The sequence below is a fragment of the Streptococcus suis genome (assembly GCF_016743335.1).
Classification (GTDB): Bacteria; Bacillota; Bacilli; order Lactobacillales; family Streptococcaceae; genus Streptococcus; species Streptococcus suis_Y.
The window spans coordinates 1-56,026 of record NZ_WCJE01000013.1 but is presented as its reverse complement, the minus strand read 5'-3'; the positions used below and the strand labels follow the sequence as shown (position 1 = coordinate 56,026).

64 protein-coding genes and 2 pseudogenes are annotated in these 56,026 nt (G+C 42.4%); 11 read left to right on the top strand and 55 right to left on the bottom strand.

Features of this window, described 5'->3' with window-relative positions:
• The 12 genes from F9856_RS05575 to rplK all read right to left on the bottom strand — a co-directional run.
• The coding region (locus F9856_RS05575; RefSeq protein ID WP_202105997.1) for a G5 domain-containing protein at positions 1-1,529 on the bottom strand (1,529 nt) is incomplete at its 3' end.
• 151 nt (positions 1,530-1,680) lie between these two features.
• Complete coding sequence (locus F9856_RS05570) at positions 1,681-1,896, bottom strand: YozE family protein (protein ID WP_044688734.1); 216 nt, start codon at positions 1,894-1,896, stop codon at positions 1,681-1,683.
• A 5-nt stretch (positions 1,897-1,901) separates the two neighbouring features.
• Positions 1,902-2,357 carry a DUF1801 domain-containing protein gene (locus F9856_RS05565; RefSeq protein ID WP_024415907.1) on the bottom strand — a complete coding sequence of 152 codons (456 nt, stop codon included), beginning with the start codon at positions 2,355-2,357 and terminating at the stop codon, positions 1,902-1,904.
• Between the two features lie 9 nt (positions 2,358-2,366).
• On the bottom strand, positions 2,367-3,287 hold the full coding sequence (locus F9856_RS05560) for a 2-dehydropantoate 2-reductase (RefSeq protein WP_202105996.1): 921 nt from the start codon (positions 3,285-3,287) through the stop codon (positions 2,367-2,369).
• A 2-nt stretch (positions 3,288-3,289) separates the two neighbouring features.
• Positions 3,290-4,144 (bottom strand): RNA-binding virulence regulatory protein CvfB, encoded by an 855-nt coding sequence (gene cvfB, locus F9856_RS05555; protein WP_202105995.1) that lies wholly within the window; start codon positions 4,142-4,144, stop codon positions 3,290-3,292.
• A gap of 131 nt (positions 4,145-4,275) precedes the next feature.
• A complete protein-coding gene (gene frr, locus F9856_RS05550) occupies positions 4,276-4,833 on the bottom strand; it encodes a ribosome recycling factor (RefSeq protein WP_044690115.1) in 558 nt (185 codons plus the stop codon).
• A 28-nt stretch (positions 4,834-4,861) separates the two neighbouring features.
• On the bottom strand, positions 4,862-5,596 hold the full coding sequence (gene pyrH, locus F9856_RS05545; protein WP_202105994.1) for a UMP kinase: 735 nt from the start codon (positions 5,594-5,596) through the stop codon (positions 4,862-4,864).
• A 166-nt stretch (positions 5,597-5,762) separates the two neighbouring features.
• A complete protein-coding gene (locus tag F9856_RS05540; RefSeq protein ID WP_202105993.1) occupies positions 5,763-7,403 on the bottom strand; it encodes a putative polysaccharide biosynthesis protein in 1,641 nt (546 codons plus the stop codon).
• A gap of 358 nt (positions 7,404-7,761) precedes the next feature.
• Complete coding sequence (gene yghU / locus F9856_RS05535) at positions 7,762-8,550, bottom strand: glutathione-dependent disulfide-bond oxidoreductase (protein ID WP_202105992.1); 789 nt, start codon at positions 8,548-8,550, stop codon at positions 7,762-7,764.
• An 8-nt stretch (positions 8,551-8,558) separates the two neighbouring features.
• Positions 8,559-8,849, bottom strand: coding sequence for a hypothetical protein (locus F9856_RS05530; protein ID WP_024399097.1), 291 nt, complete (start codon positions 8,847-8,849; stop codon positions 8,559-8,561).
• Positions 8,850-8,955: 106 nt separating this feature from the next.
• Complete coding sequence (rplA, locus tag F9856_RS05525; protein WP_004194879.1) at positions 8,956-9,645, bottom strand: 50S ribosomal protein L1; 690 nt, start codon at positions 9,643-9,645, stop codon at positions 8,956-8,958.
• A gap of 40 nt (positions 9,646-9,685) precedes the next feature.
• Entirely contained in the window at positions 9,686-10,111 is a 426-nt protein-coding gene (gene rplK / locus F9856_RS05520; protein ID WP_002935890.1) for a 50S ribosomal protein L11, read from the bottom strand.
• A 154-nt stretch (positions 10,112-10,265) separates the two neighbouring features.
• Between rplK and F9856_RS05515 the strand changes: the two genes are divergently transcribed.
• Positions 10,266-10,634, top strand: coding sequence for a DUF3397 domain-containing protein (locus tag F9856_RS05515; protein ID WP_024409732.1), 369 nt, complete (start codon positions 10,266-10,268; stop codon positions 10,632-10,634).
• 208 nt (positions 10,635-10,842) lie between these two features.
• Here the strand turns inward: F9856_RS05515 and F9856_RS05510 are convergent, their stop codons facing one another.
• Positions 10,843-11,229: a VOC family protein gene (locus tag F9856_RS05510; RefSeq protein ID WP_053863578.1), complete on the bottom strand. Its 387-nt coding sequence runs from the start codon at positions 11,227-11,229 to the stop codon at positions 10,843-10,845.
• The gene (locus F9856_RS05505; protein ID WP_202105991.1) at positions 11,229-13,598 is read right to left on the bottom strand and encodes an FtsK/SpoIIIE family DNA translocase; all 2,370 of its coding nucleotides are present in this window, start codon (positions 13,596-13,598) and stop codon (positions 11,229-11,231) included. The genes F9856_RS05510 and F9856_RS05505 overlap by 1 nt, the downstream gene beginning before the upstream one ends.
• A gap of 193 nt (positions 13,599-13,791) precedes the next feature.
• Between F9856_RS05505 and F9856_RS05500 the strand changes: the two are divergent.
• Positions 13,792-15,293, top strand: a pseudogene (locus F9856_RS05500) (IS1182 family transposase).
• Positions 15,294-15,310: 17 nt separating this feature from the next.
• Here the strand turns inward: F9856_RS05500 and F9856_RS05495 are convergent.
• Positions 15,311-15,745 (bottom strand): Rrf2 family transcriptional regulator, encoded by a 435-nt coding sequence (locus tag F9856_RS05495; RefSeq protein WP_024398852.1) that lies wholly within the window; start codon positions 15,743-15,745, stop codon positions 15,311-15,313.
• Positions 15,746-15,922: 177 nt separating this feature from the next.
• On the opposite strand from F9856_RS05495, the gene F9856_RS05490 reads away from it, so the two are divergent.
• From F9856_RS05490 to F9856_RS05470, 5 genes are all read left to right on the top strand, one after another.
• A complete protein-coding gene (locus F9856_RS05490; protein ID WP_024398851.1) occupies positions 15,923-16,558 on the top strand; it encodes an NAD(P)-dependent oxidoreductase in 636 nt (211 codons plus the stop codon).
• Between the two features lie 85 nt (positions 16,559-16,643).
• Positions 16,644-17,423: a protein-ADP-ribose hydrolase gene (locus tag F9856_RS05485; RefSeq protein WP_024398850.1), complete on the top strand. Its 780-nt coding sequence runs from the start codon at positions 16,644-16,646 to the stop codon at positions 17,421-17,423.
• Positions 17,368-18,276: an SIR2 family NAD-dependent protein deacylase gene (locus F9856_RS05480; protein WP_027972278.1), complete on the top strand. Its 909-nt coding sequence runs from the start codon at positions 17,368-17,370 to the stop codon at positions 18,274-18,276. Before F9856_RS05485 ends, F9856_RS05480 begins: the two co-directional genes overlap by 56 nt.
• Before the next feature lie 435 nt (positions 18,277-18,711).
• Positions 18,712-19,164, top strand: a complete 453-nt coding sequence (locus F9856_RS05475; protein ID WP_079268047.1) for a hypothetical protein — start codon at positions 18,712-18,714, stop codon at positions 19,162-19,164.
• Positions 19,165-19,577: 413 nt separating this feature from the next.
• Entirely contained in the window at positions 19,578-19,985 is a 408-nt protein-coding gene (locus F9856_RS05470) for a transposase (protein WP_161497375.1), read from the top strand.
• 321 nt (positions 19,986-20,306) lie between these two features.
• Here F9856_RS05470 and F9856_RS05465 read toward each other — a convergent pair whose 3' ends face one another.
• The 8 genes from F9856_RS05465 to F9856_RS05430 form a co-directional block, all read right to left on the bottom strand.
• On the bottom strand, positions 20,307-21,665 hold the full coding sequence (locus F9856_RS05465; RefSeq protein WP_253220935.1) for a glycoside hydrolase family 32 protein: 1,359 nt from the start codon (positions 21,663-21,665) through the stop codon (positions 20,307-20,309).
• An 18-nt stretch (positions 21,666-21,683) separates the two neighbouring features.
• Positions 21,684-23,294 (bottom strand): ABC transporter substrate-binding protein, encoded by a 1,611-nt coding sequence (locus F9856_RS05460; protein WP_202105990.1) that lies wholly within the window; start codon positions 23,292-23,294, stop codon positions 21,684-21,686.
• A gap of 151 nt (positions 23,295-23,445) precedes the next feature.
• Complete coding sequence (locus tag F9856_RS05455; protein WP_004194864.1) at positions 23,446-24,333, bottom strand: carbohydrate ABC transporter permease; 888 nt, start codon at positions 24,331-24,333, stop codon at positions 23,446-23,448.
• 9 nt (positions 24,334-24,342) lie between these two features.
• Positions 24,343-25,263 carry an ABC transporter permease gene (locus F9856_RS05450; RefSeq protein ID WP_202105989.1) on the bottom strand — a complete coding sequence of 307 codons (921 nt, stop codon included), beginning with the start codon at positions 25,261-25,263 and terminating at the stop codon, positions 24,343-24,345.
• 156 nt (positions 25,264-25,419) lie between these two features.
• On the bottom strand, positions 25,420-26,406 hold the full coding sequence (locus tag F9856_RS05445; protein ID WP_172042257.1) for a LacI family DNA-binding transcriptional regulator: 987 nt from the start codon (positions 26,404-26,406) through the stop codon (positions 25,420-25,422).
• A gap of 157 nt (positions 26,407-26,563) precedes the next feature.
• A complete protein-coding gene (locus tag F9856_RS05440; RefSeq protein WP_202105988.1) occupies positions 26,564-27,109 on the bottom strand; it encodes a hypothetical protein in 546 nt (181 codons plus the stop codon).
• Positions 27,110-27,487 carry a glyoxalase/bleomycin resistance/extradiol dioxygenase family protein gene (locus F9856_RS05435; RefSeq protein WP_002935876.1) on the bottom strand — a complete coding sequence of 126 codons (378 nt, stop codon included), beginning with the start codon at positions 27,485-27,487 and terminating at the stop codon, positions 27,110-27,112.
• Positions 27,488-27,571: 84 nt separating this feature from the next.
• The gene (locus F9856_RS05430) at positions 27,572-27,925 is read right to left on the bottom strand and encodes a DUF2500 domain-containing protein (RefSeq protein ID WP_202105987.1); all 354 of its coding nucleotides are present in this window, start codon (positions 27,923-27,925) and stop codon (positions 27,572-27,574) included.
• A gap of 142 nt (positions 27,926-28,067) precedes the next feature.
• Between F9856_RS05430 and F9856_RS05425 the strand changes: the two genes are divergently transcribed.
• On the top strand, positions 28,068-28,871 hold the full coding sequence (locus F9856_RS05425) for a peptidylprolyl isomerase (RefSeq protein WP_105129212.1): 804 nt from the start codon (positions 28,068-28,070) through the stop codon (positions 28,869-28,871).
• A 54-nt stretch (positions 28,872-28,925) separates the two neighbouring features.
• On the opposite strand, the gene F9856_RS05420 is transcribed toward F9856_RS05425, so the two are convergent.
• The 19 genes from F9856_RS05420 to F9856_RS05330 form a co-directional block, all read right to left on the bottom strand.
• Positions 28,926-29,471 (bottom strand): ECF transporter S component, encoded by a 546-nt coding sequence (locus F9856_RS05420; RefSeq protein WP_044760855.1) that lies wholly within the window; start codon positions 29,469-29,471, stop codon positions 28,926-28,928.
• Complete coding sequence (locus F9856_RS05415) at positions 29,468-30,316, bottom strand: pyridoxamine kinase (protein WP_125183817.1); 849 nt, start codon at positions 30,314-30,316, stop codon at positions 29,468-29,470. Before F9856_RS05415 ends, F9856_RS05420 begins: the two co-directional genes overlap by 4 nt.
• A gap of 196 nt (positions 30,317-30,512) precedes the next feature.
• Positions 30,513-31,202 carry a 5'-methylthioadenosine/adenosylhomocysteine nucleosidase gene (locus F9856_RS05410; protein ID WP_015647163.1) on the bottom strand — a complete coding sequence of 230 codons (690 nt, stop codon included), beginning with the start codon at positions 31,200-31,202 and terminating at the stop codon, positions 30,513-30,515.
• An 8-nt stretch (positions 31,203-31,210) separates the two neighbouring features.
• A complete protein-coding gene (macP, locus tag F9856_RS05405) occupies positions 31,211-31,531 on the bottom strand; it encodes a cell wall synthase accessory phosphoprotein MacP (protein WP_002936700.1) in 321 nt (106 codons plus the stop codon).
• 10 nt (positions 31,532-31,541) lie between these two features.
• Complete coding sequence (locus F9856_RS05400; protein WP_004194850.1) at positions 31,542-32,087, bottom strand: NUDIX hydrolase; 546 nt, start codon at positions 32,085-32,087, stop codon at positions 31,542-31,544.
• Positions 32,088-32,095: 8 nt separating this feature from the next.
• Positions 32,096-33,478 carry a bifunctional UDP-N-acetylglucosamine diphosphorylase/glucosamine-1-phosphate N-acetyltransferase GlmU gene (gene glmU / locus F9856_RS05395; RefSeq protein WP_202105986.1) on the bottom strand — a complete coding sequence of 461 codons (1,383 nt, stop codon included), beginning with the start codon at positions 33,476-33,478 and terminating at the stop codon, positions 32,096-32,098.
• Between the two features lie 313 nt (positions 33,479-33,791).
• Positions 33,792-34,106 carry a hypothetical protein gene (locus tag F9856_RS05390; RefSeq protein ID WP_029943709.1) on the bottom strand — a complete coding sequence of 105 codons (315 nt, stop codon included), beginning with the start codon at positions 34,104-34,106 and terminating at the stop codon, positions 33,792-33,794.
• A gap of 67 nt (positions 34,107-34,173) precedes the next feature.
• Positions 34,174-34,647, bottom strand: a complete 474-nt coding sequence (locus F9856_RS05385; RefSeq protein WP_044760852.1) for an ASCH domain-containing protein — start codon at positions 34,645-34,647, stop codon at positions 34,174-34,176.
• Positions 34,644-35,195: a GNAT family N-acetyltransferase gene (locus tag F9856_RS05380; RefSeq protein WP_029176748.1), complete on the bottom strand. Its 552-nt coding sequence runs from the start codon at positions 35,193-35,195 to the stop codon at positions 34,644-34,646. The genes F9856_RS05385 and F9856_RS05380 overlap by 4 nt, the downstream gene beginning before the upstream one ends.
• An 11-nt stretch (positions 35,196-35,206) precedes the next feature.
• Positions 35,207-35,905, bottom strand: a complete 699-nt coding sequence (locus F9856_RS05375) for a 3-oxoacyl-ACP reductase (protein WP_099871983.1) — start codon at positions 35,903-35,905, stop codon at positions 35,207-35,209.
• Entirely contained in the window at positions 35,898-36,134 is a 237-nt protein-coding gene (locus F9856_RS05370) for a DUF2829 domain-containing protein (protein ID WP_002936708.1), read from the bottom strand. The genes F9856_RS05375 and F9856_RS05370 overlap by 8 nt, the downstream gene beginning before the upstream one ends.
• Before the next feature lie 80 nt (positions 36,135-36,214).
• Positions 36,215-37,039, bottom strand: a complete 825-nt coding sequence (locus F9856_RS05365) for a hypothetical protein (RefSeq protein ID WP_236659557.1) — start codon at positions 37,037-37,039, stop codon at positions 36,215-36,217.
• A 1-nt stretch (position 37,040) separates the two neighbouring features.
• Positions 37,041-37,835 carry a hypothetical protein gene (locus tag F9856_RS05360; RefSeq protein WP_202105985.1) on the bottom strand — a complete coding sequence of 265 codons (795 nt, stop codon included), beginning with the start codon at positions 37,833-37,835 and terminating at the stop codon, positions 37,041-37,043.
• Between the two features lies 1 nt (position 37,836).
• A complete protein-coding gene (locus tag F9856_RS05355) occupies positions 37,837-38,154 on the bottom strand; it encodes a PadR family transcriptional regulator (protein ID WP_024401116.1) in 318 nt (105 codons plus the stop codon).
• Positions 38,151-38,315, bottom strand: a complete 165-nt coding sequence (locus F9856_RS05350) for a hypothetical protein (protein WP_202105984.1) — start codon at positions 38,313-38,315, stop codon at positions 38,151-38,153. The genes F9856_RS05355 and F9856_RS05350 overlap by 4 nt, the downstream gene beginning before the upstream one ends.
• A gap of 192 nt (positions 38,316-38,507) precedes the next feature.
• Positions 38,508-40,508 (bottom strand): ABC transporter permease, encoded by a 2,001-nt coding sequence (locus tag F9856_RS05345; RefSeq protein ID WP_202105983.1) that lies wholly within the window; start codon positions 40,506-40,508, stop codon positions 38,508-38,510.
• Between the two features lies 1 nt (position 40,509).
• Complete coding sequence (locus F9856_RS05340; protein ID WP_202105982.1) at positions 40,510-41,268, bottom strand: ABC transporter ATP-binding protein; 759 nt, start codon at positions 41,266-41,268, stop codon at positions 40,510-40,512.
• Between the two features lie 95 nt (positions 41,269-41,363).
• Positions 41,364-42,356, bottom strand: a complete 993-nt coding sequence (locus tag F9856_RS05335) for a sensor histidine kinase (protein WP_202105981.1) — start codon at positions 42,354-42,356, stop codon at positions 41,364-41,366.
• Positions 42,349-43,032 carry a response regulator transcription factor gene (locus F9856_RS05330; protein WP_202105980.1) on the bottom strand — a complete coding sequence of 228 codons (684 nt, stop codon included), beginning with the start codon at positions 43,030-43,032 and terminating at the stop codon, positions 42,349-42,351. Before F9856_RS05330 ends, F9856_RS05335 begins: the two co-directional genes overlap by 8 nt.
• Before the next feature lie 143 nt (positions 43,033-43,175).
• On the opposite strand from F9856_RS05330, the gene F9856_RS05325 reads away from it, so the two are divergent.
• On the top strand, positions 43,176-44,345 hold the full coding sequence (locus F9856_RS05325) for a DUF2974 domain-containing protein (RefSeq protein WP_202105979.1): 1,170 nt from the start codon (positions 43,176-43,178) through the stop codon (positions 44,343-44,345).
• A gap of 14 nt (positions 44,346-44,359) precedes the next feature.
• On the opposite strand, the gene F9856_RS05320 is transcribed toward F9856_RS05325, so the two are convergent.
• The 7 genes from F9856_RS05320 to F9856_RS05290 all read right to left on the bottom strand — a co-directional run bounded on the left by F9856_RS05320 (position 44,360) and on the right by F9856_RS05290 (position 50,783).
• Positions 44,360-45,484, bottom strand: coding sequence for an aminotransferase (locus F9856_RS05320; RefSeq protein WP_202105978.1), 1,125 nt, complete (start codon positions 45,482-45,484; stop codon positions 44,360-44,362).
• Positions 45,485-45,631: 147 nt separating this feature from the next.
• Positions 45,632-46,393, bottom strand: coding sequence for a nuclear transport factor 2 family protein (locus tag F9856_RS05315; protein ID WP_202105977.1), 762 nt, complete (start codon positions 46,391-46,393; stop codon positions 45,632-45,634).
• Positions 46,394-46,402: 9 nt separating this feature from the next.
• Entirely contained in the window at positions 46,403-47,917 is a 1,515-nt protein-coding gene (locus F9856_RS05310; protein WP_202105976.1) for an ABC transporter permease/substrate-binding protein, read from the bottom strand.
• Positions 47,917-48,648 carry an ABC transporter ATP-binding protein gene (locus F9856_RS05305; RefSeq protein ID WP_202105975.1) on the bottom strand — a complete coding sequence of 244 codons (732 nt, stop codon included), beginning with the start codon at positions 48,646-48,648 and terminating at the stop codon, positions 47,917-47,919. Before F9856_RS05305 ends, F9856_RS05310 begins: the two co-directional genes overlap by 1 nt.
• A complete protein-coding gene (locus F9856_RS05300) occupies positions 48,641-49,090 on the bottom strand; it encodes a MarR family winged helix-turn-helix transcriptional regulator (protein ID WP_202105974.1) in 450 nt (149 codons plus the stop codon). The genes F9856_RS05305 and F9856_RS05300 overlap by 8 nt, the downstream gene beginning before the upstream one ends.
• A complete protein-coding gene (locus F9856_RS05295) occupies positions 49,065-50,054 on the bottom strand; it encodes a zinc-binding dehydrogenase (RefSeq protein ID WP_202105973.1) in 990 nt (329 codons plus the stop codon). Before F9856_RS05295 ends, F9856_RS05300 begins: the two co-directional genes overlap by 26 nt.
• Positions 50,055-50,126: 72 nt before the next feature.
• Complete coding sequence (locus tag F9856_RS05290) at positions 50,127-50,783, bottom strand: protein-ADP-ribose hydrolase (RefSeq protein ID WP_105129235.1); 657 nt, start codon at positions 50,781-50,783, stop codon at positions 50,127-50,129.
• 7 nt (positions 50,784-50,790) lie between these two features.
• Here F9856_RS05290 and F9856_RS05285 point away from each other — a divergent pair.
• Positions 50,791-50,916 (top strand): annotated as a pseudogene (locus F9856_RS05285) (winged helix-turn-helix transcriptional regulator); the annotation flags it as partial.
• Positions 50,917-50,943: 27 nt separating this feature from the next.
• Here F9856_RS05285 and F9856_RS05280 read toward each other — a convergent pair.
• Genes F9856_RS05280 through hprK form a run of 4 tightly spaced genes read right to left on the bottom strand, consistent with a single transcriptional unit; the run spans position 50,944 to position 53,598 of the window.
• Positions 50,944-51,480 (bottom strand): YtxH domain-containing protein, encoded by a 537-nt coding sequence (locus tag F9856_RS05280; RefSeq protein ID WP_099832452.1) that lies wholly within the window; start codon positions 51,478-51,480, stop codon positions 50,944-50,946.
• On the bottom strand, positions 51,464-51,874 hold the full coding sequence (locus F9856_RS05275) for a DUF948 domain-containing protein (RefSeq protein ID WP_024376744.1): 411 nt from the start codon (positions 51,872-51,874) through the stop codon (positions 51,464-51,466). Before F9856_RS05275 ends, F9856_RS05280 begins: the two co-directional genes overlap by 17 nt.
• 13 nt (positions 51,875-51,887) lie before the next feature.
• Positions 51,888-52,664 carry a prolipoprotein diacylglyceryl transferase gene (lgt, locus tag F9856_RS05270; RefSeq protein WP_236659556.1) on the bottom strand — a complete coding sequence of 259 codons (777 nt, stop codon included), beginning with the start codon at positions 52,662-52,664 and terminating at the stop codon, positions 51,888-51,890.
• Between the two features lies 1 nt (position 52,665).
• A complete protein-coding gene (gene hprK, locus F9856_RS05265; RefSeq protein ID WP_202105971.1) occupies positions 52,666-53,598 on the bottom strand; it encodes an HPr(Ser) kinase/phosphatase in 933 nt (310 codons plus the stop codon).
• Positions 53,599-53,815: 217 nt separating this feature from the next.
• Here hprK and manA point away from each other — a divergent pair, with 217 nt between their 5' ends.
• On the top strand, positions 53,816-54,757 hold the full coding sequence (gene manA / locus F9856_RS05260) for a mannose-6-phosphate isomerase, class I (protein WP_202105970.1): 942 nt from the start codon (positions 53,816-53,818) through the stop codon (positions 54,755-54,757).
• A 197-nt stretch (positions 54,758-54,954) separates the two neighbouring features.
• Here the strand turns inward: manA and F9856_RS05255 are convergent, their stop codons facing one another.
• Together F9856_RS05255 and F9856_RS05250 are read right to left on the bottom strand one after the other, a co-directional pair.
• A complete protein-coding gene (locus F9856_RS05255) occupies positions 54,955-55,227 on the bottom strand; it encodes a PspC domain-containing protein (RefSeq protein WP_002936774.1) in 273 nt (90 codons plus the stop codon).
• Positions 55,217-55,978: a hypothetical protein gene (locus F9856_RS05250; RefSeq protein ID WP_029997718.1), complete on the bottom strand. Its 762-nt coding sequence runs from the start codon at positions 55,976-55,978 to the stop codon at positions 55,217-55,219. The genes F9856_RS05255 and F9856_RS05250 overlap by 11 nt, the downstream gene beginning before the upstream one ends.
• Between the last annotated feature and the right edge of the window lie 48 nt (positions 55,979-56,026).

Below are 56,026 nucleotides of genomic sequence, written 5' to 3'. Positions count from 1 at the left end.
ACCATTTCTGGTTGCGGGGTTTCTGCTACCTCTGTTTCTGGAACCACTTCTGGTTGTGGGGATACGGGCTCCTCTGTTTCTGGAGTTGTTTCAGGCTGAGGTGGGACTGGAACGTCGACCTCAGGCCTTACTTCTGGTTGAGGCGGAACTGGAAGGTCGACTGTTGAATCTGGGGTTGATGGTTTAGGTTGCTCTGTATGCTGACTTGCACTGCTATTCGCATCCGTTGAACCTGCATCTGAGATCTCCGATTCCACTTTTGGAGAAGATGGAACTTCTGGCAGTGGAATAACTGGTGCTTCTACTTGCTTAATACCTACATACATTATAGGTGCTACTGCGTTCTTCGTCACCTGTTCGGAAATCTTTTCACTCCGAAGAATCTTCTCTCCTTGAACAAAATCAGCATAAGTAATCTCTTTCTCTCCCTCTTGACCAGGAACAAGGCGAGACTTGCCAATTTCAAGCTGCGGATCCTCTTGTTTAACCAACTCCAAAGCAAACGTTTCTTTTTCCTTACGAAAGGCCACAAAAGGTAATGCTTGACCAACAGATGCCACTTCTGTTACTGCATCTGTTCTATCCTTACGATTCAAGATAAGTAAGCCTGGAATCTGCAAAGTAGAATCAAGTCCGCTATTTTGGCTTTCTTCTGTATTAGGAGTGTCCTCTTTTTTATCAGCAACAGTTGATGTATTTGATGGAGAAGCTAAACCATCGCCTGTTTGCGAATTTGTTGTTTCTGAAGAGACTGTATTCTCCGTTTTTTCAACCGAAGACTCCGTAAGAGGCAATTGTAGACTATCATCTCTGTTGGAAAGTTGGCTTTCAGAATTATCCTGAAGAACATCTGGTTTCGCAAGTTCTTCTAAATCAGATTTCTTACCTTCTGATTGTACTGAACTAGCTTGTGTACCCTTAGCTGCATCATTTTTTTCCGTTTCTGATGGAGGAAGACTGGTCTTGACTGATGACTCCTGAACATAATAGCCCACAAAGTCATAGCCAGCAATCATCAACCTACCATCTGGCAAAGCCTCACCTGGTTTAAGAACATAGGTCTGATTGTAAGCAGCCAGTGCTGAACTTTGAACTGCTCCTACTTCCAAAATAGGTAGAGCCAGACCACTAGTTGTCACATAAAGCATGGTCAAGACACGCGCCTTCTTAGACTTGGTCGCAGAAACAGCTAAAACCAAGAAACCTAGTCCTAGGACAGCCAAACCTGAACCAGCTAGCTCACCCGTTGCAGGAAGAACTTTCTTAGAGGGACGATAAACCACAAAATAGGTCGCTTCTTCCTTCAATTCAGCTGGTAGGCTAGACTGAATCAACTGTCGCTCCTCTGTCGATAATTCCGCCTCTAAAACATATTCAAAACGAATCTGACTAGGACTTACTGTCGAAGCTGAAACTTCTTGGGACTGGATACCAAATAGTAGGCTAGTACCCACACACAGGGAAACAAGACCGATAGTCAGTTTTCTGAAAGAAAACGTTTTCTTCTGTTCGTAAAAAAATTTGTGCATATGATCTCCTTTCATTTCTTTTGCATCAAATGCTACCTTCTCCTGTCATTATATCAAAATACGAACAATTCTTCCAACAATTATCGGCGCAATACATACAAATAAAAAAAAGCAAGATACAAATATGTATTTGCTTTATCTTCTTTTGTCATCAATGTCCCAAATAATCTTCCCAAATCGCATCAAAATCAGACATGGAAAAGGCAAAGCTAGCCGATTCTTCCAAGAAACGACTGACCTCATCAAAGTCATCTGACTGTTTCGGAAAATCAATCTCCTCAAAAGCATAGTCTGCTAAAATCGCAACAGGCGCATTGCTCTTAGGATTACGCTGGGTCATCAACCAAGAATAAAAACTTCTTCTCACTACATCTACTTTCTATGATTTTTTTCGTAGAGCTCTATATAGCGCTCCATAGACATCTTACTAACCAATTCCCCTATCAATTCATAAGGGATATTCTTGGGATTTTTCATACGAACACAGGACTTGCCCATATCCAGTTTGGTAGGCACCTGTGCTTGATAAGCAGCAACGAACCAATCATTCAACTCTTGGTCCATATAGATTCCCATGTGGTAGAGGGCGATGTGTGCCTTTTGTGATGCCAAGGCAAGGAAAGGCACGGGCTCTCCCGGTGTGCAATGATAACCATCAGGGTAGGCAGCAAGCGGCACATAATAGTTAATCATACCTCCCAAGATGCCTACTTCAAAACCAGCTGGTAACTGTTCCACAATCACTTGATGGAGCCGTTCAACCGCTTCCTTCCGATTCTCAGGCAAGGCAGCCATATATTCTTCAATCGTTTCCACTTCAATCAGCATGACTTTCTCCTATCTCAACCCCAGCATACTTTCCTTGGCGTGAACCATATCTGTTATCATCTGACAGTATGGCGTAGGAATACCTGCACGTTTGCCCTTAAAAACAACCGCTCCATTCAGATAATCAATTTCTGTCTTTCGACCATGTTGGACCAAATCCTGGTGCATAGATGGATAGTGATTGGAAGCCTTCTTCGAAGCATCAATAACATATTTCCAAATAGCTTCTTCGTCAATTCCATCTGCCTCAGACTTAGCAACAGCAATAAATTCTTTGAAAATCCCTTGTACTAGATTCAGTCCAGCCTCCGTACCAAATAATTCACCAATTGTACAGTCTAAAATGGTACAAGTTGGATTCATCACACCATTGACACAGGCTTTCTGCCAAATAGCACTGACAACATGATTGTCATAGGTCACATTTAGTCCAGCTTCATTCAGCATTTCAATAATATCCGCAACTGATTGCTCATCACCAAGAATATGCTGAACGGACATAGAACCCGGACCTTCTAAGTGAGCATGTCCAGGACCCTTTAGTCCCGCCAACCACATGGTCACTCCAACCATGATACTTTCATCTGGCACATAACGGCGCATGGTGGTCGCATGACCCAGCCCATTCAACAGGCTGAGAACCTTGGTCTTCTTACCAATAATCCCCTTAATATCCTGCAACATCTTAGGCAACTGGTCCGCCTTGGTCAGAAGGATAATCAAATCAGCTACTTCCGTCGCCTCAGTCGGCTTCATAATCGGTAAGTGAACCACATCATCAAAATCACCCGTCACCTGCAAGCCATTTTCACGAATGGCAGCAATATGAGCATCCCAGTTATCCAACAAAATCACTTCGTGCTTGGTTTTAGACAACTGATAGCCAAACCGACAGCCCATGGCACCACTTCCAGCAATATAGACTCTCATTTTTAGATCAACTCCGTTCCAAATTCATCTTGCTTGATCTTACCAGCCTTCATCAAACCACCCAGGGCTTTTTTGAATTGCCCTTTGGAAATACCAAAGGTGGCCTTGATGTCTTCCGGAGCAGACTTATCGTTCAAGGTCATGAAACCTCCATTGCTTTCCAGATAAGTCAATATCATCTGAGCATCATTTTCCAGCATCTCAAATGAACGTGGCTTGAGAGACAAGTTCAATGTCCGATCAACTGCACGGTAGCCGATGACACGCGCCTCCAAAACCTGACCCAGACGCGGTTCCGCAAAGCGTTCGCTCGGATGGATAAAACCAAGCATGTTGTTGTCTGGCAAATAAACAAAAGTACCATTCATTTTCAAACGATAGACAATCGCTCGCAGATTTTGGTTTTGCATATTGTCATAAGCAGGTCCAGCCATTTTCTGAAAATCTTCCTGAAAAGCTGGTAGAGCCCAAATGCGGTCCTTCTTATCGACGTCTAATTTGACGTACAACTGATCCCCTTTTTTCGGCCAGAGTTCCTTGATTTCAGGCAAAATGTCCAAGGAAACAACCACTTGCTTGTCTGGCAGACCTGTATCCACAAAGACACCCAAATCCTTACGTACCTCTGTGACAGTTCCCCAACCAAATCTGGTACGACTCGCCCCAACTTCCTTAGTTGTCAAACGGAGTTTTTGTTTCATATCGGTATAGGCAAATCCTTTAACAGATTGACCTAGACTATGTTCGCCTTCATCCTTAGAAAGAGCAAAGGGTCTACCCTCTTTTTGGACAAAGTAAAACTGATCGTTTTCGTCAGTCACTAAACCAACGATATACTGTGCTAATAAATCATTCATGATTTTCTTCTTTCTGATTAAAAAGTGGGGGAAGTCTTGTCTAACTCCCCCCATTAGATTTCTTATTGGTTCACCACTGGAAGTTAGACAGCCCAGTGATGATCTATTTTTGTAGCCTAAAAACGTGTTGATTAAACTTCCAACAATTCTTTTTCCTTATCGGCAGTCATCTTATCGATTGTCTTAATGGCATCGTCAGTGACTTTTTGAATATCTTTTTCAAGTGTCTTCAAATCATCTTCAGTGATTTCCTTGGCTTTCTCAGCTTTTTTAGCCTCATCCATGGCATCACGACGGATATTACGGATAGCAACCTTAGAGTTTTCACCCACTTTTTTCACATCTTTTGCCAAGTTTTTACGTGTTTCCTCTGTCAAGGCAGGAATAACCAAACGGATAACTGTACCATCAGACTGAGGTGTCAAACCAAGGTCAGAAGCATTCAAGGCACGCTCAATATCTTTCAAGATAGACTTGTCAAATGGTGTAATCAAGAGAACACGAGCCTCTGGAACAGTAATACCAGCCAACTGGTTCAAGGGAGTTGGCGCACCGTAGTATTCTACTGAAATACGGTCCAACAAGCTAGCGTTGGCACGACCAGCACGAATGTGGCTAAATTCACGTGCCAAACTCTGATGAGATTGGTTCATACGCTCTTGGGCTTTAGCAATAATTTCTTTAGACATAAGACTTCCTTCTTTAATTTTTTATGTTTTATTTTTCTTCAGTAGAGTTAGAAACCGTTGTACCGATTTGTTCACCAAAGACAACACGCTTGATATTTCCTGGCTCATTCATATTGAAAACTACCAAGTCAATATCGTTGTCCATTGACAGCGTAGATGCTGTTGCATCCATGATTTTCAAACCACGACTAATCACTTCACGGTGGGTCAATTCATTGAATTTAACCGCATTGGCATCTTTCTTCGGATCGACATTGTAGACGCCATCCACACCATTTTTAGCCATCAAAATCGCATCTGCTTCAATTTCTGCAGCACGAAGAGCCGCTGTCGTATCCGTTGAGAAGTACGGAGAACCAATACCAGCTCCAAAAATAACAATGCGACCTTTTTCAAGATGACGAAGAGCACGACCACGAATATAAGGCTCTGCAACTGACTGCATCGCAATCGCTGTCTGCACACGTGTATCCACACCAAGCTGTTTAAGGGAATCAGCCATTACAAGAGCATTCATAACAGTCCCCAACATGCCTGTATAGTCTGCTTGAACTCGATCCATACCCGCTTCAGCAGCAGGTTCTCCACGCCAAAGGTTACCACCACCAATAACAAGGGCAATCTGAATACCTGATTCTGCGACTTCCTGAATTTCCTTTGCCATTTCCTGAACAGTTTTGAGGTCAATACCGACACCACGTTCACCAGCCAAGGCTTCACCAGATAGTTTGATTAGAATACGTTCGTATTTAGGTTTCATCATCTCTCTCCTCTTTTTTATCCCTACTATTCTACCACAAAAACCGTTTTTTTTATACTGAAATCTCCAAGAAAAAAGGAAAATCCTCAACGAACTTTCCTTCTCACATCCTAAAATGCTTCTTTTTCCCAGCTTTTCAATAGTAGAAAATAGAGATTTTTAAAACAAACTAGCCTAGGCGCAATTTCCTCCGTAAACTCTGAGCCCGACTTCCAATTAAACGATCTAGCTGACGAGTCTTCAATGTCAAGATGACAAAAACAAGCATACCTGCTCCACCTGCAACAGCCAAGTGGATAAAGCTAGATACATAGCCATTTGCTGGAAGGATAAGATTCAAGACAAATTCAATCCCCCATACAACGAGTCCCATTACGATAGAAATCCAACTAATGGTCGCAATGTCTTTTATCACTAGTCTTTCATCAATATGCAGAACCTTGTCAATTCGTCTATAGAAGAGGTACAGCATAATTCCCAACCCAAATATCGTTGAGATAAAGCTACCATATACCTTAAAGACATAGATCATTGGTACTTGTAAAACGATTTTCACTAGCATCCCAATCAAGAAATAATAAATGGCCCTTCTATTTTCAAATATCGCTTGAATGACCACACTAATGACAGAATATAGTCCCAGAGGTAAAATTAAAAATAAGTTCCAAATGAATAGAGTAATGGCGATAGGCTCTGACGGTCCGTAAAAAATCGTATAGAGTGGCCCAGCTAACAGGACTGTTCCAACAATTGCCGGTATAGTGAATATAAAGAGTAATTGTAGATTATCCGCCACTAAATGAGACGCCACCCTCAAATCTTTCTTGACAAATTTCTCTGTAATCAATGGAATAGCAACACTTCCCAAACTCAGTGAAATCCCGATAATCATCATCGTAATCTTACTTGGATTGGCAGCCATATATGAATAAAGTTCCAAAAGTTCCGAATTACTGTAATCCGTAATTCTTTCCATAACACGAATAAAGGTGACTTGGTCAATAAACTGCAATAATTGAATCGTTAGACCTAAAATGATAATTGGAATCGCATCTCGAACAGTTTCCTTAATAAGTTGACCTGTATCCAAAGAAATCTTTTGTTTCTTAGCATGAAGTAACTTACCAAGGTAACCTTGTTTCCATAAAGTATAAACTAAAATCCCAACACTAGCAATCATCCCGACAAAAGCTGCAAAGGTAGATTGGACAACTGCTTCAAGATAGTCACCGCTACCCAACTTCATAATCATAAATGTTGCTGCCAGTATCCAGATAACCCGTACCAGCTGCTCTGCAAGCTGGCTGATCGCATAGGGCTTCATATCGTGCCGACCTTGGAAAAAACCACGCAAGATACTCATGGCTGGGAAGATAAAGAGAGGCGGGACTAGACTATACATGACTGGAAGTAACTTTTCCTTCGACCCCGATGCGTCTGCCAACCACGGAGCACTTAGATACATGACCCCTGCAAAGACAGCTCCAAAGACCAACATGAGCTTGAAGAATTCTCTGACCAAGTAAAGCGATACCTCTTCTTTACCCAAGACATTGTATTTAGCTACTTGTTTGGCAATTGCTGTCGGAAGACCAGCTGTTGAAATCAATAAGAAGTTAGCATAGATTTGATACCCCATACTAAAGAGGGCATTGGCTTCAGCTCGATATTCCCCTAACCAAATATACCAGGGAATAACATAGGCAACACCGAGCAGGCGACTAAGGATATTTCCAGCAGTCAACCAAGCCAAGCCTCTGGCCATTGTCGCCTGTTCTTTGGACTGCTGCATTTCAACTTTTTCGGACATTTTTCTATTACTTTCTATGTAAATATAAGACAGGAAAAACTCAATTATTATACTCTTCGAAAATCAAAATCAGACGTTGTTGACTTGATTTGATGAGTGAAAGGCTCCAGTGGAGCCTTTCAGCCTGTTACCTTGAAACAAAATAGTAACAGGGTTCTATCTGCGTAAGTAGTAACGAACTACGTTCGCCCTATCTCCAACCTCCAAAGGTTCCCCAAACCTTTGGAGCTAGTCTGATTTTGATTTTCATTGAGTATTAATTTCTATTTTTGGATTTTCACAAAGTCTAACTCTTTCATTATAAACTTTTATCATACCAAAGTAAAAGAAAAACCCACCCATAAGGTGGGCAAGTCAATCAATTATCAATTGAATGATATTTCACTGTCAACCCTCGTTGTACAGCTGGGCGCTGAGCTATTTTCTCTACCCAGGTCTTTAGATGCTTGTAAGAATCAACATCTAAAAATTCTGCCGAACCTGGATATAGTTCTCCTTGCACCAAGCGACCATACCAAGACCAAATAGCAATATCTGCGATAGTATAGGGACTTCCAGCTACATATTCTCTTGTCATCAATAGTTGATCCAAGAGATCTAGCTGACGCTTAGTTTCCATTGTATAGCGATTAATCGGATATTCTTGCGCTGTCGGAGCGTAATGGAAGAAATGTCCAAATCCTCCACCAACAAATGGAGCGGCGCCAGTTTGCCAGAAGAGCCAATTAAGAACCTCTGTCCGATCTGCCCAAGCTTTTGGTAGGAAGGCGTCAAACTTTTCTGCCAAGTAGAGGAGAATATTGGCTGATTCAAAGACCCGAACTGGCTCCTTCTCCGAATAATCAACTATAGCTGGTATTTTGGAGTTGGGGTTGATGGCAACAAAATCGGAGCCAAATTGGTCTCCTTGACCGATATTGATGAGAAAGAGGTCATATTCAGCTTCGGTAATCCCGAGTTCCTTCAACTCTTCTAGCATAATAGCAACTTTAATACCGTTAGGTGTTCCCAAGGAATAAACTTGGAGGGGCTTGTCACCTTTTGGTAATTTATGTTCAAAGCGACTGCCTGCTGTTGGACGATTGCCTGAACGATTGTCATTTTCATCTTCCCACTTCCAAACGAGTGGTTTCGTGTATTCTGTCATGTTTTCTCCTATTTTACCTTTCCTGGAAAAAGACTGGCATAGCGATATTGGTTTTGAACCTCTTGAAGGTAATGGGCTAGTTGCACCAATTCCTTAGGTGCTCGACAAGTCAGAGCAGTTAACTCTGCATTAACAAAACGACCGAGATGTTCAGCAAGAATATAGAGGTTTTCCTCCTTGTCCAACTGACCTGCAACCTCCAACATTTTTTCACGCAGGGCTTCTGAAAATGCTTCCTGCGGAAGGTTGTAGGCTGCAGAAAGGTATTTATAAAGCTCTTCTTTCTCTGCTACTTTCATTGGATAACTCCTTTTATGTAAATTGAATATAGTATAAATCGAAATCAAGTGCTTGTCAAGAAAATCTCAAGAAAAAAAGATTGCCTTAAGACAATCTTTCTATTGATTAAAGTGAGTTAGGATCAACTTTGATACCAACACCTTGTGTTGTTGTGATTGATACTGAAGTCATGTAAGTACCTTTAGCTGTAGCTGGTTTAGCTTTAGCCATTACATCGTGGAAAGCTTTGAAGTTTTCAACGAGTTTGTCAGCGTCAAATGATACTTTACCGATAAGAGCTTGTACGATACCTGCTTTGTCAGCACGGTAAGTGATTTTACCACCTTTAGACTCTTCAACTGCTTTAGCAACATCCATTGTTACTGTACCAGTTTTAGGGTTTGGCATCAAGTTACGTGGACCAAGTACACGACCAAGACGTCCAACAACTGCCATCATATCTGGAGTTGCGATAACAACGTCGAAGTCCAACCAACCACCGTTGATTTTAGCAACAAGGTCATCTTCACCAACAAAGTCTGCACCAGCAGCTTTTGCTTCTTCTGCTTTAGCACCACGTGCGAAAACAAGAACGCGTGAAGTTTTACCAGTACCGTTTGGCAATACCATTGCACCACGGATTTGTTGGTCTGCTTTACGTACGTCGATGTTCAAGTTGTAAGCAACTTCAACTGACGCATCAAATTTAGCGAAGTTAGTTTCTTTTGCAAGAGCAACAGCTTCTTCTACGCTGTAAAGTTTTGTGCTGTCGATTTTTTCAAGAGCAGCACGCAAGTTTTTGCTTTTTTTAGCCATGTTATATGTCTCCTTGTAATCAGATAATCTTGGGTGCTACTTAGTCAGTAACAGTGAATCCCATAGAACGAGCAGTACCTTCGATCATACGCATTGCAGCTTCAAGAGATGCAGCGTTCAAGTCAGGCATTTTAGTTTCAGCAATTTCTTGTACTTGTGCACGAGTAACTGTTGCAACTTTAGTTTTGTTTGGTGTACCTGAACCTTTTTCAACACCTGCAGCTTTTTTCAAAAGAACAGCAGCTGGTGGTGTTTTAGTGATGAAAGTGAATGACTTATCTTCATACACAGAGATAACTACTGGGATAATCATACCAGCTTGGTCAGCTGTACGAGCGTTAAACTCTTTTGTGAATCCCATGATGTTGATACCTGCTTGACCAAGTGCTGGACCGACTGGTGGAGCTGGAGTAGCTTTACCTGCAGGAATTTGAAGTTTTACGAGTTTTTCGACTTTTTTAGCCATGATATAAAATCCTCCTATTGTGGTTTTGGCGGTAATTAAAGATTTTTACCTCCCACAAGTATGTGTTTTACACATACCTTTTCATTATACACGAATTTCAAAGAAATGCAAGCTTTAGGTTTACTTTTTTTCACATTTTTTATAGAATGAATGTATGTTTGAATCGATTATATTTTTAAAAACAGTAGCCTTTCTATTCATCTTTCTAACCTTGGCCATTTCGATAATTGCTGTCAAGTTTTTTAGGTTGCAAAACCGAGGATGGAACTTTGCAGACATTGCCTTTCCTCTCTATGCAATTGAATTTTATCTGATTTCGGACAAGGCCTACTATAACAGTCTACTGCCTCAGCTTGTCCTAGCCCTCTCACTACTAGCGATTGGTCTTTGTGGTTTCTTCCTTTTAAAGAAAAAGAATTTTTTATATCGCCGTTTCTTCAAGGTTTTCTGGCGAGCTAGTTTTATCTTGACTTTTTTGATGTATCTAGCTTTGGTTATTGCGGTCTTCACTTTAAAATCCTAAAATCATCCATCCTTTCAATAGATGGCATAATAAATCCCCGTTGCAGGCGCAGTGGGGATTCTTTTTTTATACTAAATCAGACAAGGCGACGTAGATGTAGATAGAACTGACGTTCATCAAATCAAGTCAACAGCGTATGATTTTGATTTTCTAAGAGTATTAATTAGTTGTCATATTGATAGGCCTATCTGGGCATGAAAAGATGGACTTATTCATGAATTTCTAAAGGGAGGCCATCTGGATCAAAGAAGAAGGCCATTTTTTTACCATCAAAATCATCTGTACGAAGGGCTTCGTGTCGAATGCCCAAACGGTCAAATTCTTCCAGACAGGCTTCCACATCTGCAACCTGGAAGGCTAGATGGCGTAGACCTGTATGTTCAGGATTGGGCATGGCCGGACGCATTGGCGCATCTGGTTTGATGAAAATTTCCAAAATCAGATTGCCTTTTTTGACATTGAAGAGAATATCATTTTTTTCTGGTCGAATATGCTCATCCACCTGTTCAAAACCTAGTTTCTCAACATAAAATTCTCTTGTTTTGTCATAGTCACTACCGATAATTGCAATATGATGAACTGCATCAAATTTCATTATTGTGTTTCCAATACCTTTCTAGGTTTTGTTCCTTCAGCTGGACCAATGACACCCGCTGCTTCTAGCTCTTCCATGAGGCGTGTTGCCCTGTTAAAACCAACAGACAAGCGTCGTTGAATCATAGAGGCGCTGGCTTTTTGTGTCTCAACTACCAAGGCACGTGCTTCGTTGAAAAGTGGATCTCCTCCAGCATCACCAAAACCTGCATCGCCATCACCTTCTGCCACTTCACCTGGATCAAAGGATTCATCATAATCTGCATCTGCCTGATCCTTGATAAAGCCAACTATTGCTTCTACATCATCATCGGATATAAAAGAACCTTGCAAGCGGACTGGATGGTTTTCATCAATCGGTTTAAAGAGCATGTCACCGCGGCCCAAGAGTTTTTCAGCACCGTTTTCATCTAGAATCGTCCGACTGTCTGTACCGCTTGATACGGCAAAGGCGATACGAGATGGTACATTGGCTTTAATCAAACCTGAAATAACATCAACAGATGGTCGCTGGGTAGCAAGAATCATGTGGATACCTGCTGCACGAGCCTTCTGTCCCAAGCGAATAATGGCATCTTCCACTTCCTTGCTGGCTACCATCATCAAGTCTGCCAACTCATCTACGATTACCACAATGAGAGGAAGTGGAATCTGTTTTTCTTCTGAACGGCTATTAAATTCTTCGACCTTCGCATTATATCCTTCCAAGTTTCGGACACCAATTTGGCTAAACAACTCATAGCGTTTCTCCATTTCATCCACTACTTTTTGAAGAGCTCGAGCAGCCTTGCGTGGGTTGGTCACAACGGGAATCAATAGGTGGGGAATATCATTATAGACCGATAATTCGACCATTTTGGGGTCAATCATCATGAACTTAACTTGGTCTGGACCAGCTTTCATGAGAATTGAAGAGATGATACCGTTGACAGCAACAGACTTCCCCGAACCAGTTGAACCAGCCACCAATAGATGGGGCATACGTGCTAGGTTAAAGGAACGGACGGAACCATTGACAGCCTTACCGAGAGGAATTTCCAGAAGTTTGTCTGGGTCTGTTTTAGATTGTTCCCAGAGCTCACGGAAAGGTACTGTAGCCACTTCGGAGTTTGGAACTTCAATACCGACCAGTGATTTTCCCGGGATAGGAGCTTCAATACGGACATCTTTAGCCGCAAGGGCTAGAGCCAAATCATCAGCTAGGTTAGAAATCCGATTGACACGAACGCCGACTGCTGGTTTGACTTCATACTTGGTTACCGATGGTCCAATCTCAGCACGCTCAACTACTACCTTGATTCCAAAACTGGCAAAGGTGTCTTCTAAAACTTTAATATTCTGGCGAACAATCCGTTTTTCATTGGACTGACTCTTAGCTTTTATAGGAGCAAATAAGTCTATGGACGGAAGTTTATATGCTAGTCTCTGCTTAGGCTTGAAATCAATCTCCACATCTGTCTCGTCCTTTTCAAACTCATTTGGGTCAGAAGCCTGGCTTGCCGAGTTTGATTGTGCTGGTTGGTCATCTTCTGCCAACATAATTGGAAATTCATCTTCTATGTCTAAGTGGTCATATTCTGAAATAATCGGTACTTGAACAGGCTCTTCTTCTAGGATTTCACCTGTTTCTAAATCGACATGTCTATCTACCAGTGCCAAAGTCCGAGCTGACTCTTCCTCTTCCTCTAGACGAAGGCGTTCCTCTTCTAGACAAGCTAATTCTTGCTGACGTTTTTCTTCTCGTTCTGCTTTCTTCTGTGTTCGAAGCTCTGCTCTTTTTACCTGCGTCTCCGCCAACTTATCTTTGGCAACCACCAAGCCATCGGCAACATCATAAACAGACCATGGGCTTACAAAAAAGATACCAAATGCTATCACTAGAAGACCGATGAAGAAGGAACCAACATTTGCAAAGAGGAAGGAGACTGGCAGATAGAAGATACTTCCAATCATCCCTCCGCCTAGAAATGCTGTTACCTGAAACTTAGCTAGGTCTGACAAGGCCAATTTTAGAGTATGACCGAATAGGTCACTCCCTTGATAGGTCCAGTCTAAATAAGCCTGAAATTCAATTAATAACCCGATAACAATCAGCCAGAAGCCCGATATGGTCCCTTCTCTTTCGCGTAAGACTTTGGGAATAAGAAGGTAGATAAATGCACCTGCCAATAATAGATAGGCTAGACTACCAAATAATAGCCGGAAAATATTGTAGCTGGTCACTCCAAACACACCTAGGCGACTGGCTGCAAAGGCAATGAATAAAAGCCCCAATACTCGAAGGGTGATATTTTTAACACGTTCTTGCTGTGCTAATTCTGCCTTGGTTGGTCGCCTCGTAGCCTTTCCTTTTTTACTTGTCTTTCTCATAGATACCTCAACTTTCTCAATCTCTTTATTTTATCATAATTGGGAAGAATTTTCATGATAGAAAAAACCCTGCAAATACAGGGTTTCAGAATGAAGACAAAGTCGTTAGAATTATATTTCTAACGGCTTTTTCATATGTAAAGTAGTATAATAGAGATAGGAATACTAGCTAATAAGCAGAGGGAGAATCGCTATGTTACACAAAGAAAATCCAGACTACAATCGCGGTCAATTTGGTTTCTACAGTTTAGATGACCTTGTTCCTCAAGATCATCTCCTTCGTCAAATAGAGGAAGCTATTGACTTCTCCTTTATCTATGACTTAGTCGCAGATAGCTATAGCGATGATACAGGGCGTCCTAGTCTTGACCCTATTCTGCTCATTAAAATTCCAATCCTTCAGTGTCTCTTCGGCATTCGTTCCATGCGTCAAACCATTAAGGAAATCGAAGTCAACACTGCCTACCGTTGGTTTCTTGGTCTTCGACTGGATGATAAGGTGCCTCATTTCACTACCTACGGAAAGAACTATGTCCGTCGTTTTCAAGATAGACAAGTTATTGAAGGCATTTTCACCCATATCTTAGGTCTCTGCGTCAATGCAGGCTTCATAGATCCAACAGAAATTTTCATTGACGGTACCCATATCAAGGCTGCGGCGAATAATCGTAAATTCATCAATCGTGAAATTGAAAAGCAAGCCAAGTTTATGAGTGACCAGCTAGAGATTGAAATTAACAGGGATAGAGAAAAGCATGCAAAAAAGCCGCTAGGGCCCGCAAAAGAGGAGGGACCCATCGCTAAGAAAATTTCTACAACTGACCCAGAAAGTGGTTTGTTTCATAAAGGGGACCAGTGAAAAGGTTCGGGGAACCTTTTCAGCCTGAGCCTACAAAATGAGAAAGCGAAGAAGTATTTGCTTATACAGCTCAGGTTGCTTGTGACAAGCATGGTTGGGCTCTGGCTTATAGCGTGGAGGCTGGCAATGTCCATGACAGCCAGGCCTTTCCTGTACTCTTCGCTAAACTCCAACCCTTTCAGCCTAGCTTTCTCGTTGCCGATTCTGGCTATAAGACCCCAAGTATCGCTCGCTTCCTCCTAGAACAAGAGATTACTCCAGTCTTTCCGTATACACGACCGAAAGGAAAGAAAGGGAAACTACGCTCGAAGGATTTTGTCTATGATGAATACTATGACTGTTATATCTGTCCTGAGAATCAGGTCTTAACCTATCGCACTACAACCAGAGAAGGTTATCGGGAATATAAGAGTGACTCAGCTATCTGTGCTACTTGTCCACTTCTATCAATTTGTACAGAAAGCAAGAACAAGCAGAAAGTGGTAACTCGACACATTTGGAAAGAGGCTTTAGAAAGCTGTGAAGAGATTCGGCACAGGAAAGGTATGAAGGAGCTCTACCAGAAGCGGAAAGAAACCATTGAACGCCTCTTTGGGACAGCCAAAGAGTACCACAATCTTCGTTACACAAGAGAGAAAGGCAAGTCCAAAATGGAGGATAAGGTTGGACTGACTTTGGCGTGTTTAAATCTCAAGAAATTGGTAAAAATGAGGGCAGGGAAGCCTTTTTATTTTGTCCAAATAGCCACTATTCTGGCAAAAAGACGGACTATCAGACCAATAAACAGAAAAAGACAAACATCAAGCGAGATGTTTGTCTTCATTCTGGACTCCTGATTAAAAAGAGTTTAGGGCTAGTTTTGTGCTATTTTATCGTCCATATCTGTGATGAGAGAAGCTAAATTAATTGCCTTTAATGATTGTAGAAATTGGGTGTGAATCTCATTTAGACGGGGATCAAGAACAGAATGAACAACACGCCCAACTTCACAATTTGGATTGGTATCATCATGTGGTTTCAAAATAGTTTTATGAGGATCCTCAACAGCTAAAAAAATATCCCAGAGAGTAAGTTCCTCTGGCTTTTTCGTTAAATGCGCTCCACCTACTCCAGCTTCCACTTTCACAAGTCCAGATTTTTGTAATTTTCCTAATAAATTGCGGACAATTACAGGGTTCGTTTGAATACTGTCAGCAAGAAATGTAGACGTTACCTTCTCGCTGTTTTCAAAATGATGGATGGCTAATAGGATATGAACTGAAGTAGCTAATCGTGTAGAATATGACATTTTGTTTCCTTTTATTATTTTTTTCCATACTCATTATACCATGTTTTGTTGTAATAAAAAAATTTCAACTTTTTGGGTTGTAACTGTTGATATTACATCTGGAAGCTGTTATACTTTATTCATCAGTTGTAATAAAATCATTTACAATCTGTAAAAACATTTTTGGAGGAAAAAATAATGTCAAAAGTTGCAGTAATTAGTTCAAATGGTCGTGTTGCTCGTTTAATCATCGAAGAGCTTGTAGGTCGTGGATACGATGTTACAGGTTTTAGTCGTGAAGAAACAAACGCTTCAAAAGCGCAAACATATATTCAAAAAGACTTATTTGCCATCACAAAGGAAGATGTAGCTGATTTTGAAGTTGTCGTTAGCGCATTTGGTACTTGGGCTCCTGAAACTCTTCATCTGCATGTTGAAGTGATTAATCACTTATCAGATATCATGGCTAATTCAGATGCTCGTTTTGTAGTTGTCGGTGGTGCAGGTAGCTTATATGTTGATCCAGAGCTAACCGTTCAATTGGTAGATACTCCAGATTTTCCGAAAGAATACTATGCACTTGCTAAAGCACAAACGGATGCACTTGATGTTCTTCGCAAACGCAATGATGTCAAATGGACATTTGTCAGCCCAGCTGCAGACTTCCAAGCCGAAGGTGAGCGTACAGGTCAATATATTCTTGCAGGTGATCAATTCACATTAAATGAACGGGGTGAAAGTATCCTTAGTTATGCTGATTACGCTCTTGCTTTTGCAGACGAAATCGAAAAAGGGAACCACATCCAAGAACGTATCAGTATCGTTCGTAAATAATCAATAAAAGCAGAGTACTTTGATAATAAAAAGCGAGATTGAGATTTTCTCAGTCTCGCTTTAACAATTAATTAAGGAGGGAATAATGAACCAAGAACAAAGGCGATTGTATTTAATAAAGATACTCTTATCAGAAAAAGCAGAATATGCAGGTATAGTAATCCCTGATGAAGTTGAACAGCAAAAAGTACTTTTACGAGCTTTGGTTAACGTTCGCCCACCAGAAACTGTGTCGGCTGAGTTTTTAGATATTCAAAATGCCTACCTTCAAGAAGAGTTAACACAAAAAACAGTCACAAAATTGACTGATTTGACTCCGAGTTCTGGTCAATTATACCTATGGAGAGGTGATATTACGACCTTAAAAGTAGATGGCATTGTTAATGCTGCTAATAGCCAACTTTTGGGTTGTTTTTATCCGAATCACAAGTGTATTGATAATGCTATTCATACTTTTGCAGGTGTTCAATTACGGCAGGAATGTTATCGGCAGATGAAAGAGCAAGGACACTTAGAAAAGACGGGTGAGGCGAAGATAACCCCTGCTTATAATTTGCCGAGTCAATCTGTTTTACATACAGTTGGGCCTATTGTTGATGGTGGATTACGATCTCATCATGAAAAAGATTTAATGAGTAGTTATCGCTCTTGTTTAGAATTAGCAGATGCTAATGGTTTAAACAGTTTAGCATTTTGCTGTATTTCAACAGGAGAATTTCATTTTCCACATGAGAGAGCAGCAGAACTGGCAGTAGCAACTGTTCAAGAATATTTAAAAGAGACAGATAGCAAGATGAAGGTGGTATTCAATGTTTTTAAAGAAGAAGATGAAAAAATCTACAAAAGATTACTCGGAGCAAATTAATGACATCGTAAAAAAATTAGAAAAAGCAGATGCTGTTCTCATTGGTATTGGCGCAGGATTATCAGCCTCTGCAGGTCTGACTTATTATGGTGAACGTTTTGAACACTATTTTTCTGATTTTAAAGAAAAGTATGGTATCGAAGACATGTATTCTGGTGGCTTTTATCCTTTTGCTACAAAGGAAGAATATTGGGCATGGTGGAGTCGTCATATTTTTATTAATCGCTATGAAGCACCAGTTGGTCAACCCTATATCGATTTATTAGACATTGTTAAACATAAGGATTATTTTATTTTATCAACGAATGTCGATCATCAAGTACAAAAAGCGGGATTTGATAAAAAAAGGCTTTTTTATACACAAGGGGATTATGGTTTAATGCAATGTTCGGTTCCTTGTCATTATACCAACTATGACAACAAAGAGTTGATTTATCAGATGGTTGAATCTGAAATGGAAATGAAAATCTCTTCTAATCTTATACCAACTTGTCCTAGGTGTGGTGCTCCTATGACGAATAATCTAAGGATAGATAATCGTTTTGTTGAAGATGAAGGATGGCATAAAGCTCAAAAAAGGTATAGCGAATTTTTGGAAGAAAATAGCAAAAAAGCAATCATTTATTTAGAACTTGGTGTAGGCATGAATACACCAGGTATCATTAAATATCCTTTTTTGCAAATGACCTATACTAATCCCCAAGCAACGTTTATTACATTAAATCAAGAAACGTTTACATATCCTGATGAACTTTCAAAGCAATTAATACAGCTTAATGGTGATATTGGTAAAAATCTACAAGAAATTCGCCAAAGAATAGAATCAAAATCTATAAGTAATTATGTAAACTAAAAAGAGTTTGGGACAAAACTAGTCCTAGCCCCAAGCTCTTTAGTTTTTTTGTTTGAGAATTTTTTCGGTTTATAGTATATGATTTTATTGTAATAAAATACCATCACTTTTCCCAGAATATTACCCGAAACAAAAATCAGCCATAATATACCAAGTATAGAGGGAGACAATCTGTATAAATTGAAGCCACCAAAAAACAGTATGAAACCATCTCTTTTGGTAACAACGAAAACAAAGATAGAGCATGAAAAACCAAATAATCATGAGCAACAGATGTTCCAATACGTCTAGGTTCGGTGCTTCAGAAATCTGATTGCTAAAAAAGAGAGGTCTCGCCAATATCATTAAGTTAAGGATCCTACTCCAATTTTTATTGGATAGGGTCTTTTTATTTTTCAATAAATTAATAGTCTAAAATTAAAAAGGAGTTTTCCCATGGTTCAGTCTATTCAAACAATCCTAGAGTCTTTCATCTCACAACTCTCATCCGACAGTTCTTCTTATATCGTCCAACCAGATAAAGACTTTACCCGTTCCAGAAAATGTTCCTTCCAACAAATGGTTTCCGCTATACTAAACATGGGCGGTCAAACACTATCAAAAGAACTTATCAATCAAGACTTCCCCATTTCAAAGGCAGCTTTTGTCCAAAATCGGTATAAAATTAAGCACCAAGCCTTTAAAAAGCTCTTCAAAAACTTTACGCAGGCTATTCTTCCAAAAACAGAACTCACTATTCTGGCTGTAGATGGATTAGATATCCATATTCCAGTCATTCCTGAAGACACAGCCTCTCATTTTCCTTCAAAATTAGGTGGAAAAGCCTATAATCTCCTTCACTTAGATGCACTATTTGATTTGGAAAGTGAGCTCTATTGCGATGCCTAGGTTCAAGAGAGACGAGATGTTGATGAACGGCAGGCTCTGATTGAAATGATGGAGAATTCTCTCTTTCGAACAAGCACTCATTGTGGCCGATAGGGGGTATGAATCTTAGAACCTGTATTCACAAGTGAAGTACTTGTATATAAGAGATAGTTTTTCGCTAATCAAGGCAGTTTTTTGAGGGAATACTGACTGTATTTTGAAAAAAACTAACGATGAGTAGCTGAAAAACTAGCCTTAGATGGAAGTGCTGAACTGTGAATACAGGTTCTAAGAATCAATACAAGTTTATTCCCAGCAATCAAACCTTTGATTTTCTTCCTAAAGAATGGGAAAGGGGAGCTGAAACAGAGTTTTCCCCCCTTTCTTTTCGCATGATTCGGTTTCAAATAGCTCCAAATAAGTATGAGACCCTCGTGACCAATTGTGATAAACCTGTAGACTATATAAAAAGCCTCTATACCCGTAGATGGGGCATAGAAACCACTTTTCGTCACTTGAAATATGCACTTGGACTGGTGAGTTTTCACGCTAAAAAGCTGGAAGGAATTCTTCAGGAAATTTTCGCTCGCCTCACCTTTTACAATGCCGTCAAAATGACCGCTTCTAAGGTCATCATTAGGGAGCGAAGAACAAAGTATAGATATAAAATCAGCTTTTCAGATGCCTGCTATATTTGTCGTCTATTTTTCCGTCACCAAATACCTTCCAAGCAAGTTGAAATCTACGTCCAATCCTACCTCTGTCCAATTCGACCTGATAGACAAGCAAGGAGGGAAGTTCGTCATCAAACGCTTGTAGATTTCACTTATAGAATAGCATAAAATCGGATAAATGAATACAAAAAATAAGGATGGAAAGCCTCTTTTTTGTGCTGACTAAATACAAAAATCCCAAGTATTACATCAGAAAAATACTTGAGAGTAAACAGTATAGATGTACTGACGAATGTTAACTTAATGACATTGGAGCAGGGAAGCCTTTTTATATTGTCCAAATAACCACTATTCTGGCAAAAAGACCGACTATCAGACCAATAAACAGAAAAAGACAAACATCAAGCGAGATGTTTGTCTTCAATCTGAAACCCTGCAAATACAGGGTTTCTCTTGGAGTGAAAGAATAATTTAAGAGGGCAAATAATATTATAGGGCGTTTAGAATAACCTGACCTTCTACGTAGAAGGTCGATGTCAAGGCTTCTTGACCATCGTTAATAAAGATTTCCAAACAGTTGGTGTCAACCAAGACCTCTAGCACTGTCGCTTGAACCGTGACCGCTCGACGAACGGTTGACCATTCCTCCTCACCAGCTTGCTGGATTTTAAGAGAGCTGCGGTCAATGTAGACTTCTTGTTGGGCTCTATCATAACCAAATTGAAGATAGTCTTGGTCAGTACCTAGTTTCAAGTCTAGACTGTCGTCCAGTTTGAGGGAGAATTTGCTTGGACCTTGAATAACTTGACCGATTTCAATGTCGTCAAAGCTGTTCAAGATACCTGCTGGCAAGACCTGTTTGAGTCCATTCTCACCTTGCTTAAGTAGACGAGGTAGAGTCATTTGACCATACCACTTATGCCCAAGGTCATTGGTTACAAGCGGACGTCCCCATGTATGCATCCAGGCAATCATGACACGCTCCCCTTCTGGACCTTCAGTCGTTTGAGCCGCATAGAAATCATGCCCATGGTCGATCTCCTTGAAGGAATCTGCCACAAAGACTTTCTTGTCCCAGTCCACATGACCAGTCACAAAGATATTGGAATTGATATTGACAAAATCATTAGCTTCTTTTTGATACCGCATTGGTGAAACAATCAGGTACTCCTGCCCATCTACTTCAAAGTAATCAGGACATTCCCAAACGTGACCTTGGTGGGCTTGGCCTTTTAAGAAGATAGACTCAAATTGCCAGTCCAGCAAATCGTCAGAGCCTAGTAGAACAATACAGCCGACACCGTCTTTATGCTTGGTTGCTACGACGGAGTAATAGCGACCATCTTTCTCGAAAATCTTTGGATCACGGAAGTCATTGGCGATGACTTCTTCTGGCAATAGTTCCTCCGTCGCAACAGGGTTTTGTGCGATTTTTTCAAAGTGAATACCGTCTGTCGAATAGGCCATGTTCTGCACCTGTCTGACAGAGCCGTCTTCATTGACGATATTGCCCGTGTACATGAGCCAGAGGGTATCTTCTTTGACAATAGCAGAGCCAGAGAAACAGCCATCCTTATCGTAGTCCTTGTCTGGAGCAAGGGCAACTGGAAGATGTTCCCAGTTGACCAGGTCCTTACTTTTGGCGTGGCCCCAATGCATTGGTCCCCAGACACTATCATACGGATTGTATTGATAGAAGAGATGGTATTCTCCTTTGAAATAGACAAATCCATTCGGGTCATTGATCCAGCCAATTTCTGGAACAAAGTGACGCTCTGGTCTAAAAGCCATATCAATGGTTACTTTTTCTGCTTGAATATATGCATTGGCTTTTTCTACTGTTATCACAGGCAGCCTCCTTTTTGATTACTGATTTTCTTTGTACTGATCGTAGTATTTTTGCTTGATAGCTAACCAGTCAGACAGACCGTAGCTTTCCAATTCTTTCAGATAGATATCCCATTCTTCTTCAATGCCGCCGTTCACAATCCATTCTGCACGTTTGCGGTAGATGAAGTCGTTCATATCTGCTTCAACTTGAGCAATCTTATCCAAATCTTCTTGTTCCATGAAAACGCGAGGGTAAATATCATCGTTGGTTACATAGTCAAGATAAGTAGCGTGCATCAAGTCCAAACGCCATTTGGCATCATCTGGCATGGTGGTCACTGTACCGTAGTATTCATCAAGAATAGCAAGCGGTCCACCAACTTCTGTCTTCTGACGCAATTCGCCTGGGGCAGTACCATCCAATGGTAAGTGCTTCAAGCTGTTAGTTGCTGTGTCAAGTTCAAAGATATTTTGTTGGCTTTCGTCGCCATAGGTCCCCCAGTTGTTTTGGACAGATTGGAGCGGAGCGTATTGGGCATCAATCCACTTGGCTGTCAATTCCAAGTTTTTATTAGCTGATGTGATGACCATGCGGTCACGTTGGAAGCCCATACCGTTTGTACGAGTGATGTGCTTGGTTCCATCAGGACCTGCCAAGACTGGCAAGATGTCATAGGTATCGTTCATACCTGTCACATTTGCCTTATCCCAAGTAAAGTAAACACCGTAGAGATTTTCACTTCCTTTAGAGATGTAAGTGTTCCAATCTTGTTCAAACGCTTCCGGATCTAGAAGACCTTTTTCTTGAAGGGTACGCATAAATTCAACACCTTCTTTGTAGTCTTCATTGTCCGCTGTGAAGTCAACAGTTCCGTCATTGCTGACAACCAAGTGGTCATCATTATCACCGACACCGAATGCACCAAAAAGAATTTTGAAGTCCTCATTTCCTCCACCATTGATGAAGCCCATCGGAATTTCATCCGCCTTGCCATTTCCGTTTGGATCTTGGGTCTTGAAGGCTTCAAGGACCTTAATCAAGTCATCCGTTGTTTTTGGCATTTCAAGACCGAGTTTGTTCAACCATTCTTTGTTGATCCATGCAATATCGTTAACAGTGTGGATTGATTCCTTACCTTCGCCCAATTCTTCAATCCATGGGAATGAGTAGATATGTCCGTCTGGTGCTGTAATCATGGAACGGTACTCTGGATTTTCATCCAATATTTTCTTGAGATTTGGCATATGCTCATCAATCAGGTCTTCAACTGGTACGATAACCCCTTGTTTTGCCCAGTTCATCAATTCCACATCAGAAGCCCCGTCATTATGGATGGCATCTGGCAAATCACCTGAAGCAATGTCCAAGTTCCGCTTTTCACCAAAGTCAGACTGGTAGTTAGTCCATTCAATATGAACGCCAGTTTCTTCCTCTAAACGTTGGAAAATCAACTTGTCATTTGGATCGGCTGGAGCTAGAGGGGAGCTAGCTGTCATGAACTTAAGTGTAACGGATTTTTCAAGCGGGAATTGAACATCTTTCAATTCATAATCTGGGCTTGAAGCAGTATTTTTTGAGCCACAAGCAGCCAATAAAACGGTACTTGCAAGAAGTGTAACAACTGTTTTTCCAAATTTGTGTTTCATCAGAAACAACCTCCTGTATTGTTTTCTAAAAAATAATTAATACTTATTATACTCAATGAAAATCAAAAACAGACTAGGCGACGCAGATGCAGATAGAACTGACGTTCATCAAATCAAGTCAACAACGTCTGCTTTTGATTTTCGAAGAGGATTAACCTTTTAATGAACCAGCCATAATCCCCTTGTCAAAGTATTTCTGGAAGAATGGATACATGACAATGAGTGGCAAGCTTGAGATGACAATGGTCGCATACTTAATCATTTCTGCGATGCGTTTCATTTCATTCATGGCTGCCTGGGCACCAATCATGTCCTTAGCAGGCTCGCTCTGAATGAGGATTTTACGAAGTACTAGTTGGAGTGGCTCCAAGTCTGGATTCTTGATGTAAATCATGGCATCAAAGTAAGAATTCCATTGACCGACAAAGGCATAGAGGAAGAGCACAAACATGATTGGCTTAGCTAGTGGAATCATGATTTTCCAGAAAATCTGAAATTCATTGGCACCGTCCATAACCGCTGCTTCTACCAACTCATCTGGCAAACCTTGGAAATAGGTCCGTGCCAAGATGATATTCCAAACATTGACTGCCCCAGGGATAATGATAGCCCAGACGGTGTTCAGCATACCCAAATCTTTAACCAAGAGATAAGTCGGAACAAGTCCGCCACCGAAGAACATGGTGAAAACGAGGAAGGCATTAATCCATTTTTTCCCAACCAAATCTTTTTTAGAGAGTGGATAGGCAGTCATGACTGAGATAGCCACTGTCACAAAGGCAAAGGAGAAGGAATAAAAGAGGGAGTTGAAAAATCCGCGTAGGATGGATTTATCTGAAAATACCCGTTGGTAACCTTCTACTGTCCAATCCTTTGGATCAAAGCTAATTCCCTTGCTGACCAAGGCCTGCGGATCCATGAAGGACGCGACTAGGATATAGACCATAGGCACAACTGTTATGAGAACAAGAAATGCCAGCAAGATTTTATTGACAACCAGCATTCGCTTGTCAAATTTTGTATACATTTGTGTATTCATACGAACCTCCTATAAGCCTTGTCCATCATTGATGCGTTTGACAATCTTATTAACTGCAATCAGCAGGATAATATTGATAAGTGCGTTAAATAAGCCAACGGCTGTTGAGTAAGAGTAGTCCCCTGACACCAAACCGATTTTATAGACATAGGTTGAGATGATTTCAGAGCTAGTCAGATTGAGGGAAGTCTGCATCAGAAAGGCTTTTTCGTAACCAACGTTCATGATGCCCCCAGCTGCCAGGATAAACTGAATGACCATAACTGGTTTTAGTGCTGGTAAGTCAATATGCCAGATACGTTGGAAGATATTAGCACCATCCAGTTTCGCTGCTTCAATCAAGGCCGGATCGACATTGACCAAGGTAGCCGTGTAGAGTGTTGATGCCCAGCCCATTCCCTGCCAAATACCACTGAGGATGTAGAGTGGTCTAAAGAAGTCAGGATCTGTCAGGAAGTTTGCTTCAATGCCAAACATACCTAGAATAGAGTTGACCGGTCCTCCTACTGAGAAGAAGAGGAAAATCATACCGACGATGACCACGACTGAGATAAAGTTTGGAGCGTATAGCACCAACTGAATCCGCTTTTTAGCCTTATCGCTCAATAGTTGGTTGAGCATGATGGCTAAAATAATCGGTGGTAGAAATCCTAAGAGTAAGCCGTATACACTCAATTTCAAGGTGTTGGCAAGTAAATTACCAAAGTTTGGAGAAGAGAGAAACTTGGTAAATTCTGAAAATCCAATCCACTCACTACCTAGCACCCCTTTCAAGGGATTATAGTCTTTAAAGGCAATCAGCACCCCGTACATAGGAATGTAACGGAAGATGAAGGTCAAGACCAAGCCAGGTAGTAACATCAGTAACAAGAGTTTCTGTTGCTTGATTCTATCAAATAGACTAGCTTGTTGCAGTTTTGATGTTTTCATAAGAACTCCTTTTTGAAACGTTTCAATTTTTTTGATTTTAGAAAGAGGTCTAACCCTCCGTTTTTGAAACGTTTCATTTTTCTTGTAAAAATAAAACCAACTGTTTATTGATGATTTTATTTTATCATTGTAACCGTTTTCTGTCAACCCCTATTTTCAATTTTTTGTCGTTTTTCCTTCAACATAGGAAATCGGCAAGGTGATTTGTTGTGGTTGCCCTTTTCTATCAATGATATCAATCAAACAAGCCACTGCTTCTTGAGCCATTCTTTCTAACGGTTGACGAATGGTGGAAAGTTCTAGAGAGCGTTCACTTGCCAACTGAATACCATCATAGCCAATCACCTGCACATCTTCTGGAACCCGTCGTCCCAGTTTTTCCAAAACAGCAAGTGTGTCTAGGGCCGTAAAATCATTGATGGTGAAAATGGCGTCAACCTGTGGATTGTTAATCAGAAACTCTTCGACTTGACCGACAAAGTCATCATATGGCTCTTCCAAGTCCAAGACATGACAAGGAAAACCTGCCTCTAAAATCCGCTTTTCAAAATACAATCTACGCTTCTTGGTTTCATTGATTGTTTTATTGTGCCCACCGATAAAGGCAAAATGGCGACCCCCTTTTTCAATCAAGGTGTTCGCTGCTAGTTCTGCACCAGCTTGGTTGTCCGAGCTGACACAGGCTATAGCCTTATTCTCATAGGTGCGATCGATACTAACAAAGGGGATATTGGACGATAGATAGTCGTCAATCGGGCTATAGGTGATGGCGATAATACCGTCCACCTTATTTTGTTGCAGCATAGTCAGATAATCCAGTTCCCTTTTTGGACCAGAAATATTGCAAAGGAGCAACTTGTAATTTTTCTTACTCAGTTCCACTTCAACATGATAGGCAAACTCTCCAAAAAAGGGATGCCAAACTGTCGGAATAATCAAGGCGATGGTTTCTGTCTTGTTCTTCTTCATGCCACGAGCATAGACATCAGGGATGTAATTCAATTCCTTGATGGCTGCATTGACTTTTACAAGCGTGCTTTCCTTAATACCTGGCTCATTATTGATAACTCTTGATACAGTCCCAACGCTTACACCAGCCACCCGCGCTACATCTTTCATAGTGATTGATTTTTGCTCTTCCATGGTTTAGCCCCTTTCTTTTGAAACGTTTCAATAATTTATACTAGAATATCATTGATAGCGTTTTCTGTCAAGAAAAATTGACTTGTTAGCACATAAAAACACCCAAAAAGCTAGAATGATTCTAACTTTTGGGTGCCGTTTAAAAATCTTTCCTATTTTATTTGTACATCTTCTTCATTGGGTGTTTTGCAAGTACTTCTGTGTGATTCTCGAGAGCTGCTCTGCCTTTTTCCGTCAGGGCATAACCTCGGACAGTAAAGTATGGAGCTAGTTTTTCTTCCGTCAAGTTGTCCTTGAGGGCAGTGTCGAGGTCTGCCGCCTTCATCTTGGACAGACCGGTCACGCCTTCTGCCTTGAGGATATTCTTCTTGGCTGTGGAGGTGATGTGGTCCAGCGAATCAAAGGCTGATTCCACATAGGCATAACCGTCTGCGATCAACTGCTCCATGTGAGCAGGACCGTTGATGCCATACATATACTCGAAATATTTTGAGTAGGGCGTTGTCGTTTCAAAAGAACCCAGGCTAATCCGCCATAGCAAAATAATATCACCTGGCAAAATACCTTCTTCTAGCCGAACCATATTGCGTTTGGGAACGGGCTTGGCCTCCAAAAGCCAGGCTGCCAAGTCACGCTCGGGGGAAATATAGGGTTTGACCTCGTGGTCTTTATACATTTCTTCAACACGATTCTGGAGTGACATTTACTTTACCTCACGAATTGCGTAATAATTTCCATCATTGTCTGCAAAGCTAATTACCTTCATGAAACCAAGGTCCATGACTGGATTCGTTGTGACACCACGTTCAACAAGTTCTTCGTAAGTTTTGGCTACATCTACTGATGTCATTAAGATTGATGGTGTACCTAAGTTTAATTCTGGCTCCATCTCAGCAACCTCCGCCTTATCATGAAGTACAAATTGTACCTCACTGTCTGATTTAGGTGCAATAATGTAAGAAGTTTGGGGGCCTTGCACCTGTTTTTCTACACGTTCAAATCCCATTTTCTCTTTCCAAAATTGAGCTGAAGCCTCAATATCATTCACATATAACATAACTTGTCCGATTGATTGAATCATCTTAAATACCTCTTTTGCGTTGTACGAACATGTGTTCAAACCATTATACACTAGATAGAGATATTCTCCAAAGAAAAACGACTCTTAGAGCCGTTCAAAACCTAGGAAACGAGTCCCCTGAAAATGCAGGGTGCCTACATCTCCCTCTGCTAAAAGGGCATATTCATCTGAACGAAGGCGAAATTCCTGCCGTTTTCCCTCCCATTCAAACGTTACATAATAATTGGTTCGTGCTACTTCGTTACCAAAAACATGGGTTCGTTTAGAGACAAGCTTAGCCTTGCAAGATTCTTTGGGCTCCCGATTGTTGCGGTGCCATTCCATAAAATTTTTAATAATATGGAAACAAACCGTCGCTAATATGATCGCGGAAAAACTGTAGAAAAGGGCCGTATGCCATACTAGGATTCCATCTGGGGCAAACAAGTTCTCAAACATCATTATTCTCCTTTCGCATCTGTAAATATAGTATATCATATTATTGTTTTAGATACGCTTTTTATACTAGATAAAAATTGAAAAAATCCATATTTCATGGTAGAATGAGCATAATTTTGAACAAGACAAGAAAGGATTTTCAATGAAAAAAATACTAGCTCTTGCTCTAGCTTCGAGCATCTTGCTAACTGCCTGCACAAACAACTCGACAGCTAATAGCTCATCTTCTACAGCATCTAGCTCTAGTTCAAGCTCGACTACGACAGCTGATACAACTGCTTCTAGCCAATATGCCAAAGATTTGGCATACGCCATTAACAATCCCAAAGCTACATTCCCCCAACTTTCCAATGAAATTGGTGAAAATGAGGCTGCTGTTAAAATAAAAACAACCGAAGGCGACATCACTATAAAACTCTTCCCCGAGCAAGCACCACTAACTGTGGAAAACTTTCTGACTCATGCGAAGGAAGGATACTATAATGGAACGATCTTCCATCGTGTCATTAAGGATTTCATGATTCAAGGTGGCGATCCTCTTGGAAATGGTACTGGTGGAGAGTCTATCTGGGCCGGAAAAGATACTACTATCGATGCTGGGAATGGTTTTAAAGACGAGATTTCAGCTTTCCTTTATAACATTCGTGGCTCACTTTCTATGGCAAACGCTGGCGCGGGAACAAATGGAAGTCAGTTTTTCATCAATCAAAATACAACAGACATGTCTAGCCAACTCTCCAGTTCTAGCTATCCTGGTAAAATCATTGACGCTTATAAAAACGGAGGCAATCCAAACTTAGATGGCAAGCATACCGTATTTGGTCAAGTCATTGAAGGGATGGACATCGTGGATAAAATCGCTTCAGTCGAAACAGACACTAGCGATAAACCTAAAACAGATGTTAAGATTGAGTCAATTGAGATCATTAAAGACTACACTAACTAGGTCAGACCAATAAAAAATGAAAACTTGAGAATTTCCTCAAGTTTTCATTTTTTATTACAATTGCTTTCCTTGTTTTCCATTATATAAACCCTTGAATACTTGATAGAGGATTGGTACAGCAATGATGGTCGTAATTGCAGTGCCATAGGTTCCTAAGATTCTACCCAAAGCTGCGAGGAAGGAAGCTGAGAAGGTTAACCCTCCGACAAAACTTCCCGTTAATGTATACTTCAATAGGTTCAAGATAATTTTTGTAATTGCCGCAACAATTCCAACCAAAATAATATTGGTTAAGCGATCATTTTCCTTGAGGAATTTCTCGTAAAACAAATGCAAAATGAAGCAGACGATGAGCGATTCTAAAATGGTAATCCAAGCGACTGAAGCATAACCAGATAGTAAATCAAAGATGCCTAGACCAAGTGACGCCGCCGCAGCTCCTTTTTTGGCACCAAAGATTAGTACTCCTACCACCACCAGAGCATTGCCTAAATGGACAAATTGACTCCCAAAAGGAATACGAATAAAGAAGACAACCACACAAATAAGGGCTGCAAATAGGCTAATTTCTGTTAATTGACGCAATTGACTCTGTTTCATAATTTCTCCTTTAATGTTTGAAATGCCTGCTGTAATTCTGCTAGAAAAGGTTCAAAGGAAATCCCAAATTTCAAGTCTCTATCCAAAGCGAGGGTACGCTCTAAACTCTTATCGATAAAATCTAAAGCTAGAGGGATAGCTTGATGGAGATTGATTTGTTGGATGGTTGCTGCAGCCAACAAGGTAGATAGAATGTCACCTGTTCCAAAGAAATTTGCTGGATATTTTTTAGACATATAGGTAGTTATTTCCCCTGTTTCCTGCTGAAAATAGGCTACACCTATTTGGCTATCATCAAAGGAAATCCCTGTCAGTACAATATCTGCGGATACCTGCACTGCTAAAGCTTCCAGTAAGTCCTCAATAGCCGCCCTATCGTAGCAAGCTCCCAAATAATCCCTCCCTGTCAAAAAAGCTGCCTCTGTTACATTGGGGAGAATGAGCTTGGCCGACTGGATCAACTCTTTCATGGCTTCTACATAGGTAGATGTGAAACCTGTATACAACTTCCCTCCATCCCCCATGACCGGATCAACAATCAATGGTGTCTCTGTTTGTTTAGCATACATAGCCAATTGACTTAGTTGCTGAGGATTTCTACAGTAGCCAGACAAGATGCCTGCCAACTCCAAATTCAAGTTCTTCCACTGTTCAAAATAGGCTCGATTCAAGTCAGTCATATCTTCAACGACAACATCTGGAAAACCACCCGTATGAGAAGAAAGTAGTACCGTTGGTAAAAGAATCGTTTCTACCTGACAGGCTGCTGCAATTGGGATGCTAGTGGCTAGGGCAACCTTACCCACACCAGGCAAATCATTTGCAAGCAATAATCGCTGAACCATAACAACCTCCTAAATTATTTTTCTTAAAAAAAATTGTAAAGTATTTTCAAGAGCTTTTCAATAACTCTTATCAGAAATTGTATGGGGACAGATGGCTGAAACCTTATAATATCGGGCTCAAATTACTGCATAAGAAAAACAGTAACAACTTCTTGCTACTGTCATCCTATTTCAATGTATTGTTGTCAAAATCTGCTTAATTTTTCTCCAGAAAGGCAATCAGGGTCTGGGCAGAACGTTCTCCTGCTTGAATGATAAATTCATCAAAGGTGATATTGGCATCTCCTTGAGCTGTGTCACTCATGGCACGGATAACCAAGAATGGCTTACCTGTATTAACAGCTGCTTGAGCGATAGCTGCTCCTTCCATCTCTACGGCAAGGACTTCTGGGAAATGAGTTTTGATCGTAGCAATTCTCTCCTGACCTGCGATAAAACTGTCACCTGTCACAATCAGACCCACATGGCTAATCATTTCCTGCTCTGCTAAAACGGTTCTTAGCTGTTCTAACAAGACTTGGTCGGCTGGATAATACAATTCCTGCCCTGCCATTTGCCCGTAAGCATAGCCGAAAGCCGTCACATCCACATCGTGGTAAGCCAGTTGATTCGCTACAACCACATCACCGATGGCAATACCTTCGGCAACAGCTCCTGCCGAACCTGTATTGACAATGACATCAACCGAAAAACGATCTGCCAAAACAGCCACGGACATAGCTGACATAACCTTACCGATACCTGACTGAACAAGAACAACTTCATGTTGACCGATTCGTCCCTGATAGTAAGTTCGACCCAAGACATCAATTTCAGTTGCATCTTGTAGATGCTCAACTAAAATCTTTAGTTCTTGAGGCATGGCTGCGATAATTCCAAATTTCATCTCTTCTCCTAAATAAATAATACTGCAATGATAAACATTATCAGTAAGATGATGACCCAAAAAAGGATTTTGTTTACCTTACTGCGGAAAGCTTCTCGCTTGATGGTTTCGATACGGCGACTTTTTACTACAGTAGGTTTGACCGGGATTCGGATCGTTTGTCCCTCTTCATATCCCTGATAATCTTCTTCTAGATATGGATCGAATAGAGCATCATCCATTGATATATCCTGGTTTGGACGATAGTGTCCAAACTGGCTAGATTGGTCGGAATACTGTTTCTTTTTCACTTTCTCTAAAATTTCATCCGTCAACAAGGGCTTGCCCATTGCTAGTTTCCTACTTTCTCATGAGTTGTAAATATTGGATAGCCATGATGGTCTTTGCATCACAAATATCGCCAGTAGCCACCAAGTTCAAAGCCTCTTCCAAGGTTACCTCATGTAATTCGATCACCTCATCTTCATCCATTGGACGAGGATTTTCAACCTTGATAAGGTTATCTGCTAAATAAAGGCGAATTCGTTCATTACAGAAACCAATGGCTGAATAGAAATCTGCCAACAAGGTCAGTTTGTCACTAGTATAGCCTGTTTCTTCTTCTAATTCACGCAAAGCAGCATCTTCAAGCGTATCTTCTTCGCCTAGCTCCAATTTCCCCGCCGGAATTTCATAAATAGTACGTTCAATGGCCTTGCGGTATTGTTTGACCAAAATCATTTTACCTTCTGGGGTAACGGCTAAAACGCAAACTGCTCCCTTGTGGAAAATGAGTTCGCGCTTACCAGTTCCACCATTTGGCAAGGCAACATCATCTACTACTACATCAAAAATGTGCCCTTTAAAAATTTCTGTCCGCTCAATGGTTTTTTCTTCAAAATTCATACGATTACCTATTTTTGACTTGGATGGAACGGAAAACGAGTCGCATAACCTTCTTTGTTTTCTTGACGACCACGACCAATACCGATGGCATCCTCTGGAATGTCTTTTGTAATGACAGAACCTGCAGCCAACAAGGCGTTGTCCCCAATAGTTACTGGTGCGATAATGGTTGAGTTAGAGCCAACAAAGGCATTATCTCCAACGGTTGTTTTAAATTTATTTTTACCGTCGTAGTTGACAGTGATGGTACCAGCACCAACGTTAACATTATTGCCAATCGTTGCATTTCCTAGATAGGTCAAATGACCAGACTTCGTTCCTTGACCAAGTGTAGAGGCCTTGATTTCCACAAAATTTCCAACGTGAACATCTTTTTTCAAGAGACTGCCTGGACGAATATGGGCGTATGGTCCCACCGTCACACCTTCTTCAATAACAGATTCTTCAATGTCTGAGTTGCTGATGACGACATCTGCTGCAATTTTCGCATCGCGTACACGAGTACCATTGGTTAAAACAGTACGTTCACCAATCACCGTTTGCCCTTTCAAGACAACATTAGCTTCGATAACAGCTTCTGCACCAATCTCAACATCAATATCAATATAGGTTGCATCCGGGTTGATAAATGTCACACCATTGACCATATGTTTTTCATTGATTCGTTTGCGCATAACAGCTTCTGCAGTCGCAAGAGCGACACGGTCGTTAACACCCAGGCTTTCATCAAAGTCTTTGAGGACATAGGCTCCAACCTTCTCACCTGCCTGACGGAAAATGGAAATAACATCTGTCAGATAGTACTCACCTTGGGCATTGTCCGTATTAATATCTTTAAGCGCTTCAAAAAGACGTTTATTATCAAACAAGTAGGTTCCTGTATTGATTTCTTTCACTTGTTTTTCAAAATCGTTGGCATCTTTTTGCTCAACAATTTTTTGCACTTCCCCATCAGCATTGCGAATAATCCGACCATATCCGAATGGGTTATCAGCCTGAGCTGTCAAGATAGTCGCAACATTCTTGTGGCTGACATGGAAGTTAATAAGGTTCTTCAAGCTTTCTCCTGTAATCAGCGGTGTATCCCCTGCGATAACAAGGGTCTGACCTTCCAAACCTGCAAGAGCTGGTTCAGCCATCATAACGGCGTGGCCAGTCCCCAGCTGTTCAGATTGAAGGGCAAACTCTGACTGACCTTCGAGAACTGCTTGGACCAATTCTGCCTTGTGACCGACAATCGTTACTGTTTTAGCAGGTTCCATAGCATCAACCGCACGTTTCACATGTTCCAACATGGAAATCCCTGCCACTTTGTGTAAGACCTTTGGCAAGTCAGACTTCATGCGAGTTCCCTTACCCGCCGCTAGGATAATTGCATAGTTATTGCTCATAGTTTTCTCTCTTTTCAATGATATACTCCTATTATAGCAAATTTTAGTTTTTTTGGAAAATAGCAGAAGAAGTGAAATAGAACTTGACAAAATGCAAAGCAACCCTCTCACTTCCAAACATCTAATCTGGGCTAACTATAGTTCCTGAATGATGTGAACCGACTACCGCCAACTTCCCAACCTTTTCCTCGCTTTTACCTTTCTAGGTTTAGGCTGAAACAGTTCACTGAATAGCCTAAACCCACTGGACTGTTTTGATGCCAGGTTCAAGAAGGATGCTATAATCTAAGATAGAAAAAGGAGCCTGAGCTCCTTAGATCGTTAAGTGAAGACCTCGCAGGCCGTCCTCTCCTGCTTTTTCCGTCAAGGCTTTTAGTTCTTCCCAGACAGGACCTTCTTGGTCTGTAAAACGTAGATTGGCGCCAGGCAAGCTAGCATTGGAAATGGTCTGAACAAAGCCTGATAAACTGGTTGCCAAAGCCACACCGTCCTTACTGGCCACATCTTCCTTGGTCACAAGCAAGGCTGACTGCAATTTCTCCGTCAGTTCTTTACCGACTGTTTCCTCTTTTCCAGCAAGAATGGGAGAAAGTTGGTTCAACAAATCAATGATACGCTGTTTATCCATAGGATCCTCCTTGTTTTTGTTATTTTATATTATTATATCAAAAAAACAGAGGCGAACAAGGGAAAACTTACATTTTAGGGTAAACTAATTCAAATTCTTCACAGACAACCAGCATATCTTCTGAGAAGGACAGGCCTGCTTCTGCCAGCCAAATAGTGAAGAGTTCTTCATGGACCTGCCGCCAGTGGACCAGACTTTTCGCTTTTATGTCAGACAAGTCACCTCCCTGACGGAACTCGCCCTCCTTATAGGCATGTTCTTCCGTCACTTGGGAAAAGGGCATCACATAGACCTTGGTGGTCTGGATAATGCAAACAGCTTGACCTTGTCCGTCCAGAATGATATCGTAGCCACCAGCTTTGGGGATTTCTTCTCCCTCTACTGCGTAGAGGGCATGGGCAGAGCTGGTCGAGGATTTGATGCCTCTAGCCACCAAATCAGCCAGTCGATCAGCTTCCGCCCCAAAGGCCCAAGCCTCAGGCTCAGGACCTGCTTGGGGATTGATGGTAAGAAATTCTTGCCATAATTCTGTTGGGGTCATAGGTTTTCCTTTCTAGCCTGCCATCCCTCTCTTGTCAGCAGGCTCACGCGTTCGGTACGGATCTCATCAATGAGTGAGAAATAGACATCTTCCAATAGGTATTGGTAAACAAAACCCAGCTTTTCTTGGACACGAAGAGACTTGGTATTGCCTGCAAAAGAACGACACCAGATTTTTTCTAAATCCAACTGGTTAAAGCCGTAGTTCAGTATAGCTTGACAAGCTTCTGGCACCAGACACTGTCCCCAAAATCCCTGTCCAAGCCAGTAGCCTAGCTCTGCTTCTGAGTCAGGCAAATCAAGACCACCTTGTTTACCAAGCATGAGCCCGATACTGCCAATCACCTGTCCTGTTTCTTTGAGAACAAGGGCGTAGGTTTCTGGTTGGCTAAGGACTGTCCTGATAATTTCTCGACTTTCTTCCACGCTCTGATGAACAGGCCAACCCGCTGCAGGACCAACTTCTGGATGACTGGCCTGTGAAAATAAGTCAGCTGCGTCTGTTTCACTCCAAGGGCGGAGCAAGAGACGATTGGTTTCAAGAATCATAATATTCCTTTCTACTTCAAACTCCAGCCACCGTCAATGGTGATAATCTGGCCTTGCATGGAAGCGAGTTTACCAGTAGCCAGCATGAAGGTCAGCTCTGCTATTTCGCTGGGCTGGGTCCAGCGTCCGATAGGGGTCTGGTCTGCCACCCAGTCCGCTAGGCCACCAGTCTCAAAGTCCTTCTGGGTCATTCCTGTCTGAACGGCACCAGGAGCAATGCCGAAGACCTGGACCTTGTCCTTGGCATAGTCCAGTGCCAGCTGCTTGGTAAAACCTGCCAAAGCATGCTTGGAGGCGGTATAGGCTGAGCCTCCTCCACCTGCTAGACTGGAGGCAATGGAGCACATATTGATAATGATGCCTGACTGTCTATCCACCATTTGCTGCAGATAGGGACGGGTCAGTCTAGTCACCGCAAAAAAATTGACCGTAAAGATGCGAGCTAATTCATCCTCCTCAATATCGAGGTGGGGACGGTAATCGTCTAGTATGCCTGCGGTGTTACAGAGGACATCGACTGTCTGGCACCATGAAAAGACGGGCGATAAATCGCCTGTCAGGTCCAGCTGTAGAAAGTGGAAATCGCCTGCCAAATCAGGCTTGCTAGCCAGATCAATCCCGTATACACGCCAGTCATTTTCCAAAAAAATCCCCGCCTGTGCTAGACCAATGCCGCTGGAAACGCCGGTGATGAGGGCTGTCTTAGTCATGGACTTCCACCCAGTCGGTCGCAAGGACATCGCAGGGGGTCGGGCTCCACATGGAGAAGCCCTCGCCCTCGCCGGTCACGTTGATGAGGAAATAGGGCGTCGCCTCCAGCCTTTGCCCGTGAACCTCAATGGTGTCAAAGAGCTGGACGTAGTTCTCCGCTCCGCCCCAGCCTGTGCGAACGTACTTTTTCTTGGCCTTGAGGCCGGGTAAAATTTCTTCAAATGTCATTTGAAACTCCTTTATTCTTCTATCTTTCAATCATTATACCAAAAAATCAGACTACTCTAAAGCATAGTCTGATCCTGTTTCTACCCCATATTCTCCTTTTTCAATAGGAAAAATGTGCCTGCAAGCGTTGAGAAAAAGGCAAGAACCATAAAGAGCAGAGGCAACCAACCTGTCCAGTCCTGCGGTCCGTAGCCAAACTGACTGGCCAGCAGCTGACTAAAGCCGCTGAGCACCGTTAGCACATAGGCTGGAATCAAGGTATCTACAATTGCTGACTTACTACGATAGTAGAAGAGACCAGCTGCGATTCCTAAGATTATCAAGAGACTGGCCCACAAGGGCAGGGGAACTCCTTCATAAAACTGACGACTAATCCAAAAACGCAAGACAATCAGCCCTACAAAGCTAAGCCCCCACGTCCCCATCAGCAGATAGGACTTGATTTTTGACCGTTCATAGACTAGATTCTTTAGTATGAAAAATGCAGAGCTGGGTAGAATGAGCGCCAGAAGCAAATCGCACAGCAAGCCTCGCCATTCAAGAACCATTTCACCAGTCACTCCAAACAAACCTAAGAAAAACCAACTAATATAGACCAAGGAAATCAATCCTGTTAACCGCAGACCATAGTACCAGCGAATAGGCGGCAGGTCAGACAAGAGTTCATCCGCCATCTGCTTACTATCTTTGCCTAAAAAATCCTCTGCCGACTGACCGTCTGCTTGGGCATCCAAGACATCTTGGTAGATAGAAAGCAAGAGTTCCGTCGCTCTTTCCTCCTGCTCATGAAAGGCTGACGCCAGTATCAAGTAAGCATGGAGCTTGCGCATATAAGCCTTGTTTTCCTTGGTCAACTTCCCCTGTAAGCTGCTAATAGTGTTCAAATGTTCCTGTTGCTTGTTCATCTTACTTCTCCTTCCTCACCAACAAAACCGCACTTCCAATCCAAAAGGCCATGGCTGGAAGAATCACCAAAAACAGATTGAACCAAACGGGAACAGCCATGACCATATTTACCACACCGCCAACAATCATGAACAGATAACTAGGCATAAAGACATAGCGAACCAACTTTTCCTTTTGGAAAAATAGCAGAGCTAAACCGAGAACGGTAAGTGGCACTGCAAGCCCCCAGCCAGTCAAGACTAGGTCAGGTTCCTTGGGCATTGCCCAAAGACGAAGTCCGCAAATCAGGAGAAAAAGAAGGGGAATGCAGAGAAAACTTGCCCAAACCTTGATTTTGCTGGTCTGGTAAATCAGACCGCGAATGAGGAGGAAAATTCCTGCTGGCAGGAGGAAACTGAGAGCCGTGTCACACATTAAGCTCAGCCAGTTGAGCGAAATGGTGCCTGTCCCTGCAAAATCCATCAACCATTGGCTACCAAGGTAAATGATGAGCATGAGGCCACTCAGGTTTACGACTTCCATGAAACCAATCGGAGGAAGGTAGCTGAGTAGGTCGTCCGCCATCTGTTTGCTGTCTTTGCCCAGAAAATCCTCCGCCGAAAGCCCGTCTTTTTGAGCTTCCAGAACATCTTGGTAAATGGATAAAAGCTGGGCAGTCACTGCTTCTTCCTGCCTGTGAAAGACAGAGGCAATCATCATATAACCATTGATACGGCCCATGTATTCCTTGTTTTCCTTAGTCAGCTGGCTTTCAATCACTTCAATCTGCTTGCGGTATTCCATTTGTTTGCTCATCTTATTCTCCTTTCAATCGCTGAACCTTTTGGACCAATTCCGTCCACTGGCTCCAAAAATCTTCTAGATAAGCCTTGCCCTGGTCTGTAAGATAAAAATACTTCCTGTCTGGCCCGTCTGGCGAGGGCTTGTTCTGACTAAAAATCAGGCTATTTTTCTCTAACTTCTGAAGGAGAGGATAGACTGTCCCTCCGACCATGTTTTCAAAGCCCAGCTTCCTCAGCTCTTGGACCAACTCATAACCATAGATTTCCTGTCGGGCAATGACCTGCAAAACACAGCCGTCCAGGACCCCCTTGAGCATCTGGGTTTCTTTCATAAGCCCTCCTCATCATCTGTAAAAAATCCAAACAATAGGCCTGATACTAACAGGATACCTAAGATCAAAATAGAATCCAAAGCCCAGCCTGTTATAATGGCCGTCACAAGCGTGATACCTTCTAGTTTCCAACTTTCCCGACTTTTCTTATCCAGTTTCATACTGCCTCCCTATCTAGTTTGTAATACCAACTAGTCTGATAAAAATAAAAGTGATTTTCTTTGTCCTCTATCACTAGTTTGTTTTACCTATTAGCTTTGTATCTATAGTATAACACAAGGTGGCTAGTATATAAAACAAAATAGTGAAGATTTTCAAAAAAAAAAAAAATTAAAACTTGGGTTGCCCCAAGTTTAGGAAATAATCTGTTTGTAAGACCGTGTTGTGATGGCATAGACCACTAGATAGAGGAGGAGATAGCCACCACAGATGCCTGCTGTTACTTGTAGCATCAGCCCAGCATTGACCACGCCGATAGACAACAAGATAGACGAGAGCATCTTGTAGGCAAAGGCAAGATGGACAAAGGCAAGTAAGATAGGTAGGAAAAAGACGGTCAGCAATTGCTTGCGAATGGACTGTCTGGTCTGATCCTCATCCAGACCAACCTTAGTCATAATGACGAAGCGATCTCTGTCTTCATAGCCTTCTGAAATCTGTTTGAAGTAAATCACCAGCACCACCGCCATCAAAAAGATGAGTGAAAGCAAGAGGCCGATGAAGAAAAGTGAACCTGCAAAACTGAAGAAACTACGCATGGCATAAGCTCGGTAGGCGAGACTAATCGAGTTGGTCCCATCTGGAAGAATATTAGAGCTCCACAGTTCGCTTTCAAAAGTACTGGATAAGAAGATCTCCTGGCTATCTACCTGCTCTTCTTCTGGTAGACTGCTTTCAAAGCCCATATAATAGCGATTTTCGGCTTGATTTTCAAATATTGTCAAGTCTTGAACAACAATAACTAAATACTTACTAAAATTAAAAGTCACATGGTCTGGCAGATGACCTAGGGTCACATTTTGGGGCAAGACTTGGGCAACTTCCATCTCCTTTTCATCAAAGGTGAGGGTTTGACCAGCTTGATACTGGACTCCCTTACTATAAATGGCCACTTGGTCAGCTGCCAACTCCAGTTTTTGACTAGTCATTTTTTCATATGTAGCTTTATCCAAAATATAGCCTACACCTACTTGATTAGAAAAATCCATCCATGACTCTTTTTCCGTCAAAAATCTTACTTGCTGGTTTGTCACCTCAGAAAAATAGGCTTGCTGATAAGGATAGACTACCTTACTTTCAACAGGAATATCTGTCTCTTCTAAGATAGCTTCCGCCCACTCCTCCGTTTGATCTTTTGAAGTGGTTGGCTGCATTCCAACATCAATCGAAAAGTCATTTGGATTTTGATTGGCAATATAATCCTTGCCACCGATGTAAATATTGAGCCCTCCAACCATGGTCACCAAGAACATACTAGAGAGGATGGTAATGGTTGCAAGACCTAGAGCATTTTTCCGCATACGGAAAATCAAGTTGGATACTGAAATAAAATTCTCAGGCTTGTAATAATAGGTCTGACGCTGTTTTAGCCAGTTTAATAGACTGATAACACCTGCGTGGAAAAGCAAATAAGTCCCAAAGATAACCAGAAGAGTCGCTCCAAAGAAACTTGGAATAGCTGTCAGCGGACTGGTCACTAGTTGGGCAATAGCATAGCCTGTGCCCAATAAGATAAGAGCTAAGAGGGTCTGTAGCCAGAGGAAGCCTGATTTCTTATCCCCACGCTTCTTACCTTGAACCAGTTTGAGAGAGTCAGTCAAGCCCAGTTTTCCAATATTAAAGAGGCTGACCAAAGCAAAAATCCCAAAGAGATAGATAAGTACAGTGACTAGACTTTTCAACTGGAAGGTTGAAGCTAGGACCACAGGCATCTGCATGGCTTTCAGCAAGAGCGCATAGAAGAGTTTATCTAGAGCCAGTCCCAAGAGCAAGCCAGCTAGAATGGTACCGACTGAAAAGATCAGATTTTCTAGAAAAGTCATCAAGAAGAGATGTTTTTTCTCCAGACCAAGAATGCTATAGACACCAAACTCTTTTGACCGCTGCTTCATGACAAAACTATTGGCATAGAAAACCATGATGGCAACCGCCAACATGACCACAATCATACCGAAGCCCAATACCATGGTTACCCCATCGGCTCCCTTGACCTGACCTAAATCAGGATGAAAGGCAAGCGATGCAAATATATAGGCAATGGCTGTAGACAAAATAGTCATCAGGGCATAGGGAAAATAGAGTCTGCGGTTCTTTTTGAGATTGGTCAGAGCCAATCGAACGGTTAGTCCAAACATACTACTCACCTCGATTCGCCATAAGTGTCAAGGTATCTGAAATCAACTGATACATTTCCTGACTGGTTCTCTCACCTCGGTAGATTTGATTGTAGAGGATGCCATCCTTGATGAAGAGAACCCGTTTGGCACGACTAGCTGCTACTGTCGAGTGGGTTACCATCAGAATGGTTTGCCCTTCTTGGTTGATTTTTTCAAAAATATCGAGAAGAGTTGCCGTTGATTTGGAGTCGAGGGCTCCAGTCGGCTCATCTGCCAAAAGAATTTCAGGTCGTGTGATAATCGCACGCGCCACCGCAACCCGTTGCTGCTGACCACCCGAAATCTCGTAGGGCATCTTGTCTTGCAAGGTCGCAATTCCCAGGCTATTAAGCGTATGAATGAGTCGCTTGTTCATCTCATCAATCGGATAGCGAGACAAAACCAGAGGCAAAAGCACATTATCCTTGACAGAGAGGGTGTCCAAGAGATTAAAATCCTGGAAGACAAAGCCCAATTTCTCCCGACGAAAGGCTGCCGCTTCCTTGCTCTTGATAGACTGGGTATCCACTCCGTTAAGTAAGACCTTGCCCTGCGTTGGCTTATCAAGGGTCGCCAAAATATTGAGCAAGGTGGATTTTCCAGAACCAGACTCACCCATAATGGCGACATATTCACCCTTTTCAACTGTAAAATGAATATCCTTCAAGGCCTCAACCTGTCCCGCCTTAAAGAGAGAACTGTATATCTTTTGAACGTGTTGAACATCTAAAACTGACATAACTTAACTCCTTTTCTTTTTCTACCTTCATTCTACACGGTCCCAAGATAAACTACCATAGTCTTAGCTTTCATTTACGTGACAGTTTTGTAAGATTAATCAAAAATCAACTCCACTTCTTTGATACCGATTCGCACCTCTGTTCCCCGACCCACTTTTGATTTTAGCTTTAGGGAATAGCCCAGCTCCGCAGCAATTTTCCGTGAGAGATAGAGCCCCAGACCCGAAGATTGCTGGGTTCTGCGGCCATTGAAACCTGAGAAACCACGCTCAAAGACCCGTTCCAAGTCGCTTTCAGCAATCCCAATTCCCGTATCACGAATGACCAACTCATCCCCATCCAAAACAATCGAAACGCTTCCCCCCTGACAATACTTGAGGGCATTGGATAAAATTTGCTCAATCAAGAGACCCAGCCAGCGTTTGTCGGTCTTTACTGTCCTATCCAACTGACCCAAGTCCAAGCTAGTATTAGCCTGAATGAAAAAGAGGGAATATTTCTTGACCAGACTTCTGACCAGCTCTTCCAAATTAACAGATTCGATAACCAAATCATCATGAAAGGACTGTAAACGCAGATAGTTCAAGACCAAGCCTGTGTATTGTTCGATTTTAAAGAGTTCTGATTCCAGTTGGTGACGAACTGAACTACTATCTACTTCCTTGACCAAGAGCTGACTGGCTGCAATCGGCGTTTTCATCTGGTGGGCCCAGAGGGTGTAGTAGTCGTCTAATTCTGTCTGTTCCTGACGCTGTTTTTCAATCAAGAGCTTGTTCTGGACTTCTAGTCGCTCCACTTTTTCCTGCAACAAACGCTCACTGGCTGTCCCAGTAGTCACTTTCTGACCACGCCAGATTTTTCCAAAGCGGGAAAATTCCCTGAAAAAATCCCAGAGGAGGGCGAGGAGCCAGCAGATAGTGAGCAGGGTGAGGGCGTAGTAAACCAAGTTTCTTTGGATGTCAAAGAGGCTACTATAAGCCAGAATAGCCACAGCAAAAACGGCGTAGGCTATCAGAAAAATCAAGCGACGACCGAGCCATGAGGTCAAAAATCCTGGTACTAATGAGCCAAAATCATCCTTATTCATGTGTCCACACCAGGCCGTAGCCTACTCCTTTCTTGGTCATAATCAAGTTAGGCAAGCCCAACTCTGCCAACTTTTTACGCAGGCGAGCGATGTTAACCGACAAAGTATTGTCATCCACAAAAATATCACTATTCCAGAGTTCTCTCATCAACTCCTCGCGGCTGACCACTTCTTTGCCATGTTCAAATAAAACGCGTAAAATCTGAAATTCATTTCGGGTCAATTCTTCCACATCCTGTCCATAGGACACCTGCATGGTCTTCAAGTCCAAGAAAACTTCTTCAAACCAGAGTAAACTTTGTTCTCCGACAAAGTCATAGGTTCTTCTGAGAAGCCCCTGTATTTTGGCCAGGAGAACCGTCATTTCAAAGGGCTTGGTCACATAGTCATCCGCCCCCATATTGATTGCCATGACAATGTCCATGGGCTGGTCATGTGAAGACAGAAACATAATAGGCACACGGGATGTCTTGCGAATTTCCTGACACCAGTAATAGCCATTGAAAAACGGCAGACCAATATCCAGCAAAATCAAATGGGGCTGAAACTCTTCCATCTGTTCCAAAACCATCTGAAAATCTTGGACCTCTTGCACCTGGTAACCCCAGTTTATCAAGTTTTTAGCAACTAGTTGGCTAATCGTTTTATCGTCCTCGATAACTAAAATCTTTTGCATCGCTCTCTCCCTTTTTCATATATACTATATATTATAGCCTATAAATCACAAAATGGTCCGATTTTTCTAACAAACAATCTCAAACTAAGATTTGTCAGACCAAGCATATTTCGTTATACTAGATAAAAAAGGAAAGGACTACTATGCCGAATTTATTAACCTATATTGAAGAAACTCAATACGATAATTTTTATGATAAACCTATCAATAAGCTAGATATTCTGGCTCTGACCGAACTTTCCTACCTCCCTTTTGATAATCTGGTCCCCTACTCTTTTACAGAAAATGGTGTACGACTTGATCGGTTGGCAGCGGCCTTTGAAGAGACCTACAAAAATAATTTCCCTCCCTTTTCTATGGTGACCAAAAACCGCCTAGCCTTACTAGGACTTCTAGCCAAATCCAAACGCTTCAAATCTATCAAGGCATTTGGCTTCGTTGACGATTATCAGTTGGAACAGGAAAAGCAGTTTTCAGCAATCAGCTATCGCATTGACCGAAAAACAATTGTGACTTGCTTCAGAGGGACAGATGATACTATTATCGGTTGGAAGGAAGATTTCCACATGACCTATATGGATGAAATTCCTGCCCAACGTGCAGCAAGTAGCTACTTAGAAAAACTTATGATGCAGCAGGGGGGGCATTTTTATCTGGCCGGTCATTCGAAAGGCGGAAATTTAGCCCTCTATGCAGCATGCCAGCAAGCTACAGACCAACAGGATAGAATCCTAGCTATCTATCCCTTTGATTCACCTGGCTTACACAAAAAACACCTGGAAGCACCTAGTTACCAAGCTATTCACCAACGGATTTTCCCTGTCATTCCCCAGAATTCAATCGTCGGTATGATGTTAGAAACACCAGAAAATGCTCAGATTGTTCAGAGCAACACAGTCGGACTGCTCCAACACATCAGCTTTTCGTGGGATATTGAAGGAAATGATTTCAAGTCAGCTCCCACCCTGACCAATGACAGCCTCCAAACGGACCAAACCCTAAAAACTTGGACGGCTAGTCTAACAGACGATGAATTACGAGACTTCTTCGATTTGTTTTTCGGCATCTTCATCAAAGCAGGTATTGAGCGTTTTAGCGACATAACTGTCAATCCGCTCCAAAAATTACAGGAAATGGACCGATTAAGGAAAGAATTCACTCCCCAAGAGGCAGAAATAATGGACAAACTCATTCGACTGCTCTTCGATACACGCTACCAAATTTGGAAGGACAATATTCCAAGCCCTGAAATCTCTCTACCAGATTGGCGGAAACTCTTCCAAAGAAATACAACTGAAAATAAAGAAAACTAGCTCAACCACCTGAGCTAGTTTTCTTTATCAAATCTTCTTAAAAACTGGGATAATTTTTCTAATCCTTTGATTAGAGTTTCTTGTTCACAGGCATAGCCCAGACGGACATAGCCATCACGATCAAACCGATTGCCAGGAACTAGAAGAACACCGTATTCCTGCAGAAGTTGCAAGCAAAATTCTTCCATAGGCATATCCACTGCAATTTTTACAAAGCTGGTAGAAACAACCGCTGGTCGAATATAGGAAACGAGGGGTTCTTCCTCAATCCATTGGTCCAAAATAGCTAAATTTTCTTCTAAAATGCGCCGATTTCTTTTCAAAATCTCTTTGCGAGATGCCAGAGCGAGTTGGGCCACCATGTCATCAAAGACACCTGCACAAATCATAGTGTAATCCCGATAATCTCTCAGAATATCGGTTACTTGATGATTGGCAGCCACCCAACCCACGCGAATACCTGGCAGAGAATAGGTCTTGGATAAGCTATTTACAGCAATTCCTTTATCATAGACTTCTATAATAGATGGCACATCCAGCTCAGAAAAGGAACGATAGACTTCATCCGATAGAATGTAAGCCCCAACTTCATCAGCAATTTCCGCCAATTCTTCCAAATAGGCCCTATCCATGACAGCGCCAGTTGGATTATTGGCATTGTTGATGCAAATAATCTTAGTGTTAGGACGAATGAGCTGACGCAGTTTTTCCAAGTCTGGCAACCAGCCATGCTCTTCCTCAATCTGCCACAAATCCACTTCTGCTCCCAAAGACTTTGGAATATCGTAGAGTTGTTGGTAGGTTGGGTAGAGAGAAATGACATGGTCCCCTGGCTCAATCAAACTATAAAGAACTAACAAGTTTGCCCCTGTTGCCCCGTTGGTCTGGAGAATTTGTTCTGGCTTGACGCCTGTATAGAGTTGACTAACTGATTTTTTAAATGCTGGCGAACCTTCTATCCAGCCATAATTGAGCCTAGTGCTCTGCAATTTTTTATAAAAATCTTCTGGATTAGTACCTGACAAGTCAAATAACTCTTCCAAAGTTAGAGCAGAAATGGACACTCCTGCAATGTCATAGATGGCGCTGGTTTCGTGGACATTTAGCCACTCCTCAACGCCGAAACGCGGTAATTTCATCAGTCTTCCTACTTCAATTTATTCTGTCACTATTGTACCACATTCTCACAATAATTGTATAAATATGCGATATATCATAAATGGAATATTTTTAAAATTGAAAAAGCAGACTTTCTCAAACAAGACTGCCTGCTCTGCTTTTTTCCCTTAAAACTTCCCAAGATTTGTCAAGTCTTTTTTCTCTGGCATGACTTCCTTGTTGTCCCAGTGCTCGACAATCTTTCCGTCTTTGAGGCGGTAGATGTCAAAGTGGGCGTAGTCCTGACCTGCAATCCAGACTTTCGAATAAGCCACCACATAGTTGCCCTGTCCCATCACCTTAAAGACAAAGTCGTAGTTGACTTGACTCTCTACCAGATAGTCCTTATAGGCTGCACCGCCTTGAGCGATTTCTTGGTTGTGCTGAATCAGATCAGCTGCCACATAGTCGTCAAACTTGTCGATTTCCCCATTTTGAAGGACATCGACCAAGAAACGACGGACAATTTTCTTGTTGTCCCCGGTCTTGTCTAGGTCTGTCAACTCAAAGTCTGCGTAAATCGGGTCTGTTTGGCCAATGGTTTTTGGATAGGCATCGATGACATCCCAATGCTCGACGATACGACCATTTTCATCCGAACGGAAGATGTCCGCCGTCACCCACTCAGCCTCACCGTCATTGAGTTTCTGGTGGACATGGACAAAGACAAAATTTCCGTCTTCAATGGCACGGACGATATTGATTTCCCGCTTGGGATTGCGTTTGAAAAAGTCCTCAAAGAAAGCCGCAAAGCCCTCTTTCTCATCAGGTACACCCGTACTATGCTGGGTGTAAGTAGCACCCATGTAGTGCTCATGGACTTCCTTGATTTCCCCGTCGCGAATGCCACGGAGGTAAAGATTTTTAGCGTTTTCCAATTGATTTGACATAATATTCTCCTATTTTAGTAGATTTTCTTTCTCGAGGTATTCCCTCGCCACTTGCTCTGCCGACTTGCCTTCCACATCGACCGCATAGTTCATCTGGGTCATTTCCTCGGTCGAGATGTTGCCTGCCAAGACCCCTAGGACTTGCTCCAACTCGGGATATTTGTCTAAGGTTTCTTTGGTCAATAGCGGAGCGGCCTGATAGGGTGGGAAGAGCTCTTTGTCGTCTTCCAGGATTTTCAGCTTGTAAGAAACAATCTTGCTATCCGTTGAGTAGGCATCAACTAGCTGCACATCTCCATTTTTAATGGCTTCGTAGCGAAGGGCAGGCTCCATGGTTTTGACATTAAGATTGAGCCCGTAAAGATTGGTCAGACCGACATTCCCGTCTTCACGGTCATTAAACTCCAAAGAGAAGCCTGCGACAGCTGTCTGCTGTACTTTTGCCAAATCCGAAATCTTCTCAAGACCGTTTTTCTGAGCATAGTCTTCTGTCACAGCTAAGGCAAAGGTATTTTGAAATTCCGTCGGAGCCAAATAAACCAAGCCATCCTGCTCCAAAATCGCTTCTTTTGCGTAGGTATAAACCTCCTCAGGATTGTTGGACAGGTCAGACGGTGGGTTGGTCAATAGTGTCGTCGTAATGGTACCAGTGTACTCAGGATAGATATCAATCGAGCCAGACTTAAGGGCTTCGTAGAGGAAGCTGGTTTTGCCAAAGTTTGGCTCCAGCTCCACCTCGATATCGGTCTGGTCTTCAATCAGAAGTTTATACATATTGATAAGGATTTCAGGCTCTGCCCCTAGTTTACCAGCGATGACTAGCTTTTTCGATGACGACTGATTGAGCGGAACATAACTAGCTCCCACTGCCAAAAGTGTGACCAAGAGTGCCGCCAGAATGGTGCGAGGCTTCTTGTCCTGCAAGAACTTGATGACCGAGCCAAAGAGGACAGCCAAGACTGCCGACGACACCGCCCCAATCAAAATCAGAGCCGAATCATTGCGGTCGATTCCCAAGAGGATAAAAGAGCCCAAACCGCCCGCACCGACCAAGGCAGCAAGCGTTGCCGTTCCAATAATCATAATGGATGCCGTCCGAATACCAGACATGAGAATGGGCATGGCCAGAGCCAACTGAAACTTACGCAGTTTTTCTAGCTTGGTCATTCCAAAGGCTGTCGCAGCCTCCTCTAGCGAGGGATCGATTTCCGAAAGTCCCGTCAACGTCCCCTGCAAAATGGGGAAAATGGCATAAATAACCAGAGCCACCACTGCAGGCAGCGTTCCGATACCCATAAAAGGAATGAAGAGCCCCAGCAGTGCCAGGGATGGAATGGTTTGAAATACCCCTGTCACTTGCAAACTCCACTCGGTCAGCTTTTTCTTGTTGGACAAGACCAAGCCCAGTGGCACCGCAATGGCAATAGCAATAATCAAGGCCAAAAGGGAAATCCGCAGGTGCTCAAATAGAGCTGTCAGCCAGTCTGACTTGCGTTCCAGAAAGGTTGTTAGCAACTGATTCATTAGGCACCTCCCCGATTTTTCATAAATTCAACAACAAAGTCATTAGCAGGCTGGTTGCGGAGCTCATCAGGCGTGCCCAACTGGACCACTTCTCCTGCCCTCATCAAACAGATACGGTCTGCCAACTTAACCGCCTCGTCCATATCATGCGTGACGAAAACCGTTGTCATCTTGAACTCTTCATGCAAGTCTTTGATTAAGTCCTGCAACTGCCCTTTACTAATAGGGTCTAGGGCTGAGAAAGGCTCATCCATCAGCAAGACCTTGGGATTGGCAATGATCGCTCGCAGAATCCCAATCCGCTGTTTTTCTCCACCAGACAAGTCCTTGGGCAAACGGTTCAAATAGCTGTCCGGCTCCAGACCTACCTTAGTCAAGAGTTGTCTGGATTTTTTCAAGATTTCTTCCTTGTTCAAGCCCCTCATCTCAGGAATAAGGGCGATATTTTCAGCCACGGTCATGTTTGGAAATAAAGCAATCTGTTGCAGGACGTAGCCGGTTTCCAAGCGTAGCTCACGTAGGTCAAAGTCTTTCAGCCGCTTGCCCTGAATCCGAATATCTCCGTCTGTCTGCTCAATCAGACGGTTGATCAACTTCAGCGTCGTTGTTTTTCCGCTCCCGCTTGGTCCAATCAGGACAAAGAATTCTCCCTCTTGAATGTCAAAGCTCAAATTCTTCAAGATTGGCCCGTTGACCTGACAGGTCAAGGACACATTTTGGTACTCAATCATTCGTTTCTCCTCCTATGATTTCTGTCAAGGCCTGTCCATAGCGACCAAAGAGGTCCAGTAACTGCTCCTGTTCTTCCAAGCTGAACTGGGACAAGGCTGCTTTTTCCGCCTCTTCCAAGGGGTCCAAAATCCGACTGGCATAGACACGGCCTTCCTCAGTCAGCTTGACCTTCTTATGCCGTTTATCTGCTGGATTTTCCTCAAAAAAGACATAGCCCTTATCAAGAAATTTCTTAATGGTGGCATTGACCACCTGCTTACTAGAGTAAGTCTTCTTACTGACCAAATTCTGTGTCACACCTCCGGGATAATAATAAAGCCACATAAGGATCGATAGGCACTTGCCGTTTAGCCCCTGTCGCCTTGCATAACCCTCGTAGAGCCCGACCTGCTGGTCAAAGATACGGGCCAAGTTCTTACTCCGCTGTCTCAATTCTGTCATCATCTTCCTCCCTATTGAGCACAATCACCTTGCCAAAAGCCTCCGCCCCCTCTAAATAGCGGTGAGCCTCCTGTATGGTATCCAAACTAAAAATCTTCTCCGACCCAACTGGCACCTGGTAACGAGCTAAGTAGTTAAACATCTCCTGCAACTTGTCCTGATTAACATTGCCCGAATAAAAGGTAGTCAAATAGACATTCTGCTGCAACTGCTCAATGGGGTCAAAGTCCTCCAGATACCATTTGCCACCTAGCTGCCCCGTCGAGCAGACAATGCCGCCCTCCTCCAGATGAGCCAGGGAATCCGCTAGAGTAGCAGGACCAACCAGCTCAAGAATCTTGCTGAAGGTCAAATCCGTCTGCAATCGCCCCTCTTTTTCGAGGATAACTTGGCTGAAACCAGAGGACAACAGTTGATCGGTCTTTTCTAGCTTGCGGACAGAAGCGTAGATAGGCAGGTCTGGAAACTGGCTCCGCACTAATTTGACAAAGGCCTGTCCAACCCCGCTAGCCCCCGCCCGCACCAAGATTCGATCTGACGCTTCCAGCTTGAGATTTTTCATGGAACCGTAGGCAGTGTAGTAGGTTTCAGGGACGCTAGCTAGCTCCGCCCAGCCCAAATCGGTCTGGACAGGATAGAGGATTTGATTAGGCACCAGGGCGTACTCTGCATAGCCACCGTCGAAAGCCCGCCCCAGCTCGCCCATGATCGATACAACCTTTTGCCCAACTGGCAACCTGTCTGGCTCTGTCGTTTCCTCAATGACGCCGACCAATTCAATCCCCAAAATCCGTGGAAATACTACACTTGGTGACAGACCCTGTCTAGTAAAAATCTCCGAATGATTGATACCAAATCCTTTGATTTTTACCAAGGACCAGCCAGTTTTCACCTGCGGTTTGGCAATTTCTTTTACTTCCAAAACCTCTGGCCCACCAGCCTGTGAAACCACAACAGCCTTCATAGGAACTCCCCTCTTATTAGTCAAACTTTTTTACTATTATAACAGAAAAAGAAAATTAGTCAATATTTTTGACTATCTACTTCCTAGCAATTCTTGGTAAATAGCTCTATCCTCATCTTTGAAGACATTGAAAATGACCTGTAATTGCGGGTGGTCGTGAACAAATGCTCTCACAGTTTTGATTGCAATCTCCCCAGCAAGCTTTTGCGGAAAACGAAACTCACCCGTACTAATGCAACAAAAGGCGATACTGGTCAGTCCCTTTTCCACTGCTAATTCCAAGCTTTTTTGATAAGAGGAGGCCAGCAATGCCTCATCTTGAGGACTGACCTCCGCCTGAATAATCGGCCCAACTGTATGAATGACATAGTTAGCGGGAAGATTGTAGGCTGGTGTTATTTTTGCCTGACCTGTTTCTTCCAAGTGCCCCTGAGCCTTCATGAGTTGGTAGCAAGCCAACCGAAGCTGAAGCCCTGCCTGCGAATGAATCGCATTATCAATACAACGATGATGAGGCACAAAACACCCCAAGAGCTGACTATTTGCCGCGTTGACAATCGCATCAACTTCTAGGCTAGTAATGTCTCCCTGCCAGAGATAAATCTGTGGCTCCACTTCCTGCAAGTCGGAAAGGCCTGTCACCCTTTTCTGAGTTAATTTTTCCTGTAAATAGGCATCTTGCAGGCTCCAAAACTCCGCCGGCATGACCTTGGGCTCCCAAATGTTCATCAAGGCTCGCAAGGTCTATCCTGAAGTCCCTCCCCGTGTAGAATACTCTCTGACCGAACTGGGGCACTCTTTGAAACCCATCCTTGATTCTATGTGGGACTGGGGAGAATGGTACAAAGCACAACAAAACTAGCCTAGAAAATTCTAAGCTAGTTTCTTTTTATCCTTCAACTGCTTCTGAGGCAGTTTCACTTGCTACTTCTGAAACGGTTTCTGATACCACTTCAGTTTGAACATCTTCGATATCAATTTCAATATCTTCAGACACAACTACAGCATCCTCAATATCTTCTTCTGTCAAATCTACTGTCGGAGCTTTAGCAGTTTTTGCCTTGATAGCTTCCAAAATGTCAGCCGTTGACAAGTTTTGTTCCGCAATTTTTTCCTTGATTTGCTCAAAGGTTTCCAAGGATTTTTCCTTACCAGACTTGACCAAATCTTCTACTGTCAATTCACCAGTTTCAAGTTGAGTTTTTACTTCGGTAAATCGTTCAGTCGCTTGTTTGCCTAAATCTTGTGCCTTAGTGACAAAATCAGCATTGATTTCTTCATAGTTTTCTTTATAGTCATTAGCAAAGTTTACAACTTTTTCTTTGACTGTTTTACCAGTTTTACTTGCTAGAAAAGCAGCTGCAGCAGCTCCTCCTGCTGCCCCTAACAAAAGGCTAGTCCACACGCTACTAGATTTTTTTACCATTTTTTTCTCCTTTCTTACCTAAGAGAGATGAGAGAGTTGACAGAGCTGAAAGAGCTCCGCCAGCTTTTACAGTACTTGCTCCAGCAGACTTAGCTTTGACTGTCAAATCACGCGCTGAAGCATTCAAATCAGATACAGAAGTTGACAAGTCAGCTACCGCTACAAAGAGGGGATCCAGGGTCGAAACCTTGCCATTTACATCTTCGACTAAAACATTGGTTTTAGCCAAAAGCTCGTTGGTCTGATAGAGAGTCACATTGACATCGCTGGTCAAGACCTTAAGCGTTTGCTGGGCTTCATCTGTCACCGTACCCAATTTTTTCAACAACAAAACAATATATACTGCCACCGCCGCGATGGACAAGGCAATAATCAAGACAGAAATTTCAATAATCATATCTTCTCCTTTAGGGTTGATAGAATGGAGTAGAAGACTTTCTTCTCCGCAAAACAACCATGATAATACCAACGAGGATTAACACCCCAGATAGCCATTGTGAAACACGTATTCCCAAGAACATGAGGCTGTCCGTCCGCAAGCCTTCTATCAAAAGGCGACCACAACCATACCAGACTAGGTAGAAAGCCGTTATTTCTCCCTGTTTAAGGAATTTTGGTCGTCTACGTAACACACAAACCAAGCCAAAGCCTAGCAAATTCCAGAGAGACTCAAACAAGAAGGTTGGTTGACGGTAGGCACCATCAATATACATCTGGTCTCGGATAAAGGCTGGCAGGTAGTTCAAACTTTCTACTACCTTACCATAGGCCTCTTGGTTAAAGAAATTTCCCCAACGACCGATTGCCTGAGCAATCATGACCGATGGCGCTACAATATCCAAAAAATCCAGGGTATTAATAAAGCGATACTGGGTAAAGAAATAAAGGACAATCGCACCTGTAATCAAACCACCATAGATGGCAATACCACCGTTCCAGATAGCGAAGATAGATAAAATGTTATCCTTATATTCACTCCATGAAAAGGCGACGTAGTAAATCCGTGCCCCTATGATAGAAAGCGGAAATGCGATTAGAATAAAATCTAAAATATCATCCTGACGAATTTTCTTTCGCGGCCCCTCTTTTGTCGCCAGATAAACACCTAGAATCAGACCAAGCAAAATGCAGATTGCATACCAACGAATTTCTAAGGGACCTAATTTAACCGCAATAGGATCCATATTAAGCCTCTTCTCTATTGTGTTCAATTAAATTAGACAAGCGTTCTTCGAAGATCTTCGTTGCATCAAAGCCCATCTGTTTGGCACGGTAGTTCATGGCTGCTGCTTCAATTACGACAGAAATATTTCGACCGGTTTTTACAGGAATACGTATTTGTGGAATAGCAATTCCTGCTATTTCGATAGTATCGCCAGAGTTTCCCAAACGGTCAAATGCCTTACCTGTTTCAAAATTTTCAAGATAGACAGCTAATTGCACTTCTGATGAATCTTTCACGGCACTAGCACCGTATAGACTCATGATGTCGATAATGCCGACTCCTCGAATCTCTAATAAGTGGCGCAGAATTTCCGCAGGTTCACCCCAGAGAGTGACATCGTCTTTTGCATAGACATCAACACGGTCATCAGCCACCAATCGGTGTCCTCGTTTAACCAATTCAAGACCAGTCTCACTCTTACCGATACCAGAATCACCCTGGATAAGCACTCCCATACCGTAAATGTCCATCAAGACACCGTGTACACTCGTCCGCTGAGCCAGGCGACTATCCAAGTAAGAAGACAATTCTCCCGATAGACGACTGGTTGCTGTCTTGCTTCGGCAGATAGCAATTTGTTTTTCTTTTGCAGCCTTGTACATCTCCTCAGGGATTTCCAAGCCACGTGCCACTATGACAACAGGGGTTTCTGGCTGGAACATCTGAGAAAGAACCTGATAGCGGTTATGGGCAGTCATGGCCATCAAATAAGACCACTCCTTCATCCCCATCAACTGGATGCGCTCTGGAGCATAGTAATCAAAATAGCCAGTCATTTCCAATCCTGGTCGGGTAATATCTGCCGTCGTAATTTGCTTTTGTAGGAGCTCTTCCGTACTGTAAGCACATTCAATCCGCAGATTATCGACCAAATCTTTCACATAAACGGTCATTTCTTCCCTCACTTTCAGTTTTATTATATTATACCATAAGCAAGGGGTTGTGGGAAAAACAAGGGGCTGATTTGGTAAAAAGAATGTGTTTCTCTCTTTTTCTCACAAAATTAGCAAAACTTCCACAGATTAAATGCACTTCTCTTCCATTGCTACATATTTTTGACAAATCTGTTATACTATATATAGATTAATACTTACTATTAAGGAGAACATCATGGAACCATTATTTCTCACACCTGTTATGCACGAAAAAATTTGGGGGGGCAATCGCTTAAGGACCAACTACCACTACGACATTCCTAGTGATAAGACTGGTGAATGCTGGGCTATTTCTGCCCATCCAAATGGCGTAACTACTGTCTCAAACGGTCAATTTAAAGGAAGAGGACTGGATGACCTCTATAAGAATGAAAAACATTTATTTGGCAATCCAACAGATGATGTCTTTCCATTGTTAACAAAAATCCTTGATGCAGACGATTGGCTTAGCGTCCAAGTCCATCCCGATGATAGCTATGGCTTAGCTCACGAAGGGGAACTGGGCAAGACAGAATGTTGGTACATTTTAGAAGCCGAGGAAGGCGCTGAAATCATTTATGGTCACAATGCCCAATCCAAAGAAGAACTCCGTCAGCAAATCGAAGCCGGAGATTGGGACAAGTTGTTAACCCATGTACCCGTCAAAAAGGGTGATTTCTTCTTTGTACCAAGCGGCACCATGCACGCCATCGGTAAAGGAATCCTTATTTTAGAAACCCAACAATCTAGTGATACAACCTACCGTGTCTATGACTTTGACCGCCGTGACGACGCAGGCAACCTCCGTGAACTACACATTGAGAAATCGATTGATGTACTGACCATCGGACCTGTTGCTAACTCAACACCTGCCCACCTCAAAGCAGGCAATCTTGACTCGACACTTCTGGTTGCCAATCCCTTCTTTACCGTATATAAATGGAATATTGACCAAAAAATCAAAATGAAACAGACAGTACCTTACCTACTGGTCAGTATCATTGAAGGGGAAGGTGCCATCCAAGTCGGCGAAACCAGCTACCCACTTCAAAAAGGAAGCCACTTTATCTTACCAGCCGATGTGACAGACTGGACCTTTACAGGCCAAATGGACATCATCGCAAGTCACACAAACTAATACTCTTCGAAAATCAAAATTATCCGTTGTCAACTTGCCTTGATGAGTGAAAAGCTCCAGTGGAGGTTTTCAGCCTGTTACCTTGAAATAAGATAGTAACAGAGTTCTATCTTCGACTTCGTTTCCTAGGCTACTTTTGATTTTCATTGAGTATAAGCATACAAAAAACTTGAGCCTTTAAACTCAAGTTTTTTGTATTATTCAAACCAAGACTTATTTATCTTTTCCGCTTCTTTTATCTTACGTGGACCTGTTCCATAGCGTTCCGCGTCCCTATCTTCCTTATATGGTAAAAAATAAGCTGCTGCAATATAGAGAGCAATCAGAAGGAGGAAGGATTTGCCTAAGAGGAGACCTGCAATAAATATCGCGCGTGTTACCCAGGATTCCCAGCCCAATTTATGCGCTATGCCGGCAAGAACCCCAGATACTATCTTCCCCTGCCTTACTTTATATAATTCAATTGACATCTTTTATTCCTTTCACGTAAAAGCCCCCTTGACCTGTTTGTACTTTCAAGAAAAGTAAATCATTGCCAGATTTTTCAAACTGATAGGGACTATTTTTCTTTTTCCGGTTAACCAAGACATGACCTGATTGCGACTCAATCTGCCCCCGAATTCCCTGGCCTTTGCCAGTTTGTAAAGTCAAGGGAGCCTGAGCTAGTTGCACATACAAGTGTTGGGGATAACCACCGCAAGTCGTCAAGCGAATATCCTGTTGTTTTTTATCCCTTGAACTGCGGATAGAAATATCTTCAAATGGTAAGTAATCCAAGCGAGCATCTGCCTGACCAAGTTCCAAATCCAGCACTGACATCCATTCCTGAGGCAAGTTGATTGTCAAACGACAGGCCAAGCTACTGTGAAAATAAAGTCCCTTTTTTTCAACATAAAGACGAGGAAGCTTATCTTCTGGTGCATCTTGATTGTAGCAAATCTCCACACTAATCTGATTATTTTTAGACTTAGCCAAAGTTAGACGTCCCTCAGATAATTTTAAAAAGAGTGATTCAATCCCTTCAAAACTATAGGATTGTTTCAATTTGGAGGAAGCAAAGACTTTAAAACTTGGCAAGGTAAAATTCAATTTTACTTTTTCTTCCACAAAAAGAAAGTCTGGTTCTTGGTTCATTTCCTTAAAACAGGCACGCGCCTCTTCCTTGGTCAAGACACCTTTTTCATATAACTCAATTAAGCGTTCTTCTCTCTTTTGCGCCATAGGCTCACCTCAATTCTATTCTAGTATATCACATTTCTCCACAAAAAG

What these genes read in the sequence shown, in the direction of transcription:
- F9856_RS05490 (WP_024398851.1), top strand. Translation starts at nt 15,923, where the DNA reads ATGTCAAAAGTTGCAGTAATTAGTTCAAATGGTCGTGTTGCTCGTTTA.
- F9856_RS05460 (WP_202105990.1), bottom strand. Translation starts at nt 23,294, where the DNA reads ATGAAACACAAATTTGGAAAAACAGTTGTTACACTTCTTGCAAGTACC.
- F9856_RS05495 (WP_024398852.1), bottom strand. Translation starts at nt 15,745, where the DNA reads ATGTCATATTCTACACGATTAGCTACTTCAGTTCATATCCTATTAGCC.
- F9856_RS05355 (WP_024401116.1), bottom strand. Translation starts at nt 38,154, where the DNA reads ATGAAAGAAACCCAGATGCTCAAGGGGGTCCTGGACGGCTGTGTTTTG.
- F9856_RS05305 (WP_202105975.1), bottom strand. Translation starts at nt 48,648, where the DNA reads ATGATTGAGTACCAAAATGTGTCCTTGACCTGTCAGGTCAACGGGCCA.
- F9856_RS05450 (WP_202105989.1), bottom strand. Translation starts at nt 25,263, where the DNA reads ATGAAAACATCAAAACTGCAACAAGCTAGTCTATTTGATAGAATCAAG.
- F9856_RS05335 (WP_202105981.1), bottom strand. Translation starts at nt 42,356, where the DNA reads ATGAATAAGGATGATTTTGGCTCATTAGTACCAGGATTTTTGACCTCA.
- F9856_RS05480 (WP_027972278.1), top strand. Translation starts at nt 17,368, where the DNA reads ATGTTTTTAAAGAAGAAGATGAAAAAATCTACAAAAGATTACTCGGAG.
- F9856_RS05290 (WP_105129235.1), bottom strand. Translation starts at nt 50,783, where the DNA reads ATGAACATTTGGGAGCCCAAGGTCATGCCGGCGGAGTTTTGGAGCCTG.
- F9856_RS05360 (WP_202105985.1), bottom strand. Translation starts at nt 37,835, where the DNA reads ATGAGCAAACAAATGGAATACCGCAAGCAGATTGAAGTGATTGAAAGC.
- F9856_RS05440 (WP_202105988.1), bottom strand. Translation starts at nt 27,109, where the DNA reads ATGTCACTCCAGAATCGTGTTGAAGAAATGTATAAAGACCACGAGGTC.
- F9856_RS05515 (WP_024409732.1), top strand. Translation starts at nt 10,266, where the DNA reads ATGTTTGAATCGATTATATTTTTAAAAACAGTAGCCTTTCTATTCATC.
- F9856_RS05375 (WP_099871983.1), bottom strand. Translation starts at nt 35,905, where the DNA reads ATGACTAAGACAGCCCTCATCACCGGCGTTTCCAGCGGCATTGGTCTA.
- F9856_RS05445 (WP_172042257.1), bottom strand. Translation starts at nt 26,406, where the DNA reads ATGGAAGAGCAAAAATCAATCACTATGAAAGATGTAGCGCGGGTGGCT.
- F9856_RS05385 (WP_044760852.1), bottom strand. Translation starts at nt 34,647, where the DNA reads ATGACCCCAACAGAATTATGGCAAGAATTTCTTACCATCAATCCCCAA.
- F9856_RS05505 (WP_202105991.1), bottom strand. Translation starts at nt 13,598, where the DNA reads ATGAGAAAGACAAGTAAAAAAGGAAAGGCTACGAGGCGACCAACCAAG.
- F9856_RS05530 (WP_024399097.1), bottom strand. Translation starts at nt 8,849, where the DNA reads ATGAAAGTAGCAGAGAAAGAAGAGCTTTATAAATACCTTTCTGCAGCC.
- yghU (WP_202105992.1), bottom strand. Translation starts at nt 8,550, where the DNA reads ATGACAGAATACACGAAACCACTCGTTTGGAAGTGGGAAGATGAAAAT.
- F9856_RS05425 (WP_105129212.1), top strand. Translation starts at nt 28,068, where the DNA reads ATGAAAAAAATACTAGCTCTTGCTCTAGCTTCGAGCATCTTGCTAACT.
- F9856_RS05415 (WP_125183817.1), bottom strand. Translation starts at nt 30,316, where the DNA reads ATGGTTCAGCGATTATTGCTTGCAAATGATTTGCCTGGTGTGGGTAAG.
- F9856_RS05350 (WP_202105984.1), bottom strand. Translation starts at nt 38,315, where the DNA reads ATGAAACTGGATAAGAAAAGTCGGGAAAGTTGGAAACTAGAAGGTATC.
- hprK (WP_202105971.1), bottom strand. Translation starts at nt 53,598, where the DNA reads ATGACCGTTTATGTGAAAGATTTGGTCGATAATCTGCGGATTGAATGT.
- F9856_RS05310 (WP_202105976.1), bottom strand. Translation starts at nt 47,917, where the DNA reads ATGAATCAGTTGCTAACAACCTTTCTGGAACGCAAGTCAGACTGGCTG.
- F9856_RS05475 (WP_079268047.1), top strand. Translation starts at nt 18,712, where the DNA reads ATGGTTCAGTCTATTCAAACAATCCTAGAGTCTTTCATCTCACAACTC.
- F9856_RS05300 (WP_202105974.1), bottom strand. Translation starts at nt 49,090, where the DNA reads ATGACAGAATTGAGACAGCGGAGTAAGAACTTGGCCCGTATCTTTGAC.
- frr (WP_044690115.1), bottom strand. Translation starts at nt 4,833, where the DNA reads ATGTCTAAAGAAATTATTGCTAAAGCCCAAGAGCGTATGAACCAATCT.
- F9856_RS05280 (WP_099832452.1), bottom strand. Translation starts at nt 51,480, where the DNA reads ATGGTAAAAAAATCTAGTAGCGTGTGGACTAGCCTTTTGTTAGGGGCA.
- F9856_RS05565 (WP_024415907.1), bottom strand. Translation starts at nt 2,357, where the DNA reads ATGCTGATTGAAGTGGAAACGATTGAAGAATATATGGCTGCCTTGCCT.
- F9856_RS05365 (WP_236659557.1), bottom strand. Translation starts at nt 37,039, where the DNA reads ATGAACAAGCAACAGGAACATTTGAACACTATTAGCAGCTTACAGGGG.
- lgt (WP_236659556.1), bottom strand. Translation starts at nt 52,664, where the DNA reads ATGGATCCTATTGCGGTTAAATTAGGTCCCTTAGAAATTCGTTGGTAT.
- F9856_RS05295 (WP_202105973.1), bottom strand. Translation starts at nt 50,054, where the DNA reads ATGAAGGCTGTTGTGGTTTCACAGGCTGGTGGGCCAGAGGTTTTGGAA.
- F9856_RS05390 (WP_029943709.1), bottom strand. Translation starts at nt 34,106, where the DNA reads ATGGATAAACAGCGTATCATTGATTTGTTGAACCAACTTTCTCCCATT.
- rplA (WP_004194879.1), bottom strand. Translation starts at nt 9,645, where the DNA reads ATGGCTAAAAAAAGCAAAAACTTGCGTGCTGCTCTTGAAAAAATCGAC.
- F9856_RS05250 (WP_029997718.1), bottom strand. Translation starts at nt 55,978, where the DNA reads ATGGCGCAAAAGAGAGAAGAACGCTTAATTGAGTTATATGAAAAAGGT.
- F9856_RS05340 (WP_202105982.1), bottom strand. Translation starts at nt 41,268, where the DNA reads ATGTCAGTTTTAGATGTTCAACACGTTCAAAAGATATACAGTTCTCTC.
- F9856_RS05430 (WP_202105987.1), bottom strand. Translation starts at nt 27,925, where the DNA reads ATGTTTGAGAACTTGTTTGCCCCAGATGGAATCCTAGTATGGCATACG.
- F9856_RS05330 (WP_202105980.1), bottom strand. Translation starts at nt 43,032, where the DNA reads ATGCAAAAGATTTTAGTTATCGAGGACGATAAAACGATTAGCCAACTA.
- F9856_RS05315 (WP_202105977.1), bottom strand. Translation starts at nt 46,393, where the DNA reads ATGTCAAATCAATTGGAAAACGCTAAAAATCTTTACCTCCGTGGCATT.
- F9856_RS05455 (WP_004194864.1), bottom strand. Translation starts at nt 24,333, where the DNA reads ATGAATACACAAATGTATACAAAATTTGACAAGCGAATGCTGGTTGTC.
- F9856_RS05345 (WP_202105983.1), bottom strand. Translation starts at nt 40,508, where the DNA reads ATGTTTGGACTAACCGTTCGATTGGCTCTGACCAATCTCAAAAAGAAC.
- manA (WP_202105970.1), top strand. Translation starts at nt 53,816, where the DNA reads ATGGAACCATTATTTCTCACACCTGTTATGCACGAAAAAATTTGGGGG.
- F9856_RS05485 (WP_024398850.1), top strand. Translation starts at nt 16,644, where the DNA reads ATGAACCAAGAACAAAGGCGATTGTATTTAATAAAGATACTCTTATCA.
- F9856_RS05370 (WP_002936708.1), bottom strand. Translation starts at nt 36,134, where the DNA reads ATGACATTTGAAGAAATTTTACCCGGCCTCAAGGCCAAGAAAAAGTAC.
- cvfB (WP_202105995.1), bottom strand. Translation starts at nt 4,144, where the DNA reads ATGAATGATTTATTAGCACAGTATATCGTTGGTTTAGTGACTGACGAA.
- F9856_RS05510 (WP_053863578.1), bottom strand. Translation starts at nt 11,229, where the DNA reads ATGAAATTTGATGCAGTTCATCATATTGCAATTATCGGTAGTGACTAT.
- F9856_RS05320 (WP_202105978.1), bottom strand. Translation starts at nt 45,484, where the DNA reads ATGAAATTACCGCGTTTCGGCGTTGAGGAGTGGCTAAATGTCCACGAA.
- F9856_RS05540 (WP_202105993.1), bottom strand. Translation starts at nt 7,403, where the DNA reads ATGTCCGAAAAAGTTGAAATGCAGCAGTCCAAAGAACAGGCGACAATG.
- macP (WP_002936700.1), bottom strand. Translation starts at nt 31,531, where the DNA reads ATGGGCAAGCCCTTGTTGACGGATGAAATTTTAGAGAAAGTGAAAAAG.
- F9856_RS05380 (WP_029176748.1), bottom strand. Translation starts at nt 35,195, where the DNA reads ATGATTCTTGAAACCAATCGTCTCTTGCTCCGCCCTTGGAGTGAAACA.
- F9856_RS05325 (WP_202105979.1), top strand. Translation starts at nt 43,176, where the DNA reads ATGCCGAATTTATTAACCTATATTGAAGAAACTCAATACGATAATTTT.
- glmU (WP_202105986.1), bottom strand. Translation starts at nt 33,478, where the DNA reads ATGAGCAATAACTATGCAATTATCCTAGCGGCGGGTAAGGGAACTCGC.
- pyrH (WP_202105994.1), bottom strand. Translation starts at nt 5,596, where the DNA reads ATGATGAAACCTAAATACGAACGTATTCTAATCAAACTATCTGGTGAA.
- F9856_RS05420 (WP_044760855.1), bottom strand. Translation starts at nt 29,471, where the DNA reads ATGAAACAGAGTCAATTGCGTCAATTAACAGAAATTAGCCTATTTGCA.
- F9856_RS05255 (WP_002936774.1), bottom strand. Translation starts at nt 55,227, where the DNA reads ATGTCAATTGAATTATATAAAGTAAGGCAGGGGAAGATAGTATCTGGG.
- F9856_RS05435 (WP_002935876.1), bottom strand. Translation starts at nt 27,487, where the DNA reads ATGATTCAATCAATCGGACAAGTTATGTTATATGTGAATGATATTGAG.
- F9856_RS05560 (WP_202105996.1), bottom strand. Translation starts at nt 3,287, where the DNA reads ATGAGAGTCTATATTGCTGGAAGTGGTGCCATGGGCTGTCGGTTTGGC.
- F9856_RS05410 (WP_015647163.1), bottom strand. Translation starts at nt 31,202, where the DNA reads ATGAAATTTGGAATTATCGCAGCCATGCCTCAAGAACTAAAGATTTTA.
- rplK (WP_002935890.1), bottom strand. Translation starts at nt 10,111, where the DNA reads ATGGCTAAAAAAGTCGAAAAACTCGTAAAACTTCAAATTCCTGCAGGT.
- F9856_RS05400 (WP_004194850.1), bottom strand. Translation starts at nt 32,087, where the DNA reads ATGAATTTTGAAGAAAAAACCATTGAGCGGACAGAAATTTTTAAAGGG.